This window comes from Massilia sp. (assembly GCF_032106685.1).
In the GTDB taxonomy this organism is placed as follows: domain Bacteria; phylum Pseudomonadota; class Gammaproteobacteria; order Burkholderiales; family Burkholderiaceae_D; genus Telluria.
In genome coordinates this window covers 114,560-171,130 of the sequence record NZ_DAMCPG010000001.1, presented here as the reverse complement: position 1 = coordinate 171,130, position 56,571 = coordinate 114,560, and the positions used below count along the sequence as shown (strand labels likewise).

Below are 56,571 nucleotides of genomic sequence, written 5' to 3'. Positions count from 1 at the left end.
CACGCTACGAATCATGCGTCGGGCTTCGCGTCCGGCACCGGATACGGCGGGGCCGGTTCCACGCTCAGGTCTTCCGGGCGGATCGACCACAGGCCCGGCAAATTGCGCCAGTAGCCGTAGACGTCCATCCCGAAGCCGACCACGAACTCGTTCGGCAGCGTGAGGCCGGTGATGTCGGCCTGGATCGGTTTCGCGCGGCCGATGTTCTTGTCCGCGAACACGACAACGATGACTTCGGCGGCGCCCATGTCGAGCAGGCGCTGCTTCACGTGGGCCAGGGTCTCGCCCTCGTCGAGGATGTCGTCGACCACCACGATGGTCTTGCCCGCCACGTCCTTGCGCGGGATGACCTTCCACTGCACTTCTCCGCCGCGGTCGTCGTCGCCGTAGCGGCTCACGTGGATGTAGTCGAATTCGAGCGGGAAGCGCAGCTGCGGCAGCAGGGTGCCGGTGAAGACGACGGCGCCGCCCATCACGCCCAGCACCAGCGGGAAGCTGGGGTTGTCGGGATTGCCGAAGCGCGTGTTGAGCACATCGGCCACTTGCCGCACGGCGGCCTGCACTTCTTCGGGACTGACGATCTGGCGCGCATTGGCAAGCAGGGCGCGGGCACGGGCGTGGTGATAGTCTTGCATGGTCATTCCGGTCAATAAAGTTTCTTGGTGATTATGCGACAACTCCGGCCGCAATGCGGTTTCAGTTGGATAGGATGTCGCCGGCAGGCTTGTCGCTGTGCTTGTCATGAATTTCGCGCTGCAGTTTCTTCGTGAGTTTGGCGAACACCAGCTCGTAGGAACGGCGCAGCAGCTGCGCGGCTTCCTCGTCGGACAAGGCGGCGCCGGCCTCGACCTGTACCCAGTGCGCGCGCGCCAGGTAAGGTGCGGGAACGATGCCCGGACGGTCGGTCAGTTCCAGGAAACGCGCATCCTCGACCTTGAAGCTCATCGCGCGGGCCGGCGCCGTGTTGCGCGTCACCGCGAACATCTTCGCACCCACCGAAAATACGAGGTCGTCGCCCCATTTGGTGTCTTCGGTACAGCCGGGGAAGCTGCGGCACAGCGCCTTGGCGGCCTCGAAATCCATGTTGTCGTCTCCTCCCGCCGCGTCCTTGCGCAGCGTGTTCGTTGTTCGTTTCCCCGAGTTTACCGCGCCCGGGGCAGGGCGGATGCATTTCGATGTTTTAACGCAAGATTCGTCTGCGCCATTGTCGCGGTTTGCGGCGTATCATACGTGGCTTGTCTAACCTCCAAGCAAGCCATGTCCACGAATGACTCCACGGTCCAGCGCGCCGCCCGCCTGGAACAGCTGCGCGCCGCGATGGCGCGCCACGGCATCGACGCCTTCATCGTGCCCTCGAGCGACCCCCACCTGTCCGAATACCTGCCGCGCCGCTGGCAGGGCCGCGAATGGATGTCGGGTTTCACCGGATCGGTCGGCACCTTCATCGCCACCGCCGGCTTCGCCGGGGTCTGGACCGATGGCCGCTACTGGACGCAAGCCGAAACCGAACTGGCCGGCAGCGAGATCGCGCTGATGAAGATCCCGTCGGGCGCGAGCCTGCTGCACATCGACTGGCTGGCGGCCAACATGCAGCCGGGCCAGACGGTCGCGGTCGACGCGCGCGTGCTGGGCCTGGCCGTGGCGCGCCTGCTGGGCGAGGCCCTGGGCGCGCGCGGCGTCAAGCTGCGCACCGACCTCGATTTGCTCGACGAGATCTGGACTGACCGTCCCGGCCTGCCGCTCGACCCGCTGTACGAGCACGCGGCGCCGTATGCGACCATGTCGCGCGCGGATAAACTGGCCGCGACCCGCGCCGAGATGGACAGGCTCGGCGCCGAGCGCCACTTCATCTCGACCCTGGACGACATCGGCTACCTGTTCAACCTGCGCGGTTCGGACGTGAACTTCAATCCGGTGTTCGTGGCCCACGCCCTGGTCGAGCGCGATGGCGCGACCGTGTTCGTCGCCGAAGGCAAAGCCTCCGAGGAACTGCGCGCGCGCCTGGCTGCCGACGGCGTGCGCCTGGCGCCTTATGCCCAGGCCGCCGAGGCCCTCGCCGCGCTGCCCGCCGGCAGCACCCTGCTGCTCGATCCGCGCCGCGTCACCGCCGGCATGCGCGCCGCGGTGCCGGACACGGTGCGCGTGGTGGAAGCGATCAACCCGACGACGTTCGCCAAGTCGCGCAAGAGCGAGGCGGAGGTCGCGCACGTGCGCGCCACCATGGAACAGGACGGCGCGGCGCTGTGCGAATTCTTCGCCTGGCTCGAAGCGACCCTGGCCAACCCGCAGCGCGCGCCGATCACCGAGCTGACCATCGACGAACAGATCACCGCGGCGCGTGCGCGCCGCCCGGGTTTCGTCAGCCCCAGCTTCAACACGATCGCCGGCTTCAATGCCAACGGCGCGATCATGCACTACCGCGCCAGCCAGGCTTCCCATTCGACCATCGAGGGCGACGGCCTGCTGCTGATCGACTCGGGCGGCCAGTACCTGGGCGGCACCACCGACATCACGCGCGTGGTCCCGGTGGGAACCATCACGGCTGAGCACAAGCGCGACTTCACCCTGGTGCTGAAAGGGATGATGGCGCTGTCGATGGCCCACTTCCCGCGCGGCACCCGCGGCCCGATGCTGGACGCGATCGCGCGCGCCCCGATCTGGGCCGCCGGCGTGGACTACGGCCACGGCACCGGCCATGGCGTCGGCTATTTCATGAACGTGCACGAGGGGCCGCAGGTGATTTCGCCGTCGGCCGCGCCGGACCCGCACACGGCGATGGAGCCGGGCATGATCACCTCGAACGAGCCGGGCATCTATAAGCCGGGCCGCTGGGGCATCCGCATCGAGAACCTGGTGCTCAACGTGCCCGCTGCCAGCGGCGAGTTCGGCGAGTTCCTGCGCTTCGAGACGCTGACCCTGTGTCCGATCGACACGCGCTGCCTCGACATGGCGCTGCTGCATCCGCACGAAGTGCAATGGCTGAACGACTACCACGCCACCGTGCGCGAACGCCTGCTGCCGCATGTGCAGGGCGCGGCGCGCGAATGGCTGGAACTGCGCACGAGGGCCGTCTGATGGCTTCCGCCCGCTCCACCCGCGCCAGCGCCGCCGTCGAGCGCCTGAAGAAACGCACCGGCAATACCGCGTATTCGATGGCGCGCACCGGCGACGGCCTGTTCTTCCTGTCCGAGTCGCCCGGCGCGCCGCCGCTGTGCGCGCCGCTCGAGCTGGACGAGTTCGTCGCCTTCGTGAACGGCCTCGGTCCGCAGGAGGTCAAGCGCATCAGCAAGCACGACGCCGCCTTCGAAAAGCAGCTGGTCCGGAAGAACAAGCCCTGAGCTGCTGCGCGCAGTATTACGAAAGACTGTCATGACGACGTGGGAACTGCTGGCTCCGTACTGGTCGCCTTCCGAGATCGCCACCAACGGCGTGATCCTGCTGCACCTGGCCGGCGCGCTGCTGCTGGGCCTGCTGGTCGGCTACGAGCGTTCCTACCACGGCCGCGCCGCCGGCATGCGCACCTATGGCCTGGTGTGCATGGCCTCGGCCGCGCTGACCATCGTCAGCGGCTATCCGGAGATGTGGTACGGCGGCAGCGTCGGCGCCATCGCGCCGGTCGACCCGACCCGTGTGATGCAGGGCGTGGTCACCGGTATCGGCTTCCTCGGCGCCGGCGTCATCATGCGCGAGGGTTTCAACATCAGCGGCTTGACCACGGCGGCCTCGATCTGGGGCTCGTCGGTGATCGGGATCCTGGTCGGCGTCGGCTTTTACCTGGCCGCGATGGGCCTGGCCTTTTTCGCGGCGATGATCATGATCTACCTGAACCGGGTGGAGGCGGTGCTGCCCTCGCGGCGCGCGGTGGCGGTCATGCTGCGTTTCAGGGAGAATTTCCTGCCCAAGGAAGACGCGCTGCGCGAAGCAGCGCTCGAGCGCGGCTACCAGATCGCCGGCAGCTCGCTGACCATCATGGCCAGCGGCGGGCGCCAGGAATGGCGTTTCGTCGCGCTGGCGCTGTCGCGCCACAACCGCGCCACGCTCACCGAACTGGCGGCCGAACTGGCCGCCTTCGAGGGCGTCGAGGGCTTCCAGCTTTCGCACGCCCGCAACTGACAACAATTAAAAATATTCCGATGGGACACTCCGATATGAAGGCGCAAGACGTACTCGATTTCTGGTTCCTGCCGCGCGACGATGCCGGCTACGGCAAGGCGCGGCCCGAATGGTTCCGCAAGGACCCGGCCTTCGACGCGCAGATCCGCGAGCGTTTCGGCGCGGCGATCGCGCAGGCGATCGCCGGCGGCCTGCGCGAATGGGACATCGACCACGGCGCGCAGGGCACGCTGGCGCGCATCCTGGTGCTCGACCAGTTCACCCGCAACGCCCACCGCGACACGCCGGGCGCGTTTGCCGGCGACACGCTGGCGCTGGCGGCCGCGCGGCAGCTGGTCGACAGCGGCGCCGACCGCAGCCTCGAGCCGCAGCAGCGCGCCTTTGCCTACATGCCCTTCGAGCACGCCGAAGACGCGCGCATGCAGCAATGCGCGGTCGACCTGTTCACGCAACTGGCGAGCGAACACGGGGGCTTCGCCGAGATGCTCGACTACGCGCACCGCCATCGCGGCGTGATCGCCCGCTTCGGCCGCTTCCCGCACCGCAATCCCATCCTCGGCCGCGCCTCGACCCCCGACGAGCTGCAGTACCTGAGCCAGCCCGGCGCCGGCTTCTGATGACGCCTACCCTGAACATCGTCGGCGCCGGGCACGTCGGCCGCACCCTGGGCCGCCTGTTCGCGGCGCACGGCGTGTTCGCGGTGCAGGACGTGCTGACGCGCTCGACGGGCAGCGCCGGCGCGGCGGCCGCCTTCATCGGCGCCGGCCGCGCGGTGGCACAGGTGGCCGACTTGCGCCCGGCGCAGGTCTGGATGCTGGCCGTCGGCGACGACCAGATCGCGCCCACGTGCGCGGCGCTGGCCTCAGCCGGCCTGTTTGACAACGCCACCGTCTTCCACTGCAGCGGCGCCAAGGCCTCCGGCGAACTGCAGGCGGCGAGCCGGGCCGGCGCGCTGGTGGCGAGCGTGCACCCGGTGCGCAGCTTCGCCGATCCGGCAGGCGTCGCCGCCGCATTCGCCGGCACCTGGTGCGGGGTCGAAGGCGACCCCGAGGCGCTGGCGCGACTGGCCCCGGCTTTCGAGGCGATCGGCGCGCAGCTGGTGACTATCGACGCCGCCGCCAAGACGGTCTACCACGCCGCTTCCGTGTTCGCCTCGAACTACCTGGTCACGGTGCTCGACGCCGCGCTGCGCGCCTACGCCGCCGCCGGCGTGCCGGTGGAGGTGGCGCGCGAACTGGCCCGTCCGCTGGCCAGCGAGTCGCTCGCCAACGTGTTCCGGCTTGGCCCGGCGGCCGCGCTCAGCGGCCCGGTCGCGCGCGGCGACGTCGCCACCGTCGCGCGCCAGCAGGCGGCCGTCTCGCACTGGGATGCGCCGACCGGGCGCCTGTACGAAGCCCTGGTCGAGGCGACCACCCTGCTCGCCGAGCGCAAGCGGCGCGGCGAACCCTAATTCATTTTCATGCGCCCTGCGCGCATTGTCCTGTCGAACGAACGAGGAGTATCGATGTACCTGAGTGCCTGGGCCACCCTGGCCGTGCTTGGCGTGTATTTCTGGACCGGCGTGGTTGCCGGCATGGCGCGCGTGCGCTACAAGGTGCCGGCGCCGTCGATGGAAGGGCCCGAGGCCTTCCAGAGCCGCCAGCGGGTGCAGGCCAACACGCTCGAACAGTTGCCGCTGGTGCTGGTGCCGCTATGGCTGTGCGCCTGGTACCTGGGCGACGCCTGGGCGGCGGCCGGCGGCCTGCTGTGGTGCGTCGCGCGCATCCTGTATGCGCTCGGCTATTACCGCGATCCCGCCAAGCGCGAACTCGGCTTCGTACTGGGCATGGTGGCATGCGGCGCCCTGGTCGCGGCCACGGTCGTTGGTTTATTGATGCACTAGAGCAACAATATTGCGCCCAGGCATCGACAAAGTCCCCAAACAGAAATAAGCTTGTCTGCTGAAAACGTCAATACCTGGCGGCTGGTGCGCGTCGCACCCGGGCCGGTTCGACGCAGGAGGCAGCATGTTGTTTTTGAAGAGTACCGCCAGCACCAGGGCGCCGGGCATCTATGAAGTCGATGTCGCCGCGAAACCGCCGGGCAAGACCTTTGGCGTGTATCTCGCGACCGATCCCGACAATCCGCCGCATTCGGTGCTCGCGGCCCTGGCCGAGCTGGGCTTCAAGGGTTTTTACCAGAAGAGCTATACCCACCGCGACGGTGGCCGCGTGCTCGACCTGCACTTCGAGAAGGACGGCACCGACCTGTTCAAGGGCTGGAAGGCCGAGGAGTGCAGCGCGAACCTGGCCGCCATCGACACCCTGTTCGGCCACGTCGGCATTGCCGTCGCGCCGCGCATCATGACGATGGCCGAAGCCTACGCCTGAGAGCACCTGACAAAACTGCCCTGACAATTTTGTCCGGCGCTCCAAACGTCTTTAAACACCGACCTCGATGTGGTAGAGCGCCCAGGGGCAGGCGCCAAAGCGCTGGTTGACCGGCAGCGCCGCCATCTCCGGCACCCGGTCGGCGTCGAACACGGCCCACAAGGGTCCCAGTCCTCCCAGGGCCATCGGCGCGCCGTCCAGGTGGGTGGCGACGATGAAACGCTGCGCGCGCGCCTGCCGCACGCCGATCACGGCCGCATAGCCGTCGACCGCGCGCAGCGCCAGGCGCGTGGCGTCATGCAGTGTCGCGCCAGCCAGTGCCAATACGTCCAGCAGCAGCGGTCCGCGCAAGGTGTGCGGCTTGCCGTCGTATTCCAGCGTCGGGCGGATGGTGTGCGCCGGCAGGCGCGCCAGTGCGTCGAAGTCGAGCGCGCAGGCACTGGCGAACGCCAGCTTGTGCTTGGCCATCATCTGGTCGAGCGCGGGATCGAGCGCGCCGCGGTTCGGGCGCGTGATCGCGCCGGTGATGGTCAACAGCGCCGGACCCTTGACTGGCGCGGCCTTGGACGCCGCCATGGCGGGCAGGGAGGGCAGAGCGGCCGTTGCCAGCGCCGCGCCGAAGAACGCGCGTTTGTGCATGCGGTGTATCGTCGGTGTGGAGGAAAGCACATGATAAGCGTTAAAGTTGCCGAATGGACCTGTTCGACTCTCCCGGCACGCTGGTGCCGATACCCATCGAGGACGGCGCGCTGGCCTTGATGGCGCGCCTGCCCCTGCCGTACTCCACCGACGAGGTGTTTCGCCGCCTGCGCGACGAGACGCCCTGGCGCCAGGACAGCATCGTCCTGTTCGGCAAGCAGCACCTGCAGCCGCGCCTGACTGCCTGGTACGGCGACGCCAGCTATACCTATTCCGGCCTGCGCCTCGAGCCGCTGCCGTGGACGCCGTTGCTGGCCGAGCTAAGCGCGGCGGTGGAGACCGCCTGTGCTTGCCGCTTCAACAGTGTGCTGCTGAACTATTACCGCAACGAACGCGACAGCATGGGCATGCACAGCGACGACGAACCCGAACTGGGACCGGAGCCGGCGATCGCGTCGCTCAGTCTTGGCGCCACGCGCAGCTTCATACTGCGGCATAAACGCAACAAATGCACACGCAAGCTCGACCTGCACGATGGCAGCTTGTTATTGATGAGTGGAAGCTTACAAAGTAACTGGCTCCACGGCATCCATAAAGCCACGCGCTCCCTAGGAGAACGCATTAATTTAACCTTCCGGTTCATCGCTTAATGTGACGTCTTCCTACGTCATTCTGACGTCAAAAATAACTGAACCATAAGTCATTTATGTTACGTTTGCTTACAGTTCTTACGGGATTGGCACTGCCTTAAGCTTTTGACCAGTGTTATCTTGGACTCATCGCGATTCACTTAGGAATGGCGAGCCAGTCTAAAAACGTCAAAAAGGATTCCGTATGAAAAAGCTCATTTTTGCACTGATCGCAGGTACCGCCGTCATGACCGCCGCCCAGGCCCAGTCCACCATCACCCCGCGCCCCTACGTCGGTATCGGCGCATCCGGTGCCGACCGTGAGTACAACGTCCCGGGCGCAGCCATGGTCGACAACGACGGTTACAAGTTCTCGGGCAAAGTCTTCGGTGGTGCTGAACTGAACGACAACTTCGGCGTCGAAGCCGGCTACACCGACTTCCGCAAGGCACGCGGCACCTACAACCTGAACGGCACCACCGCCTCCACCGAATCGGATGGCTACGGCGCCTACATCGCCGGTACCGCACGCGCACCGCTGAACGACAAGTTCTCGGTCTACGGCAAGCTGGGCGTGGCCCACACCAAGGCTGAGCTGGATTCGGCCACCCCGGGCCTGAGCCGCAGCGAGAGCGACAACGGCGCCTATGGTGCGCTGGGCATGCAGTACAACGTCAGCCAGCAAGTGTCGCTGATCGCCGAGTACGAGCGCTACGGCAAGAAGAAGGACTTCGGTCCGAAGCCGGACGTCTTCACCGTCGGTGCCAAGTACCAGTTCTGATCGACGCGTGACGTAACGACAAAGGGCCCTGCGGGGCCCTTTTGTTTTGCCGGCATTGCTGCCGATCGTGCCGGTAGCGATGCATGGACACCCCGTGTCCGCCCATCGCGGCCGGTGTCAGGGATGCGCTCCCAGGTGCAAGGGCGCGGGCGGGTGCGCCAGCGGCCGCGTCCAGGGCGGTAGCACCAGCGATTCCGGCATGCCGAAACCGGAGGCCAGGAAACGGTGCAGCGAGGACCAGGGCCAGTCGCAGGCGCCCTGGCATAGCCCGTGGCGCACGGGATTGGTGTGCATGTAGTCGATCAGGGTCGCATAGTCGCGCTCGTCCTGGATGCGGTATTGCTGGTACTGGCGTTCCCAGATCGCGCCCTCGGGAGCATGTCCCAACTGCGCCTTGCGCAAGGCTTTCGAGAACGCGATCTTCACCGCGCGCCAGCGGCTCGAGCAGTCGTGGTCGCCCGGCGGCAGCGTCCACATCGCGTGGGCGTGATCGGGCAGCACGACCCAGCCGTCGACGTGGAAGGGCCGGCGCACGCGCGCCTGGCGGATCGCGTCGCCGAAGGCCGAGATATGGTCCGTCAGGAGGGAACTGCCACGGTCGAGCAGCCGAACCGTGAAGAAGAAGGTCCCACCGGGGACCCGGTTGTCGCGGTAGTCTGTCATGGGCAAAGTGTGCCGAGCGACGATGGGGTCCATGTCGACTGGCGCAAATGGGAGGCGGGAACTTTTAGCCTCATCAACAGGCGATTCTACACATGCTCTGCCGTCGACCGCGATCCATTTCCGGAAGTAAAAAAACGCCCGGCACTGCAGGCGCAGTACCGGGCGTTTTTAATTCACCTCATGCTTCCAAAGGAAGCATTCCAGATTCCAAAGCAAGAAGTGGGCTTAGCTCGACAGCGGCTTGTAGCGGATGCGCTTCGGCTTCGCGCCTTCCTCGCCCAGGCGCTTCTTCTTGTCGGCTTCGTATTCCTGATAGTTACCGTTGAAGAAGGTCACCTGCGAGTTGCCCTCGAAGGCCAGGATGTGGGTCGCGATACGGTCGAGGAACCAGCGGTCGTGCGAGATGACCATCACGCTGCCGGCGAATTCCAGCAGGGCGTCTTCCAGCGCGCGCAGGGTTTCCACGTCGAGGTCGTTCGACGGTTCGTCCAGCAGCAGGACGTTGCCGCCTTGCAGCAGGGTCTTGGCCAGGTGCAGACGGCCGCGTTCGCCGCCCGACAGGTTGCCGACGATCTTTTGCTGATCCGAGCCCTTGAAATTGAAGCGGCCGAGGTAGGCGCGCGACGGCATCTCGAAGCGGCCGACGCTGAGCAGGTCGGCGCCGCCGGTAACGTCCTCGAACACGGTCTTGTTGTTGGCCAGCTCGTCGCGGCTCTGGTCGACCAGCGAGATTTTCGCGGTCTGGCCGATCACGACTTCGCCGCTGTCCGGTTGTTCCTTGCCGGCGATCATCTTGAACAGGGTCGACTTACCGGCGCCGTTCGGGCCGATGATGCCGACGATCGCGCCCGGCGGGATCGTGAACGACAGGTTGTCGATCAAGAGGCGGTCGCCGAAGGCCTTGCTGACGTTCTTGAACTCGATGACGTCGTTGCCCAGGCGCTCGGCCACAGGGATAAAGATCTCCTGGGTCTCGTTGCGCTTCTGGTATTCGTATTCGGACAGTTCGTTGAAGCGGGCCAGGCGCGCCTTCGACTTGGCCTGGCGTGCCTTCGGGTTCTGGCGCGCCCACTCGAGTTCCTTGGCCAGCGCCTTCTGGCGCGCCGATTCGGTCGCTTCTTCCTGCTTCAGGCGCGCTTCCTTCTGCTCCAGCCAGGACGAGTAGTTGCCCTTCCAGGGGATGCCATGGCCGCGGTCCAGCTCCAGGATCCATTCGGCGGCGTTGTCCAGGAAGTAGCGGTCGTGGGTGATGCCGACCACGGTGCCCGGGAAGCGCAGCAGGAACTGCTCCAGCCACTCGACCGATTCGGCGTCCAGGTGGTTGGTCGGTTCGTCGAGCAGCAGCATGTCGGGTTTCGACAGCAGCAGCTTGCACAGCGCCACGCGGCGCTTTTCGCCGCCCGACAGCACGCCGATCTTCTGGTCCCACGGCGGCAGGCGCAGCGCGTCGGCGGCCATTTCCATCTGCAGGTTCAGGTTGCCGCCATCGGCCGCGGCGATGATCGATTCCAGGCGCTCCTGCTCCTTGGCGAGAGCGTCGAAGTCCGCGTCTTCTTCCGCGTAGGCGGCGTACACGGCTTCCAGCTTGGCCTGCGCCTCGAAGGCCTCGCCCAGACCCGATTCGACTTCCTGGCGCACGGTCTTTTCCGGGTCGAGCTGCGGTTCCTGCGGCAGATAGCCGATGTTCAGGCCCGGCATCGGGCGCGCTTCGCCCTGGATGTCGGTGTCGATGCCCGCCATGATCTTCAGCAGGGTCGACTTGCCGGAGCCGTTCAGGCCCAGCACGCCGATCTTCGCACCCGGGAAGAACGACAGGGAAATATCTTTCAGAATCTGGCGCTTCGGTGGGACGATTTTGCCCACGCGATTCATGGTATAGACGTAATTTGCCATCTTAAGTAACTGTTATGTAAATCAAGGTGCACAGCATACGATAGAAGGGCGCCAAAGACACCCTTTATCGCGAAATGTAAAGATTCAGCCGCGCTTTTGCCGGGACCGGATCAATCCTTCTCCCGCAAACAGGACCAAGGCCGTCCAGATCAGCACGAAACCGACCAGGCGGTCGGCCGTGAAAGCTTCCTTGAACAGCCACACGCCGAGCAGGAACTGGATGGTCGGCGCCAGGTATTGCAGCAGGCCGAGGATCGACAGCGGAATCTGGCGCGCGCCGCTGGCGAACAGCAGCAGGGGAACGGCCGTGATCGGGCCGGCCGCCACCAGCAGCCAGCGCGTGCTGTCCGACGGCGTGTTCAGGAAGGCATTTTCGCCATGCAGCGTGAGCCAGCCGACATAGATGGCCGCGATCGGGAACAGCACCATGGTCTCGAAGGACAGCCCTTCCAGGGCGCCGAGCGCGGCGGTCTTGCGCAGCAGTCCGTAGGCGCCGAACGAGGCCGCCAGGCACAGCGCGATCCAGGGCACCGAACCGGATTGCCAGGTCAGCCAGGCCACGCCCAGGGCGGCGATCGCGATGGCGATCCACTGCACGCGGCGCAGGCGTTCCTTCAGCAGCAGGTAGCCGAACATGATGTTCACCAGGGGATTGATGAAATAACCGAGGCTGGCCTCGATCACGTGGCCGTTGTTGACGGCCCAGATGTAGAGCAGCCAGTTCGCGCTGAGCAGCAGGGCGGAAGCGACGAAGCTCCAGAACACGCGCGGCTGGCGCACCTGCTCCAGCCAGCGCCACTGGCGGCGCAGGGCGAGCACGATCAGCAGGAAGGCGAGCGACCAGATCATGCGGTGCGCCAGGATCTGCATGGAAGGCACTTCCTTGACGGCGTGGAAATATAAAGGGAACAAGCCCCAGCACAGGAAGGCCAGGGCGGCGGAAAAGATGCCGGTACGCATGGGAAATCGGATGAGGGAAGTTGCCAGTGCAGCATTATCGGCGAAGTAGCGAGCGCTTGCCGGAGGCGCCCCATTTTGGCGCGGGACGACCGGCTTTCGGGGCTAACGCGCGACCGCCCCTCGTCTCTTCGGGCAAACTTGCAACACTTCCCGCCAGGGACCGCTTGCGCAGCCCGGTCGACCGCCGATACTGCTTGCAATTTTCTTGTCGTTATTTTATGGTGCGCCGCACCAGAACAACAATATGGTGCAATCTTGACGTCGCAAAATAACAAAAGCAGCCTGGCGGCGCTGACGCTGGCTGCCGTCGGCATCGTCTACGGCGATATCGGTACCAGCCCGCTGTACACGCTCAAGACCATCTTCGACCCCACCCACGGCCTCGCGCTGAACACCCCCAACCTGCTCGGCATTATCTCCCTGATCTTCTGGGGCTTGACGCTGATCGTCTCGCTCAAGTACGTCACGCTGGTGCTGCGCGCCGACAACCGCGGCGAGGGCGGCATCATGGCGCTGATGGCGCTCACCCTGAATTCCGTCACGCGCACCTCGCGCTGGCACTATCCGCTGATGGTGGTCGGCGTGTTCGGCGCCACCATGTTCTATGGCGACAGCGTGATCACCCCGGCCATCTCCGTGCTCGGCGCGATCGAAGGCCTCGAAGTGGCGACGCCGGCGCTGTCGCATTACGTGGTGCCGCTGGCGGTGGTGGTGCTGGTCGGCCTGTACAGCCTGCAGCGTCACGGCACGGCCGGCATCGGCCGCTGGTTCGGGCCGGTGATGATCATCTGGTTCGCCGCACTGGCCATCATGGGCGTGATCAACATCGCCAAGGCGCCGGTGATCCTGCAGGCGCTGAATCCGCTGCACGCGGCGCGCTTCATCATGGAAAACCGGTTCATCGCCTTCGTCGCGCTGGGCGCGGTGGTGCTGGCGCTGACCGGCGCCGAGGCGCTGTACGCCGACATGGGCCACTTCGGCAAGAAGCCGATCCGCGTGGCCTGGTTCATGATCGTGTTCCCGGCCCTCGCCCTGAATTACCTGGGGCAAGGGGGCTTGCTCATCACCGACCCGACGGCGGTGGAAAATCCCTTCTTCCACCAGCTCGGCACCTGGAGCGTCTATCCGCTGGTGATCCTGTCGACCATGGCGGCGGTGATCGCGTCCCAGGCCACCATTTCCGGCACCTATTCGATGACCAAGCAAGCCATCGCACTGGGCCTGCTGCCGCGCATGCGGATCATGCACACCTCGGAAAGCGAGATCGGCCAGATCTATATCCCGGCGGTGAACTGGCTGCAACTGGTCGTCGTCCTGATCGCCGTGATCGGCTTCGGCTCCTCGGACCGCCTGGCCGGCGCCTACGGCATCGCGGTCACCGCGACCATGCTCGCCACCACGCTGCTGACTTTCTTCATCACCCGCTACCGCTGGCGCCTGCCGCTGATCGTGTGCGTGGGCGCGACCGGCTTCTTCATGCTGATGGACATCGCGCTGTTCTCGGCCAGCACCCTGAAACTGCTGCACGGCGGCTGGTTCCCGCTGCTCTTGGGCGCGGTGCTGCTGACCGCGATGCTGACCTGGAAGCGCGGCCGCGAACTGGTGTTCGAGAACCTGGAAAAGCACGCGATCCCGCTCGACGCCTTCCTCGATTCCCTGTTCGTGGCGCCGCCGGCGCGGGTGCCGGGCACCGCCATCTTCCTGCGCGGCGAAAGCGACGGCGTGCCGCACGCGCTGCTGCACAACCTGTCGCACAACAAGGTGCTGCACGAGCGCGTCGTGTTCCTGACCGTGCACATCCGCGAAGAACCCTGGGTCGCGCTGTCCGAGCAGGTGCAGGTGGTCGACTTGGGCCATCACTGCTACCAGCTCAACATCCATTACGGCTTCAAGGATGAGCCGGACATTCCGGCCGTGATGGCGCATTGCGCCACGCTCGGCCTGACGTTCGAGATGATGGAGACCTCGTTCTTCATCGCGCGCCAGACCGTGATCTCGACCCCGGGCCGGGGCATGGCGCCATGGCGCGAGCACGTGTTCGCGACCATGTCGCGCAACGCGCGCGCCGCGGCGGACTATTACCAGATCCCGCCGAACCGGGTCATCGAGCTCGGCACCCAGGTTGAAATCTAAGTACTCACCCAAAAATAAATGTGTTTTTGGCTGCCATAACCGGCGCGTTGCTGCGTTGGCTCGCGCTTGCAGTGCTCGCACTGCGGCGCACTCGCCGCCTTGCACCGCCTCGGCAAGCCGCACCTCCGATTCTGTTTGCCAAAATTCACATTAATTTCTGGTCGAGTACTTGGCGCGCTCTTTATACAAAAACGCTACAAAAAACGGACAAATCCGCCTCCAGCCCTCGGGTAAGGTGCAGTGTTTCCTACAAAACATATGCACACTTATCCGGGGAGAAGAGAATGCGATTCAAGTTTCCGCTGATGGCCGCCGCGTGCGCGGCCGTACTGAGCCTGACGGCCTGCGGCGGCAGCGGCGGCGATGCCGAAGAAGAGGTCATCAGCGTGCCGGCGTCGCTGAAGATCATCGACACCGTGGTCGGCACCGGCGCCGAGGCCGTGAACGGCAAGAAGCTGACCGTCAAGTACACCGGCTGGCTGTACAGCACTACGGCGGCGGACAACAAGGGCACCCAGTTCGAGACCAGCACCATCAGCTTCACGCTGGGCGTGGACGCGGTGATCGCCGGCTGGACCCAGGGTTTGCCGGGCATGAAGGTCGGCGGCAAGCGCACCCTGCAGATTCCGGCGAGCCTGGCCTACGGTAAATATGGCCGCGGCCCGATCCCGCCGAACAGCGGCCTGGTGTTCGACGTCGAGCTGCAGAAGGTCGAGTAAGGCCCGGGTGGGTCCGGGGCCCGCCGCTTCCATCTCCTGGCCGGCAGGCGGGCGCCGATGGCGTCCCGTCCTACGACGTGCCGTGCGCACCTTTCCCTTGTGTAGGATGTAACAAGGCCGCATGGCCTGCGTTCGTCGAACCAAGGAGCACAGAGAGCATGTCGCAACACATTACCCCGCAGGAAATCGAAGCACTCACCCCGCGCCAACGCGTCTTCGCCATCGTCGGCGCATCGTCGGGCAACCTGGTCGAGTGGTTCGATTTCTACATCTATTCCTTCTGCGCGCTGTACTTTTCGGCCGCTTTCTTCCCGTCCGGGAACCCGACCACCCAGCTCTTGAATACCGCCGGCATCTTCGCCGCCGGCTTCCTGATGCGTCCGATCGGCGGCTGGATGTTCGGCCGCATCGCCGACCGCTACGGCCGCAAGAACTCGATGCTGATCTCGGTGCTCATGATGTGCGGCGGCTCGCTGATGATCGCGGTGCTGCCGACCTATGCCCAGATCGGCACCGCGGCGCCGGTCCTGCTGCTGCTGGCGCGCCTGTTCCAGGGCCTGTCGGTGGGCGGCGAGTACGGCACCAGCGCCACCTACATGAGCGAGGTGGCGCAGCCGGGCCGGCGCGGTTTCTTCGCCTCGTTCCAGTACGTGACCCTGATCGGCGGCCAGTTGCTGGCGCTGCTGGTGCTGGTGGTGCTGCAGCAGTTGTTGACGGAGGCGGAACTGAAGGCCTGGGGCTGGCGCATTCCCTTCGTGCTGGGCGCCTGCGCGGCCCTGGTCTCGCTCTACCTGCGCCGCTCGCTGACCGAGACCACCAGCGCCACCGAACGCAAGAGCAAGGAAGCCGGCAGCGTCGCCGCGCTGCTGAGGGACCACCGCCGCGCCTTCATCACCGTGCTCGGTTTCACCGCCGGCGGCTCGCTGATCTTCTACACCTTCACCACCTACATGCAGAAATACCTGGTCAACACGGTCGGGATGGACACCAAGACCGCCAGCGCGATCATGACCGTGGTGCTGGTGATCTACATGTGCCTGCAGCCGGTGTTCGGCTCGCTGTCCGACCGCATCGGCCGCAAGACCTCGATGATGTGGTTCGGCGGACTGGCCGCGATCGCCACCGTGCCGATCATGACCGCCCTGCGCGGCGTCGCCAGCCCCTTCATGGCCGGCGTCTTGATCGTCTGCGCGCTGGCCATCGTCAGCCTGTACACCTCGATCAGCGGCCTCATCAAGGCCGAGATGTTCCCGGTCGAAGTGCGCGCCCTCGGCGTCGGCCTGTCGTATGCGGTGGCCAACGCGATCTTCGGCGGTTCGGCCGAGTACGTGGCGCTGTGGTTCAAGCAGGCCGGGATGGAATCGAATTTCTACTGGTACGTCAGCGTGATGTGCGCGATCGCCTTCATCGTGTCGCTGCGCATGCCCGACCCGACCAAGTCGGGCATGTTGAAATAAGGCGCATCAGCGCAGCATGTCGATGTGCAGGATGCCGTCTTCGTCGTAAGGGGCGGAGACGGTCTCGAAGCCGAAGTCCTGGTAGAACTTCTCCAGGCGCTGCTGGGCGCCGATGCGGATGCGGTGGCCCGGGTGCAGGCGCTCGGCGTACTGGATGCCGTGCGCGACCAGCTCGCGCCCGACCCCGGCGCCGCGCACGTCGTTCGTGGTGAGGATGCGCCCCAGGCTCATCTCGTCGTACTTGGCGCCCGGCGCCAGGCAGCGCAGGTAGGCGACCAGCACGCGCCGGCCGCCGATGTCGCGCCAGCCCAGCAGGTGGTGGGCGTCGAGGTCGTAGCCGTCGATGTCCGGATACAGGCAGGTCTGCTCCAGCACGAACACCTGCTGGCGCTGGGCCAGCACTTCGTACAGCTGCGCGTTGGTCAAATCGGCGAAGCCGCACCACTGCCATTCGATCATGTGTGTTTCCAATCAGGTAAAGAAAAATCAGGCCGCCGTCTCGAAGCCTTCGAGCACGTTGACCGTGTGAATGCCGATGTCCTGCCCCAGCCCGCCCTCGAACACGAAGGCGGTCGGCAGGCCGAGCCAGGCAATGCGCTCGCCGATGCGCAGGAAGTCCGCGCCCTGCAGGCCGAATCCGGCATCAACTTCCGCGGTGTCGACGCCGAGCGAGACCACCAGCGCCTCGGGCGCGAACATGCCCAGCTTGATGCAGGCCGTCTCCAGCGCCGCCATCCACTGCTGCGCGCCGGCCGCGCGCGGCAGCGGCAGGTTCATGTTGTAGCCGAGCCCCGCGCCGCTGCCGGTTTCGTCGGCGTGGCCGAGGTAGAACGGGTAGTCGCTGTGCGGGTCGGCGTGGATCGAGACGAACAGCACGTCGCTGCGGCCGTAGAAGATGCCCTGGGTGCCGTTGCCGTGGTGGTAGTCGAGGTCGAGGATCGCCACGCGCTGCAAGCCGTCGTCGAGCAGGTGCTGGGCGGCGAGGGCCGCGTTATTCAGGAAGCAGGCGCCGCCGAAGAAGTCGGCGCCGGAATGGTGGCCCGGCGGGCGGGTCAGCGCGAAGCTGCCGCGTTCGCCCAGGCGCAGCGCGTGGGCCGCGTTGATGGCGCAGTCGGCGCCGGTTTTCGCCGCGTTCCAGGTGCCGGACGTGAGCGGCGTGCCGCTGTCCATCGAGTACAGGCCGAGCCGGCCGTGAAAACAGTCCGGCTCGATGTCCGCGCGCATGCCGCGGATCGGCCAGCTCGCGGGCAGGGCGTCCCTGTCCGCATTGGCCGGATCGAGCGCCAGCCACTCGCTCCAGGCGTTGCGCAGGAAGTGCAGGTAGCGCGGGCTGTGGATGCGCTCCAGCGAGACCAGCGGCACCCGGTGCGGGGTGACGATCTCGCCTAGCCCGCGCCGCTGCAGCTCGGCCAGCACCAGGTCGATGCGCTCGGGCTTTTCACGACAAGGCACCATGTCGCCGCTGTGGCATTCGCGCCGCCCGCGGTGCTGGGCATGGTGTTCGTTGTAAAAAGTGAGCAAGGCATCCCCGGATCAGCTATGGTTGCCGCACAGTGTACTGCTGTTGTACGCCGCGACGAAATCGTCGAAGCTGCCGGTGTCGGTCTGCTCGATGATCGCCTGCTGCGCCAGCGAGGCGGCGGCCTGCTCGGCAAAAGCGGCTTCCTCGGCCGGCATCAGCGGGCTTTCGCGGAAATATGCCGCGTGCAGCCGGCTCTGGCGCAAGCCGAAGGCGGCGGCCGAACCGAGTTCGCGCACTTCTTCCAGCACGCGCGCCGACGGCGTCTTGCCTGGATCGGCGATCTTCGCCTTCTGCAGCGCCAGCGAGGCTTCGTGCACGCCCGCCTCGTTGTGTTCGGCGTCGAGCAGCTGCGCCACCGGGCGGATGCGCTCGATCAGTTCGTCGGCCCAGGCCTGCAGCGCGACCTCTTCGCCGTCGCGCGTCAGGGTCAGGCCGGGTTTGCGGCCTTCCTTCACGGTGCGGGCGAAGTTGCGCGCGTGGATTTGCCCTTCGGCGGCGCTGATCAGCGGGCTTTCGTCGAGCGCGCAGAACAGCAGGAAGGCGTCCAGGAAGCGGCCGGTCTCGATGCCGACGCCGACCGGCTCGAACGGATCGACGTCCAGGCAGCGCACCTCGATGTATTGCACGCCGCGGTTGCACAGCGCCTGCACCGGCCGCTCGCCGGTGCGGATCACGCGTTTCGGGCGGATCGTCGAGTAGTACTCGTTCTCGATCTGCAGCACGTTGGTCGACAGCTGGATCCACTCGCCGTCCTTCTTGGTGCCGACCGCCTCGTAGGGCGGGTAGGGGCGGTTGACGGCGTCCATCAGGCTCGTCACATAGCTTTCCAGGCTGTTCTCGTGCGGACGCAGGCCGGACTGCGCATCGTTCTGGTAACCCAGGTCGCTCATGCGCAGGCTGGTGGCATACGGCAGGTAGAGCGTGTCGGGCGACAGCTCTTCCAGCCCGTGCGCGCGGCCGCGCAGGAAGCTCTTGGTCAGCGCCGGCGACGCGCCGAACAGGTACATCAGCAGCCAGCTGTAGCGGCGGAAGTTGCGGATGGTGGCGATGTAGCTTTCGGACTGGAAGTCGCGCAGGGCGTTGCGGCGCTCTTCCTGGACGCCCTCGCTGGCCAGGATCAGCTGCCACAGTTGTTCCGGCAGCGAGTAGTTATAGTGGATGCCGGCGATGCACTGCATGGCCTTCCCGTAGCGCAGCGCCAGGCCGCGGCGGTAGACGTGCTTGAGCATGCCGATGTTCGACTTGCCGTACCAGGCGATCTCGATCTCTTCCTCGGGCGGCAGTTCGCCCGGCATCGATTCGCTCCACAGCATCTCGTCGCCCAGTTTCGTGTACGCGAAACGGTGGATCGCGTCGAGGCGGTGCAGGGCCAGGCCGATGTCGTGCTCGGCCGGGGTGATGAACTCGAGCAGCGCCTCGGCGTAGTCGGTCGTGATCTGCGGGTGGGTCAGGGCTGAGCCGAGCTGGACCGGGTGAGGCGTGCGCGCCAGATGGCCCTGGCTGTCGATGCGCAGGGTTTCGCGTTCGATGCCGCGCAAACCCTGGCCCAGCAGGCCGCGGTGCGCATCGTCGTCGAGCAGAGCCAGGCGGCGGGTCAGTTGGTTCGACACAGTGTTTCCTTTCTTGTACTGCCTATTTGATTGGTGCAGAGAGTAACCGAAAAACGGACTGTGCGTCGGCGGCCGGTTCATTTCCGGCCGGCGATACCGGGATGCGGGGCAGACGCCCCTGGCGCCTCAGTCCGTGCTGGCAGGCGGCGCCGGATCGGCAGCGGAGGGCGGCTTGTCCGGCGCCGCGGAAGTGGGAGTGGGGGCGGGTTTGCGCGGTTTTTTGTCGGCAGGCGGCGCGGCCGGGGCGGTGTCGGGCGCGGTGGCCGGCTGGGCGGGCGCCGCCTTCGACGCAGGCGCCGGCGCCGACCGGTTCTGCATGCCCGACAGCGGGAAGGGACCGGGCCTGGCCGTCGCCGGCGCCGCTGCCGGCGCGGGAGAAGAAGCAGGCGGCTGGAGCGCCGGCGCGGGCAGCGGAATCGGTCCCGGTCCGGCAGGGACGGCGGGCGCGGGCAGCAGGATCGGACCCGGGCCGGGCGGCGGCGCCAGCTGGGCCGCCAGCCAGCGGCCCATTTCGCGCTCGAGCAGCGGCAGCGGCAGCGAACCATTGTCCAGCAAGGCGTCGTGGAAGCGCCGCAGGTCCATGCGCGCTCCCAGCGCGGCTTGCGCCTTGTCGCGCAAGGCGCGGATGCGCAGCTGGCCGATCTTGTAGCTCAAGGCCTGGGCCGGCTGGGCGATGTAGCGGTCGATTTCGACTTCGTTGTCGGCGGCGGCATTGGCCGTGTTCGCGTTCAGGTAGTCGATCGCCTGGCGCCGCGTCCAGCCCTGCGCGTGGATGCCGGTGTCCACCACCAGCCGGGCGGCGCGGAACATGTCGTCGTTCAGGTGGCCGAAGCGGGAGAACGGGTCCTTGAAGAAGCCCATCTCCGGTCCCAGGCTTTCGGCATAGGTGGCCCAGCCTTCGCCGAAGGCGTCATCCCAGCGGTGGCGCCGAAACGCCGGCAGCTGGGCCAGTTCATGCGCGCGCGCGACCTGCAGGTGGTGCCCGGGCAGCGCCTCGTGCAGGGCCAGGGTCTCGACTTCCCACAGCGGCTGCGGGCGCGCCGTGTTGACCACCAGCGCCGCGCTGCGGTCCGGCGTGCCGGCTTCGTAATAGGCCGCGACCTGGCCGGCCGCGCCGTCCTGGCCGAGCGGCTTGACGCCGACCGATGCCAGCGGAACGGTCCCGAACAGGTCGGGCAGGCGCGCCTCGGCGCGCGCGATGGTGCGGCGATACCTCGCCAGCAGCGCCTCGGGACTGGAGGCAAACAGGCGCTTGTCGCTGCGCGCGAACACCAGGAACTGCGCCAGCGTGCCGCGAAAACCGGTGTGCTTGACCGCCTGCTCCATCGCGCCGCGGATGCGCGCCACTTCCTTCAGGCCGAGTGCGTGCACCTCGGCCGGCGTCAAGCCGGTGCCGGTGGCGTTGCGGACCAGGAAGGCGTAGTAGCCGGGCCCGCCCGGCAGGCTGCTGGCGGCCAGCGCATCGCGCGCGGCCGGCACATAGTCGGCGCGGATGAAGTCTTCGAGCTTGCGCAGGGCCGGCGCGGCGCTGCTCGTCAGGGCGGCGTTGCCGGCCTTGACGAGCTCCTCGCGCACCGCGGGGTCGATGGTGGCGGGAATGCGCCGCAGCGGCGCCGACAGCGGGCCATCGGCCAGGCGCTCGCGCAGCGCCCGCAGCAGCTCCGGCACGGCGCGCACGCTGGCCTTCGGCGCGGTCCAGCCGGTGCGCATGCCTTCGCGCAGCTGTTCAATCAGGCCGTCGACGTGGGCCGGCAGCGCATTCAGGCGCGCGATGTAGTTGCGGTAGTCTTCCTCGGTCGCGAACGGCATCTGCGCCACTAGGCGCGGCAGGCGCACGTGCAGCCCGTCCCAGGCCGTGATCGGCTGCGGATCGAAGGCATGGAAGGCGAAGCGCGCGAGCCGGCGCTCCTTGTCGAAGATGAACAGGTCGAGCGACAGGCGTTCCTGGGGCGTCAAGCTGGCGCGGTCGAGGGCGCGGGCTTCTTCCAGGGCCTTGCCGGCGTAGTCGAGCGCGGCGCGGCTGGCGGCCAGGCTGGTGTCGGACAGGCGCGCGTCGAAGCGGTGCTCGCCGATCGTGGTCGCGTATTCGGGATCGTGGCGCAGCTGCCATTCCCAGTCGCGCTCGAACAGCGCCTGCGCATCCTCGGACGCACCGCGCGCCACGCCGTGGAACAGCGCGGTAAGCAGGACGAGGAGGGGGAATAGTCGGCGCATGGGGTCAGGGTGGTGGACGTGTAGGCATTGTAACAATGGGTGCCGGCGGGGCGGCGCGCGGTGGGGAGCTGTGCGGTCTGCCTGCGTTGTATCGCGTGGGTACGAGTACCCACCCTACAAGGGCGGGGTTTCGTAGGGTGGGCTCTTGAGCCCACGCGGTCGGACTTTTCCGGAGCCGCGCTTGAATTCATATTCGAGCAAGCAAGGAAGTCGCGGTGAACTACCCGCGTCGCCCGCCGCTGACCCGCTCGATCCCCGCCAGGTCGCGCCAGCTCTGCGCTTCCAGGTACCCGGCCTCGGCCAGCAATGTCCGCACCGCCGCCGCCTGGTCGTAGCCATGCTCGAGCAGCAGCCAGCCGCCCGCCACCAGGTGCCGGGCCGCGCCCGCGATGATCGTGCGCAGGTCCGACAGGCCGTCCGCGTGGTCGGTCAGCGCATCGACCGGTTCGAAGCGCAAATCGCCCTGCGCCAGGTGTTCGTCGCCCGATGCGATGTAGGGCGGGTTCGAGGCCACGACGTCGAACACGTCTTCCTCGCCCAGCGCCGCGAACCAGTCGCTGCGCAGGAAGCGCACCGTGGCGCCGTTGGCGTCGGCATTCGTCCGCGCCAGCGCGAGCGCGTCCGCGCTGACGTCGAGCGCGGTCACCTGGGCGTCGGGCCGCGTGTGGGCGACGGACACCGCGATCGCGCCGCTGCCGGTGCCCATGTCGAGCAGGCGCGCGCGCGGGGCCAGGCGTTCGAGCGCCAGTTCGACGATCAGTTCGGTATCGGGACGCGGGATCAGCACTGCCGGGCCGACCTGGAAGGGCAGGCCGAAGAACTCGCGCTGGCCGACGATGTAGGCGATCGGTTCGCCGTCCAGGCGGCGCTGCACCAGGGCCGCCAGGCGCTCTGCCTCATCGGCGCCCAGCTCGCGTTCGGACTGCGTGATCAGCCCCACGCGCGAGATGCCCAGCGCGTGGCACAGCAGGATGCGGTTTTCCAGCGGATCGAGCGGCAGGCTGGCCTGCAGCGACCCGATGCTGGCGCCGGCTGGGATAATCATCGCGCGCGGCGCGCCAGCACCCAGACCAGGGTCAGCGTCAACAGCACGAACCACACCGCCGACCACTGCGGGATCGACAGGCCGAACAGCCCGTCGGTGGCGGTCTCGCACAGGCCGTCGGCCTGGAACAGCCAGGGCATCAGGGTCGCCGTGGGAATTTTGTTGAGCATGGTCTCCATCGGGTCGATGCCGCAGGAGAAGCCGGGATTGGCCAGCACATATAAATGCTTGCCGACCACGCCCAGGCCGCCGAGCGCCGCCAGCAGGGCCACGCCGGCGCCCGCCTTGATCCTGCCGGCGAAGGCGCCGGCCAGGCTCGCGATGCCGACCGCCAGGAACAGGTAGCGCTGGATCACGCACAGCGGGCAGGGCAGCATGTCGTGCGCGTGCTGCAGGTAGAGGGCGACGCCGATCAGCGCGAAGCTGATCGCGGCCACGATCAGGAGGACGGTACGGGAAGCGGGCATGCGGTTCGGCTCTCGTTGGTCAAAAAACAGAAGGCGATTCTCGCATACGGCCTCGAATCGCGCATCCGCATTTTCACATTGGCAACTTAACCCAGACTTAGCTTGCAGCGATTGGCAATGCGCCCAGGGCAAGGCGCGTCGTCGAAGACAGTACGCGTTGTACGGCGAGACGACGCAACGCCGCCATGGGCGCATTGCCAGGTGCTGTTAATCGCCCAGTGCGGCGAGCAGCTCGGCTTGGTGCTCGGCGGCCAGCGCATTGGTCAGCTCGGCCAGGTCGCCGTCCATGATGAAGTCCAGTTTATACAGCGTCAGGTTGATGCGGTGGTCGGTCAGGCGGCCCTGCGGGAAGTTGTAGGTGCGGATGCGCTCGCTGCGGTCGCCCGAGCCGATCAGGCTCTTGCGGGTGGCGGCCTCTTTCGACTGCTGTTCGCGCAGCTGCACATCCTTGATGCGCGCGGCCAGCACTTTCATCGCCTGCGCCTTGTTCTTGTGCTGGCTGCGGTCGTCCTGGCACTCGACCACGATGCCCGTGGGGAGGTGGGTGATGCGCACCGCCGAATCGGTCTTGTTGATGTGCTGCCCGCCGGCGCCCGAGGCGCGGTAGGTATCGATGCGCAGGTCGGCCGGGTTGATGTTCACGTCCTCGACCTCGTCCGCTTCCGGCATCACCGCCACCGTGCAGGCCGAGGTGTGGATGCGGCCTTGGGTCTCGGTGGCGGGCACGCGCTGCACGCGGTGGCCGCCCGACTCGAATTTCAGTTTCGAGTAGGCGCCATTGCCGACCACGCGCACGATCACTTCGCGGTAGCCGCCCAGGTCCGACGGCGACTCGGACACCATCTCGACCTGCCAGCGGTTGCGCTCGGCGAAGCGGGTGTACATGCGCAGCAGGTCGCCGGCGAACAGGGCCGACTCGTCGCCGCCGGTGCCGGCGCGGATCTCGAGGAAGATGTTACGCTCGTCGTTCTCGTCCTTCGGCAACAGCATTTTCTGCAAGTCGAGGTCAAGATCGGCCAGGCGCGCCTTGGCGGCCTCGATCTCTTCCTGGGCGAATTCCTTCATGTCCGGGTCGGCAAGCATTTCCTGCGCCGCCGCGATGTCGCCGTTCGCCTCCTGGTACTGTTTATACAGCGCGACCAGCGGCGAAAGTTCGGCGTGCTCGCGCGTCATCTTGCGGTAGCTGTCCATGTTGGCGGTGGCGCCTTCGGACATCAGGAGTTCGTCGAGTTCGACCAGGCGGTTCGCCAGTTGGTCGAGCTTGGCCAGCATCGATGGTTTCATGGGCTGTATGCGAAAAAGGGTGACAGGTGGCGCGGGAGCGCCGGAAAGCGCCCGGAGCAGGCGCGCAGCGGGGAGGCGCCGCTAACGGCGGCCGCGGAACAGCTGGGGCAGGAGGGTCGCCAGGCGCGCGCGTTCGTCGCCTTCGGCGCGGTGCAGCGCCTGTTGCGGGCCGTGCAGGAATTTCGCGGCCAGGCCTTTCGACAGCGCCTCGAGCACCGCGTCGATGTCTTCGCCCTTGGCGAGCAGGCGGCGGGCGCGTTCGAGTTCGGCCAGGCGCAGCGCTTCGCTGGCCTCGTGCATGTCCTGGATGACGGGGACCATGGCGCGGTCGCCGATCCAGTGCATGAAGGACTGGACGCGGTGTTCGATGATGGCTTCGGCCTGGGCCACGGCGGCCTGCCGGCTTTCCATCCCGGTCTGCACCACCTGCGCCAGGTCGTCGACGGTGTACAGGTAGACGTCGTCCAGGCGCGCGACTTCCGGTTCGATATCGCGCGGCACGGCGAGATCGGCCATGAAGATCGGGCGATGGCGGCGCGCCTTGATCGCGCGTTCGACCAGGCCCAGGCCGATCAGCGGCAGGGTCGAGGCGGTGCAGGAAACGACGATGTCGAACCGGGCCAGCTGCTCGGGCAGGTCGGCCAGACGGATCGCGCGGCCGTTCAGGCGCGTGGCGAGCGACTCGCCGCGTTCCATGGTGCGGTTGGCGATCGTGATCGACTTCGGATTCTGGGCCGCGAAGTGGGCCGCGCACAGCTCGATCATCTCGCCGGCGCCGATGAACAGCACGTGCTGGTCGGCGATGCGATCGAAAATGCGCTGCGACAGGCGCACCGCGGCGGCGGCCATCGAGACGCTGTGGGCGCCGATCTCCGTGGTAGTGCGTACTTCCTTCGCCACCGCGAAGCTGCGCTGGAACAGCTGGTGCAGGTAGGTGCCCAGGCCGCCCGCCTCCTCGGCGGTGCGCACGGCGTCCTTCATCTGGCCGAGGATCTGCGGCTCGCCCAGCACCATCGAATCGAGCCCGGAGGCGACGCGGAAGGCGTGGCGCACGGCGTCGCCCTGCGGCAGCATGTACAGGTGCGGCCGCAGTTCGGCGTAATTCAGCGCGTGGTAGTGGGCCAGGAACTGGGCCGAGGCGTCGAGCGGATCGGGCACGCCGCTGGCGGCGTACAGCTCGGTGCGGTTGCAGGTAGAGAGGATCGCGGCTTCGTCGCTGCCGCGGCGTTCGAGCTGGCCGAAGCGGCCGAACCACTCGCGCGCCGACTGCACCGCGCGGCCGAGCTGTTCCGGGCCGAGCGCAAGCTGTTCGCGCAGCGCGACCGGTGCAGTCGTGTGGTTCAGGCCAACGGCGAGCAGTTGCATTCTGGAATAAGACGGTGGGAATCGTGTGGGGGAATTATACCCTCATGCGCGCAGGGTTTCATGGGACCGATAGAAGAGGCTGGAGGGGATTGTCTGCCCGATAACGCGAACCTTGTTCGGATCGTGGGCAAGGCAAACGTGCGTCGAACGCGTGGACGGCAAACCCGTCCACCCTACGTCGGCTTGCGCACCGTTATCACAACTTGACGGACCGTAGGGTGGACGGCTCTGCCGTCCACGCGTGCAAGCGGCCATCGAACAGCCGCGGTGCCGCTCAGGCCCCCAGCTTCTCCAGCCGATAGCCGTAGCTATACACCGGCACTAGCCGGAAGCCATTTTCCGGACGCAGGCTCAGCTTGTTGCGCACGCGCGAAACGTGGGTGTCCATGGTGCGCGACGGGATGGCGGTTTCGCGCACCCAGACCGATTCGTGGATATAGGCGCGTGACAGCGGGCGGCCGATGTTGCGGAAAAACAGCAGGGCCAGGTAAAACTCTTTTTGCGTGACGTCGATGACGTTGCCGTCCTTCAGCAGGCGGCCTGGACGGGTCTCGAAGACGTAGGGGCCGAACTGCAGCTGCTCGGTGCCGGTTTGCGCCGGGTAGGCGCGGCGCAGCAGGGCCGACACGCGCGCCACCAGTTCGCCGCGGCGCAGGGGCTTGACCAGGTAGTCGTCGGCGCCGGCTTCCATGCCGGCCACGATGTCGTCCTCGGCGCCGCTGCCGACCAGGAACATGGCGGGCGCATCCGGCGCCATCTTTTCCTTGGCGCGGCGCAGGACGTCGGCGGCTTCGCCGTCGCCGGCCGGCCAGTCCATGACCAGCAAATCGGTGCTGTCCTTGCGCATCTGGGCCAGCAATTCCTTGCCGTCTCCAAAGGATTGGCAGCTGTGTCCAGCGGAGCTGAGGACCTGGCAAATCAGGTCAGCCTGGCTACGGTCATTGTCGAGGACAGCTATTCTCATGGCGGCACGCTATTGTCAAATTAACCTGTAGGATCAATCCTACATCGTTAAACCGACTATAACAGACTTTGACAAAATAATGCTACTCGTAAATTTTTGTTTTTTACCGAAAGGAAGAGTCAGGGGTAAACGGGGAGGTAGTTTCGCCGAGTCATCACTCGGTAAATACTCAATTCCGACAGTTTTTCGGGTGCCGGCGAAAAACGCACAGCATGCGGCGGAAAAGCAACACTGAGCAACAAAGCGGCAATTTGTGACAATGCGTCGCCATGGCGACAACAGGGCAGGCGACAGGCGCCGCAGGGCGCGTCGACATGATCGGCCTGACTGCGGATTCAGGCAAGCACGACGGGGGGAGCAGGCGGAGGAAGGGAAGCGCCCGTCCGGCAGGCGGACGGGCGCGAGGAAACCGGTCAGGCGTCCGGCAACACCACGTTGACGTCGAGCACTTCCAGGTTGCCCTGGCGGTCGAGCGAAATCTTGATGTCGTCGGCGTTGACCTTGGTGTACTTCGAGATCACCTCGATCAGCTCGCGGTGCAGGGCCGGCAGGAAATCCGGACCGGTACGGTTGGTCCGTTCGCGGGCGATGATGATTTGCAGCCGTTCCTTGGCCGCGTTCGCGCTCTTCTTCTTTTCGGGGAACAGGAATGAGAGCAATGCCATGTCACTTGGTCCCAAAAATGCGTTGCAACAGACCCGGCTTTTCGTAGGTCGTGAAGCGCAGCGGGCGGTCTTCGCCCAGGAAACGCGCCACCACGTCCTCGTAGGCCTCGGCCACGTCGGTGCCCTTGAAATGGATCGCCGGGTTGCCCTGGTTCGAGGCGTGCAGCACCGATTCCGATTCCGGGATGATGCCCAGCAGCGGGATGCGCAGGATTTCCTGCACGTCCTGGTAGGACAGCATCTCGTCGTTCTCGACGCGGCGCGGCGAGTAGCGGGTGATCAACAGGTGTTCCTTGACCGGTTCGCCGCCGCTCTGGGCGCGGCGCGACTTGGCCTGCAGGATGCCCAGGATGCGGTCCGAGTCGCGCACCGACGATACTTCCGGGTTGGTCACGATCAGCGCCTCGTCGGCAAAGGTCAGCGCCATCAGCGCGCCGTGCTCGATGCCGGCCGGCGAGTCGCAGATGATGTACTCGAAGCCCATCTTGACCAGCTCGTTGAGCACGCGCTCGACGCCTTCTTCGGTCAGGGCTTCCTTGTCGCGCGTTTGCGAGGCCGGCAGGATGAACAGGTTGTCGCAGTGCTTGTCCTTGATCAGGGCCTGGTTCAGCGTCGCTTCGCCGTTGATCACGTTGACCAGGTCGTACACCACGCGGCGTTCGCAGCCCATGATCAGGTCGAGGTTGCGCAGGCCGACGTCGAAGTCCAGCACCGCAGTCTTGTGGCCGCGCAGGGCAAGGCCAGTGGAGAAGCTCGCGCTCGAGGTGGTTTTGCCCACGCCGCCCTTGCCGGACGTCACAACAATAATTCTTGCCACAAAAAGGTCCTTTACAGTATCTGGTCAGAGTCTGAATTACGCGCGGATCGAAGCCGGACTCAGCGATGATATATCGATCCGGTCGCCGACCAGGCGAATTTGGGCCGGCTGGCGTGCCAGCTCGGCCGGGAAACCTTCATCGAACGTGCGATAGACGCCGGCGATCGACACCAGCTCCGGCTGCAGCGACAGGCCGAAGATGCGCGAGGCGGCGTTGCCCGAGGCGCCGGCCAGGGCGCGGCCGTGCATCGGCGCGTAGACGTGGATGCTGCCGTCGGCAATGATTTCGGCGCCGTTGTTGACCACCGCGGTGATGATCAGGTCGCAGCCGCGCGCGTAGACGCGCTGGCCGGCGCGCACCGGGGTGTCGACGATCATGGCCGGCAGCGGCGCGGCCGGCGCCGGCGCCGGGACGGGAGCAGGGGCCGACGCGGGCGCCGGTGTGGGCGCGGCGGTGGCGGCGGTGGCCGCGGCGACGTCCTCGCGGGCGCGGTCGGCGCCGGCGCCGTCGTCCAGCGCCAGGCCCAGCGCCTTGACGGCCTCGGCCATCTCGGGCGTGGCGCCGCGCACGGCGACCGCGTTCAGGCGGTATTTTTTCAGCAGGTCGACCAGCGCGCGCCAGTCGATATAGGCCGTCCCGGCGGCAAGCGCGCCGACGTCGATGACGGCGAATTCATCCTCGAAAAAGTCCGAGACCCCGCCGGTCATCTGCTTCAGGGCCGCATCGATCGCGATCGGATCGGACGAATGCAGGATCGCCGAGATCGCGACAACCGTGGAGATCTTGATTTCGATGGGCAGGCTGGACGGACTTTTCGACATAAACAGTTCTGGTTGGCTATAGCCCGTGCATTCTACTGTGAAATTTGCCTAAAAGGGCAGCGTTTCCAGCATCATTCCCAAGGGCAATTTCGGATGCTTGTCTGTTCCAAATTTTGCCCTCCGTCATGGAGAAAGTGGCATTCCAATCTGTCGGTCAACACAGGTTGTTTTCCATGAATAAGCTGATAAGATTGATCTGGCTCAAACGCTAACACGGGCACGAAATTAACATGCGAAGTTTCCGCCGGACCGTACCGGCGGCAATGCGCAGCTGCGGTCGACTATTTACGGCCGCGCCCGCCAACATCGCATACGGCCCATCACCCCTTGCCCAGCTAGTTACCGGAGACAAACATGGAAGACGTCGTGATCGTAGCAGCCGGCCGGACCCCGGTCGGCAAATTCGGCGGCTCGCTCGCCAAGATTCCCGCCGCCGAGCTCGGCGCGCACGTGATTCGCCAGCTGCTGGCCAAAACCGGCATCGATCCGGCCAGCGTCAGCGAAGTGATCATGGGCCAGGTGCTGACGGCCGGCGCCGGCCAGAACCCGGCGCGCCAGGCCGCGCTCAAGGGCGGCCTGCCCGACATGGTGCCTGCGCAAACCATCAACATGGTCTGCGGCAGCGGCCTGAAGGCCACCCACCTGGCGGCCCAGGCCATCAAGTGCGGCGACGCCCAGATCGTCATCGCCGGCGGCCAGGAAAACATGAGCGCCTCGCCGCACGTGCTGCCGAATTCGCGCGACGGCTTCCGCATGGGCGACGCCAAGCTGGTCGACACCATGATCGTCGACGGCCTGTGGGACGTCTACAACCAGTACCACATGGGCGTGACCGCCGAGAACGTGGCGCGCAAGTACGAGATCTCGCGCGCCGAGCAGGATGAATTCGCGCTGCAGTCGCAACTGAAGGCCGAGGCCGCCGTCAAGGAAGGCCGCTTCAAGGACGAGATCCTCCCGGTCGAGATTCCCTCGAAAAAGGGCGTCACCGTGTTCGACACCGACGAGTATCCGAAGCACGGCAGCACGCTCGAGGCACTGGCCAGCCTGCGCCCCGCCTTCAACAAGGAAGGTACTGTGACTGCCGGCAACGCCTCCGGCATCAACGATGGCGCCGCCGCCGTCATCATGATGAGCGCCTCCAAAGCGCGCGAACTCGGCTTGACGCCGCTGGCGCGCATCAAGGCCTATTCGTCGGCAGGGCTGGACCCGAGCATCATGGGCATGGGCCCGGTGTCGGCTTCGCGCCTGTGCCTGCAGAAGGCGGGCTGGACGCACCAGGACGTGGACCTGATGGAAATCAACGAGGCCTTCGCCGCGCAGGCGATCGCCGTCAACAAGGAAATGGGCTGGGATACGTCGAAGATCAACGTCAACGGCGGCGCGATCGCACTGGGACACCCGATCGGTGCCTCCGGCGCGCGCGTCCTGGTCACCCTGCTGTATGAAATGGCGCGCCGCGACGCCAAGCGTGGCTTGGCCAGCCTGTGCATCGGCGGGGGGATGGGGGTGGCGCTGGCGGTCGAACGCGATTAAGTGCGGCCGGGCAGCAGCTGTAGGTTCTGAAAAGTGACGGACAAAAACTAGGAGAAGACAATGGCTCGAGTAGCATTAGTGACCGGCGGCATGGGCGGCCTGGGCGAAGCGGTGTGCATCAAGCTGGCCGCTCTGGGATACACGGTCGTCACGACCCATTCGCCGGGCAACACCAAGGCCGAAAGCTGGCTGGCGGCGATGCGCGAGCAGGGGTACAACTTCAAGGCGTACCCGTGCGACGTGGCCGACTACGACTCGGCGCAAGCCTGCGTCAAGCAGGTCGAGCAGGAAGTCGGCCCGGTCGACGTGCTGGTCAACAATGCCGGCATCACGCGCGACATGACCTTCAAGAAGATGGACAAGGTCAACTGGGACGCGGTCATCAAGACCAACCTGGACTCGGTGTTCAACATGACGAAACCCGTCTGCGACGGCATGGTCGAGCGCGGCTGGGGACGCATCATCAATATTTCCTCGGTCAACGGCCAGAAGGGCGCCTTCGGCCAGACCAATTACTCGGCCGCGAAAGCCGGCATGCACGGCTTCACCAAGGCCCTGGCCCTGGAAGTGGCGCGCAAGGGCGTGACCGTCAACACCATCTCGCCGGGCTACATCGGCACCAAGATGGTGATGGACATCCCGAGCGACGTGCTGGAAACCAAGATCATCCCGCAAATCCCGATGGGCCGCCTGGGCAAACCGGAAGAAGTGGCCGGCCTGGTTGCTTACCTGGCGTCGGATGAAGCGGCGTTCGTTACTGGTGCGAATATCGCGATCAATGGCGGGCAGCATATGTCGTGATTGATGGCCGGGCGCGCTAACGAAGGCGCTTGCGTTCAAAAAAGCCCGGCCGGTTACTCGTCCGGGCTTTTTTCTAGAAAACCGTCGTCGTCAAGCGGCCTGCTGGTCTTCAGGGGTCGGCTTATTGACATCCTGGGCGACTTGGCCGTTATGCAGGACAATCACACGCTCTGCCATCTGGATCGTTTCCGGACGATGCGCAACGATCAGGCGGGTCAATGAAATTTGTTGAATGGCTTGGTTGACGGCCTGTTCATTCCATACATCCAGGTGGCTGGTCGCTTCGTCCAGCACCAGGATTTTTGGGTTCTTGTACAGCGCCCGTGCCAGCAGAATGCGTTGTTTCTGCCCACCCGACAGGCCGGTGCCGATATCGCCGATCAGCGTGTTGAAGGCCATCGGCATGGCGGCAATCTCGGGCGCGATGGCGGCGAGTTCCGCGCAGCCGTAGACCCGCTGCATGTCGACCATCGGATCGAAGAAACTGATGTTGTCCGCGATCGATCCGGCAAACAGGGTGTCGTCCTGCATCACCGTGCCCAGCATTTGACGGTAGTTCGACAGACCAAGCGTACCCAAAGGCATCCCACCGATACGGATTTCACCCCCGGTCGGCGTAAGCAGGCCAAGCAGCAGCTTCATCAGGGTCGTCTTCCCGCAGCCGGAAGGTCCGGTGATCGCCACGCATTGCCCGGCGGGGATGCTGAGGTTGAGCTCGCGGATGACCTCGGGCTCACTGTCGGAATAGCGGAAACTCAGGTTGCTGATCTCGATGGACGGCGTGATATGGCTGGCGTCGACTTCGGCCGTATCATCGTCTCGTTCCGCTTCGGCCAGCACGATGTCGGCCACGCGCTCGCCATGCAGGCGCATCATCCGCAACTCGAACAGCTTGTCGATCAGGCTCGCCATGCGCTGGCTGAACTGGTCCTTGTAGCTGATAAAGGCAAACACCATCCCGACCGAGAACTCGTTGCTGAGCACGGCAAGAGCGGCGAGCCAGATCACGATCACGCGCTCGCCACTGAACAGCAGGGTATTGGCCGTCTGATATGAGACCGACAGTCTGGCAATACGGAGATGGGCATTGAATTCGTCGGTCAGCGAATTCATCCAGCCTGAACGGCGCTCTTCGCTGCGTCCGAACAGGCGAATGCTCTGCATGCCGCGCACCGTCTCCATGAAGTGGCTCTGCTGTTTCGCGGCGTGGATGATCTGCTCGGAGTTTGCATCGCGCAGGGGGCGGAATATTACCCAGCGCAGCAGCCCATACAGCAGTACGGCCAAGCAGGCCACGGCGGCAAGCGTCGCGCTATACAGCAGCATCATGACGAGGGTGCCCAGCACCAGGATGCCATCGATGACTCCTTCGACGAACTGCGTCGTCAGGCTGGTCTGGATTTGCTGGATCGACCCGAAGCGCGAAACGATATCGCCGGTGTGACGCTTCTCGAAGTAGGGCAGCGGCAGTTTCAGGAGATGGACAAAGGCATTGCCCAGCCATTGCAAGTTCAGGCTGGTGGCCAGTACCGTAGTCACCCAGGAACGCACGGCGCCGATCGCGGTCTGGAGCAGCACCAGCAGCAGGAAGCCGCAGCCCAGTACCGTGATCAGGTCGCGGTCTGACGCCAGCAGGGCTTCGTCCACGATCCACTGCATGTAGAAAGGAGCGATCAAGGCGCACACCTGCAGGGCCAGGCCGAGCGCGAGTAGCTGGAACAGGCCGCGGCGCAGGCCAATCACATGTCCCATCAGGGAAACCAGGGAGAACTGCTGGCGTTCTTCCTTGGGTGTGAATTGCGCGGTCGGCGTCAGCTCGAGAGCAATACCGGTAAAGTGCTTGCCGAACTCGGCCAGCGGCATGGGACGCTCGCCGACGGCCGGGTCGTGCACGACAACATGGTTGGCCGATACCGACTTAAGCACGACAAAGTGGTTCAGGTCCCAATGCAGGATGCAGGGTAGCTTCAGTTCAGGCAAGTGTTGGAGGTCCAGCTTGAGCGGACGCGTCTGCAACGACAGGCCGCTTGCCATTGCCATCAGGCCCTTCAGATTTACGCCCTTCATCGACACGGAGAAGCGGCGGCGCATGCTTGGGATATCGGTACGATGGCCCCAGTAGCTGGCGACCATTGCGATACAGGCCAGGCCACATTCGGCCGCTTCGGTCTGCAGCAGAACGGGCAACCGGCGGCTGTTCCAGAACGCTAATTGGGAAAGGGCGGTGAATTGCATAGCTCAACTGGGATCAGGAATGAGCCGGCCTCAGGAACAAGAACATGGTCGGCAGGTTGGTCGGGAAAGGGCGAGCCTACTTATAAACGCCCCGAGATGCTGAACAGCGGTTCCAACACCCATTCGTAGAGCTTGCGCCGCTCGAGCATGACGCTGGCGTCGACCAGCATGCCGGAGCGCAGTGGCATTGGCGCACCATAGGCCCGGACGGATTGCTGGTCGAGCTCTAGCCGGATGCGGTAGACCGGCTCCGACTGCGCTCGGCCTGGCAATGCCGCTGTTGAAGTCGGCAGCTCCTCCAGGCGTACTGAGGTGGTAGCGACCTCGCGCACGCGTGCTGGGTGCTGGCCGAACTTCTGATACGGGAAAGCCTGGTAGCGCAAGAGGGCCGTCATGCCCGGCTTGATGAAGCCGACCGCGCGCGACGGCACATACATTTCCGCTTCTAACTTGTGCCCTTCCGGCAGGATGGAAGCCAGCGAGGTTGCGGTGCCCACGGTCTGACCGAGATTCGCGGCAATCGCCGTGATCGTCCCGCTCTGGCGTGCCCGGACAGGAATTTCACGCCGCGCTTCGTTCTCGGTCAAGTCCTGCTCAAGGATGGACGCACTACGTCGCAAGGCATTTTCGTCACGCAGCGCCTGCACCGCGATGTCCTGTTCCTCCGCTTTAGTACTCGCCAGGTCGCGCTGGGTCGCGGATCGGATACGTTCGATCTCGAGCAGGCGCTGGCGCTGGTCGAGCAACTCGGCTTGCCGTTCCTGCAATTGCGCCGCCGAAATGTAATTCGTCGCTTTCAACTGTGCGAAGCGTGCAACGGTCTGTTCGGACAGGGTAATGCGCTGCTGTTGCATCAGTGCCTGATTGTCGAGCCGCCTGATTTCTCCCTGCAGATCCTGTGCGCGCTCCTGCAAGGCGGCACGGCGATGTTCGGCCTGTGCCTTGGCCTGCTGCAGCTCGGTATGAAAGCTGTCGCGACGCTGCGCCAGCAATTCGGAAATGAGAGCTTCCGTCGAGCGTGGATCAGCAGTGCTGCGCTCGCTGGACACGACGAACAGGATGTCGCCTTCACGCACGAATTCGCCTTCCTTAATACGGATCTCCTTAATGGTACCAACTTGACTAGGAAAAATTCGGATCACCCCGGCGGTCGGGACAAGCAGGCCCTGAATCGACGCTTTGCGGGTTGTTTCGAAAAAGACGAAGAATGTCATTAGCAGCAATGTCAGCGTTGCGAACACGAAAGTGAGAACCGAGTGACTGACAGGACGGGTCAGGATGACGGTACCGTACTGCCGAACTGTTACGTGTTCGACAGCCTGCTGACGAAAAAAAGTATTTGGCGTCGCCGTGGAAGACTGCTTGGAAAGTATGCTTTCCGCCTCGTCGTTCGATGGCGTAAGGTCGTCGCGCAAGTGCATATTCCCTCAAGTCGGCTTCAAGAAAAAACATAGCCAAATTATTGTAAGAGGGAAACAAAAAATATGTATAAAGTAAAGTTAGAAAATTAGATACAAATCAATAGATTGATATATTTGAATTGTAGGCCGGAGGCCTCCCTGCTATTGGGCTAAGTTCAAGGCTGTTTTTAACATAGCTCAATTTATACAAGCTACCACATCTGTTACGCGGTATTGACACTACACCCGTGCTGACGTGATGGTAATTGTGTTTTTGTTATCAAATAAGCTCGACACATAATTTTTGGACTTCATACATCGACATAGATCGAGCACATCAGCAGCATACTAAAATTTCAGCCAAACACTTGCACGAGCGCAACATAGAAATTTTTCTCAATGTCACTATTGATTGCCTTGTGGCACTTTTACCCTTTAACTAAGCGGAGGAAATATGCGTGCATTGACGATGGACGAGATTTCGATGGTGTCAGGTGGTGACCGAGGTGACGCCACTGCGGGCGGCGCAGTTGCAGGTGGAATAGCCGGGGGCGGAGCTACTGCTGCGGTGGCTCGCGCGGCAGCTGTAGGAGCACTTCGAGGTGTAGCATTTGGCGCGGTGGGAATTATTGGCGGCGCAGTTATTTTTGGAGGAATTGCTTACGTTGCATATACTATAGCAAGCTAAAAATCAAGTGCAGCATTTGCTTGGCGCCACTATGACATAGTGTGCGTCAAGCAATTTCTATATCAAATTTTAAAACGGAGGCCGCCGTGAGTGAACATCGAACAAACCATGTTGCATTCGACTTCCTTGTGTTGGGTCTTACGTTGTCGACGACATATATCTTACTTCCGATATTTTTCAGAAGAGATGTCACTGTATCGCCACTTGTTTTATTCGGCATTATTTTCTTTGCTAATATTTCGAATTCTTTCATACCTGATAAAGCTACAGATAGAATCTTTTCCCTACGTTTTTTTGCGCGATTGGTGATCTGTGGTATTTTTTCATCTTTTCTTGTTTTGATATCGACAATTGTAAGATCGGTAGCCTAAAAAAGCTTTGAATGAATACGTTATGCTGCTGAATTGGTACAGGCTGGAGCGGATAGAAGGAAGGCAGATTCTTTCCTTTGCGCTAAGTGACTTGATGTGTTTTAGCCTTCATGACACGTACATGACCCCGCTAACGACAAAATTTGGTTAAAACTTATTAAGTAGTCACGCAAAATTTATTGTGAATTCGCTGCCGAAAGCTTTCATCAGGGACTGAATCTCGCGCAGTAAATCGGTGCCGTTGACGCTCGCGAAGCAGCGCCATAAGTACTTGGCATGCTTCCACAGGATCTCGATTCGATTGAGTCCTGGACTATAGGATGGCAAATAGTACAAATGCAGACCTTGTCTGGCCTATCGCCGTCGCTGCTTTTCTAGCAGCGCCCTTGTGAATCCCAGCGTTATCGAGCAAGACGATGCGTGGCACGGAATGTGGACAGGTCGCTATCTGATCAACAAAAGCGATGGCATCGTTGCGTGTGGTCGGTCGTTGCTGAGGACTCCAAATCAACTCGCCGCCGTGGCGCAATGCCCCGAGTACGTTGACGCGCTGCCGATGCGCCAGCGGTTCGACTGAGCGTGTCTGCCCGATTCAGGGCCATCTATACTGCACTTGCGGATTGGGACTGAAGCCAGACTCATCCAAGTACAGCAGTTCGCACCGGCGCTCACGATCGAGTTGGGTCAGCGCTCCAATCACCTTGCTGGCGCGTTTGAACGCCTCTTGGTTCCTTTTTTAAACTGTACCGATACCGTTTATAGGCGAACTTCATCTCCTTGAGATACCGTACAGCGGTGCTCTCGCTGATCGCTGCTTATTTCTGGCCATGCCCGACATGGCTTAGCAAAGCAACGACTGTGCCGCGCTCCGATTGCGCCAATTTGCCCAAAGCTTGCTGCTGGGGTGTCCATTTTTTCGGCCGACTAGTATGACGTCCTCGTAGAGGCCGGCTGGTCCAAGCCTGTTCCAGCTCTGCCGCCATTGCTCGACGCTGTTCAAATGCACCGTAAACTCATCGGCTGTCTGCTGCAACGTCGATCCCTGGCTCAACCGAAGATCCCTTGAGCCCGCATCCTTGTCCTCGAATATGGATGAAAAACGTCCATTTCGGGCAGCGTTCGCCGCTCGTCCTCGCATAGTTTCAAACGTTTCATCGCCTCAGCTCCTTTCGCGTTGCCTAATCGACTTTGACAGAAAAAATTGCGAGACTACTTAGTAATTGCCAAGAGCGCGTCTTGCCCTCCTCGTTTTTTGTATCCTGTACCTGCCCCACAGCCAGGCCAAAAACAATGGACGCCACCGACACCTCTTCCGTCATCCTTCTCCCGAAGCAACTGCGCTACGAACACTTCGTACGCCGCGTCGCCGCCACCGGCGAGGTCTGGGGCCTGTACCGTGATGGCTGGGCGATCGGTAAAACCGACGATGGCGCCCTGGTGTTTCCGCTCTGGCCGTCAAGCGAGCTGGCCCGGCAGTGCGCCGTGCTCGAGTGGGAAGGCTATGAACCCCACGCCTTCGCCCTGCAGGAACTGTTGGATGAGCTGCTGCCCCAGCTCGAGAACGATGGCGTATTGCCGGGCATTACCTATACGCCGGACGAATACGGCTTGACGCCAACGCACGATCAATTGCGCGCCGACCTGGAAGGGCGGCTGCGCCGGCATGGCGAGCCGGCCTCCTCCGACCGAAGCGAATAAGACCGAAGAGATACCCCATGCATCCACTGCCGCACGATGGGCTGGCCCTGGCCAGCCTCGATGAACAATTGTTGGTTCCAGGCGTCAAAGGTTTGCCGATCACCGAGCCGCTGCACCAGGGCGCGATCGGTGTCCAGGGCTGGAAAGTGCTGCATGCCGACACCAGTTTCCCGGTCGCCGTGCTGAAGACCTCGGCCCTGAAGCACAACCTCGACTGGATGCGCCGCTTCTGCGAACGCCACAAGGTTTCGCTGGCGCCGCACGGCAAGACGACGATGAGCCCGCAGCTCTTCGGCGCCCAGCTCGCCAACGGCGCCTGGGGCATCACGCTGGCCAGCGCGACCCAGGTGCAGGTCGCCCACCGCTTCGGCGTGCGGCGCGTGCTGCTGGCGAACCAACTGGTGGCGCCAGCCGACATCAAGGCCATCCTCGCCCTGCTGCATGGCGACCCCGACTTCGAGTGCATCGTGCTGGCCGATTCGCTAACCGGGGTCGCGCGCCTGGCCGAAGCGGTGGCTGCCCATCCCTTGCATCGTCCCTTGTCCGTGCTGGTCGAACTGGGGCTGGCCGGCAAACGCGCCGGCTGCCGCACGCCTGAGGAAGCATTGACGGTGGCGCGCGCGGTCGAGGGCGCCCCTGGCCTGCTGCTGGCCGGCTTCGAAGGCTACGAAGGGCTGCTGGTAACAAGCGACCGCGAGGCCGACCTGCGCGGCGTCGACGCTTTTCTCGCCCAGCTGGTGGCGCTGGTGCAGAGCGCCGACGACGAGGGCCTGTTCACGGGACCGGAGATCCTGCTGTCGGCCGGCGGCTCGTCCTATTTCGACCTGGTCGCACGCGGCTTCGCCCATGTCGGGAAGCTGTCGCGGCCGGTGCGCGCGGTGCTGCGCAGCGGCTGCTACCTGACGAGCGACCACGGCACCTACGAGCGCCACATCCGCGAACTGAACGCCCGCGAAGACGAGCCCGATGGCCTGCGTCCGGCGCTGGAAGTCTGGTCGATGGTGCAGTCGCGTCCCGAGGCTAAACTCGCCATCCTTACCATGGGCAAGCGCGACGCATCCTACGACGCCGACCTGCCGGCGCCGCTGTTCCACCACCGTCCCGGCCCCGGCGCGCCGCACGCGCTGCCGCCGGGCTGCGAGATCGTCAAGATGAACGACCAGCACGCCTACCTGCGCCTGCCCGAGGGGCATCCGCTGTGCAGCGAACTGGCGGTGGGCGACCTGGTCGGCTGCGGCATTTCGCATCCGTGCACGACCTTCGACAAGTGGCAGCTGCTGCTGGCGGTGGACGACGATTACGCCGTGCGCGGCGCCTTCAATACCTTCTTCTGAAAGGGCGGGGCGGTAGGCTACAATTCTTGCTCGACCTTCCAGAGAGCCGCCATGCCTGCCACCCCACCGTCGCTGTTCCCGCCGATCCAGCCCATCCGCCACGGCATGCTCGCCGTCGACGAGCTGCACACGATCTACTGGGAGGAAGTCGGCAACCCGAATGGCATCCCGGTGCTGTTCCTGCACGGCGGCCCGGGCGCCGGCCTGTCTCCCCAGCACCGCCGCTTCTTCGACCCGCACGCCTACCGCGTGATCCTGTTCGACCAGCGCGGCGCCGGCAAGTCGACCCCGCTGGGCGAGTGGCGCAACAACACGACGCAGCTGCTGATCGAGGACATCGAGCGCCTGCGCGTCATGTTCGGCATCCCGCAGTGGCTGGTGTTCGGCGGTTCCTGGGGCTCGACGCTGGCGCTGGCCTATGGCCAGGCGCACCCCGAACGCTGCCTCGGCTTCGTCCTGCGCGGGATCTTCCTGTGCACCGCGGCCGAAGTCGACTGGTTCCTGCATGGCGTGCAGTGGTTCTATCCCGAGCTGTACGAGGAATTCATCGCGCCGATCCCGCCCGCCGAGCGCGGCGAGCTGCTGCAGGCCTATGCACGGCGCCTGCTGTGCGACGACCCGGCCGTCTACTGGCCGGCGGCGCGCGCCTGGAGCCGTTTCGAGGGCCGCCGCGTGTTCCTGCTGCCGCAGGAGGAAGAGCAGCCTTCCGACACGCTCGACCTGGGCGTAGGCCGGCTGGAAGCGCACTACATGGCCAACGGCGCCTTCCTGTCGGAAGACCAGCTGGTGCGCAACATCGGCCGCATCGCCCATTTGCCGGCCGTGATCGTGCAGGGTCGCTACGACGTGATCTGCCCGCCGCTGTCGGCGCACCGCCTGCACGCGGCCTGGCCGGGCGCGAAGCTGCGCATGATTCCGGACGCCGGCCACGGCGCGCTGGAAACGGGCATCGCGCGCGCCCTGGTCGCGGCCACCGAACAGTTCAAGCGCAACAAGCGTTTCGATTCGTGATTTCTGCAGGCGAGGCGTATTTCTGCGCCGCGCGTGCGGCTGCTACACTACGCCTGACACACCCACAACGCCAAGAAACGTGTTCCCATGAATATCCAGATTAGCGACATCGGCCACATGATCCAGCTGGCGATCGCGCCCGTGTTCCTGCTGACCGGCGTGGGAACCAAGCTGACGGTGCTGACCAACCGCCTGGCGCGCATCATCGACCGCACGCGCGTGCTGGAAGACCGGCTGCACATCGCCGCCAACGCCGAGTACACCGAGGAACTCGAAGTGCTGTACCGGCGCTCGCACCTGATCAACTACGCGATCAGCTCGAGCACCGCGTGCGGCTTCCTGGTTTGCCTGGTCATTGCCATGCTGTTCTTCGGCGATTCCACCAACATCAGGCTCGACAAGTACATCGCCGCCTCCTTCGTGCTGGCAATGCTGGCCCTGATCTTCAGTTTCGTCTTTTTCCTGCGCGAGATCTTCATCTCCTCGCGCTTCATGCGCTTGCGCCATGACGCCAGCCTGGCGCCGCCGGTGCGCCGCAATTAACCCAAGAATCGAGTACCCCATGCACGACTACCAGCGCCCTCCCACCCTGCACCGCTACGGCATGCGCAGCGACCTCGAGCAGGCGCTCACGGCCGGCCAGTTCCGGCTCGTCCCGACCGGCGGCTTTTTGACCCTCTCGTTCTCGCGCGCCTGGAACAAGGCCCTGTTCGACGTGCTGGCGCCGGCCGACTGCTGCCTGGTGATCCACAACACCGAGGAATTCGGCGAACGCCTGCACCGCGCCGTGCAGCGCGCGCTGCCCAACTGGGCCGGCATCGACGGCGCCGTCGAATACGGCTCGCGCTCGCCGCTGGGCGCCGCCTTCACCAAGAGCGCGGCCCAGGCGCGCGAGCAGGAGTGGCAGTTCGCCTGGCGCTCGCTGTCGCCCAGCGCCAGCCTGAATCCGGTGGTGGTGCGCATTGGCAGCATCGAGCAGTTCGCTGAGTTGCGGGCGCCGGAGAGTCATCTCGTCTGATCGGTTCGCGCACGTGGGGAAGGTGGGTTCGAGAACCCACCCTACGACCGCGATCCGTAGGGTGGGTTCTCGAACCCACGCGGTACGACACATGCACATCGAAACGCCACCCGACGTTTAGAACCCCCGCTCCACGATTTCACGGTTTAATGCCGTGATGACTACCACCGCCTACCCCCACCTGCTCGCACCGCTCGACCTGGGCTTCACCACGCTGAAGAACCGCGTGATGATGGGCTCGATGCACACCGGGCTCGAAGACCGCTTCTACAACTACGGCAAGCTGGCCGCCTTCTACCGCGAACGCGCGGCCGGCGGCGTCGGCCTGATCGTCACCGGCGGCATCTCGCCGAACCGCCAGGGCTGGCTGCTGCCGATGGGCGGCACCCTGAATTTCCTAGGCGACGTGCCGAACCACCGCCGCGTCACGCGCGCCGTGCACGAGGAGGGCGGCAAGATCCTGCTGCAGATCCTGCACGCCGGCCGCTACGGTTACCAGCCCTTCGTGGTCTCGGCCAGCGCCACCAAGTCGCCGATCTCTCCCTTCAAACCGCGCGCGCTGACCGAGCGCGGCATCGAAGCCACCATCCGCGCCTATGCGCGCTGCGCGAAGCTGGCGAAGATGGCCGGCTACGACGGCGTCGAGGTGATGGGCAGCGAGGGCTACCTGCTGAACCAGTTCCTGTGTGCGCGGGTGAACACGCGCGGCGACCAGTGGGGCGGCCCGATCGAGAACCGCATGCGCCTGGCGCTGGAAGTGGTGCGCCGCATCCGCCAAACGGTCGGCCCCGACTTCATCATCATGTACCGCCACTCGGTGCTCGACCTGGTCGAAGGCGGTAATACCTGGGACGAGGTCGTCACCGTCGCCCGCGCACTGGAGCAGGCCGGTGTAACGATCCTGAACACCGGCTACGGCTGGCACGAGGCGCGCGTGCCGACCATCGTCACCTCGGTGCCGCGCGCGGCCTTTGCCGGCGTGGCGGGCCGCTTGCGCAAGGAGGTCGGCATTCCGGTGGTGGCGTCGAACCGCATCAACATGCCGCACGAGGCCGAGACCTTGCTTGCGCGCGGCGACGCCGACATGGTGTCGATGGCGCGTCCCTTCCTGGCCGATGCCGCCTTTGTCGCGAAAGCGGCGAGCGGACGCGTCGACGAGATCAACACCTGCATCGGCTGCAACCAGGCCTGCCTCGACCACACCTTCGCGAATAAACGCGCCAGCTGCCTGGTCAACCCGCGCGCCTGCCACGAGACCGAACTGGTGTACGCCAAGACGAACACGCCACGCCGCATCGCGGTGGTCGGGGCGGGACCGGCCGGCCTGTCGGCGGCGACCGTGGCGGCCGAGCGCGGCCACCGGGTGACGCTGTTCGAAGCGTCGAGCCGCATCGGCGGCCAGTTCAACGTCGCCATGCAGGTCCCCGGCAAGGAGGAGTTCGCCGAGACCATCCGCTATTTCGGGCGCAAGCTGGACACGACCGGCGTGCAGGTCGAGCTGAACCGCCGCGTCACGCGCGAGGAACTGCTGGCGCAGGGCTTCGACGAGGTGATCGTCGCCACCGGCGTGCGCATGAGGAAGCCCTCCATACCCGGCATCGAGCACCCGATGGTGCTGTCCTACCTCGAGGTCCTGCGCGACAAGGCCCAGGTCGGCAAACGCGTGGCGATCATCGGCGCCGGCGGCATCGGTTTCGACACCGGCGAGTTCCTGCTGCACGATCCCGCACACCCGCTGCCCCAGCCGGTATCGACCTGGACCGGAGAGTGGGGCGTCGACCTGAACGTCTCGACGCCGGGCGGCCTGGTGCAACCGGTGCCTGCCCACCCCTACCGCCAGTTGTGGCTCCTGCAGCGCAAGACCACGCGGCCGGGCGCGGGCCTCGGCAAGACCTCGGGCTGGGTGCACCGCGCGGCCTTGCAGCGCGGCGGCGTCAAAATGATGGCGGGCGTGCAGTACGACCGCATCGACGACGCCGGCCTGCACATCACGGTCGGCGGGAAGCAGCAGGTGCTGGAAGTGGACAACGTGGTGATCTGCGCCGGCCAGGAAAGCCTCGATGAGCTGACGGTCGCGCAAGCCGGTGGCGGGCCGCGCTTCCACAAGATCGGCGGCGCCTCGCTGGCGGCCGAGCTCGATGCGAAGCGCGCGATCCGGGAAGGGGCGGAGCTGGCGGCGCGTTTGTGATAAATGGTCGTGGGACGGCCCGGGCGTGAACCAAGACCCGTAGGGTGGACGGGTCTCCCGTCCACGCGTTCAAATCACGTTGGAAAGCCAGCGCCGCACATGTTCGAACGTGGGTTGAACGCGTGGGCGGAAAATCCGCCCACCCTACGTCCTTCAGTAGTTCAGCCGCAGGTACACCCCGCGGTGGTACTCGTTCACATAGCGAAGCAGGAAGTACTGGAAGTAGATGATCGAGAAGATTTCCATCGACTCTTCCGCGGTCACCATCAGCATGAAGGCGAAGTCGCGCACGCCGCCGGTCTGCGCCACATGGTGGCCTTCGATGGTCTCGAAGCCGATGGCCGCGAACACGAAGGCCGCGCCGGCCAGCGCGAAGTTGATCATGTAGACCTTCTTCAGGCGCAGCAGGAAGGGAATCATGTAGATCGCCACCGCCACCACGATGGCCGCCACCGGGATCGTCCACGCCACCGACAGCACGGGCACCGCTTCGAAGTGGGCGCCGGCCACCGCCTTGACCATCTTGCTCAGGATGATGCGCAGGTCGGCGAATTCGTCGACCGACATGAACAGGAAGCCGGCCGCCAGGATGCGCCAGGCCAGGACGTCCTTGTGCCCGGCCGCGCGCGCCAGGCGCGCGGTCGCGAACAGCAGGCAGGAGGTCAGCAGCAGGTTCAGGGAAGAGAAATAGGTCGGGATGTTGTGCTCTTCGTAGAAGTCGAAGAGCGGCACCAGGCCGAGCGCCATGTCGTTGCCGGCGTAATACTTCAGCGCCATCGCGCCGCTGTGCGCCAGCACCAGCAAGAATGCGAGGAAGAGAATCTTGCGATGGAGGCCATACAAGTCGGACGGGCCGACGACGAGCTGGCGTGCGTCCGCGCGCAACGCTTGCGTATCGCTGATCTCTGCCATGACATCCCCTTTTTATTATTGATTGAAGTTCGACTTTCAGGCGGATATTAGCAGAAATAATATAAATTATTTAATTATTCGATGCCGCAATGCAGCAGAAGTTGCGCTGTAACGACAGTGTAGATAAAAAAACAAGGGGTGCGTCGAAACGCACCCCTTGTTTGACTGCCGACCAGGCAGGAATCGCTTATTTTTTACGCACGACGACGCAGCCGATCGAGTAGCCGGCGCCGAAGGAGCAGATGACGCCGTTCGCGCCTGCGGGCAGGTCGTCCTGGTACTTGTGGAAGGCGATGATCGAGCCGGCCGACGAGGTGTTGGCGTAGCTGTCGAGGATCACCGGCGCCTCGCCCGGCTCGGCGTCGCGCCCGAGCAGGGTGCGCGCGATCAGGAGGTTCATGTTCAGGTTGGCCTGGTGCAGCCAGTAGCGCGAGACCTGCGGGATCTGCAGGCCGGCCGCTTCCACGGTTTCCTTGATCATCTCGGCGGCCATCGGGCACACTTCCTTGAACACCTTGCGGCCCTGCTGGCGGAACAGTTTATCGGCCTTGCCCACGCCCGACTCGTCGAAGCGGTTCATGAAGCCGAAGTTGTTGCGGATGTTGTTCGAGAACTTGGTCTTCAGTTTCGAATCGAGGATCTCGAACTGGTGCGCGCTGACGGCGGTGTCGGCCGCTTCGATGACCATTGCGGTGCAGGCGTCGCCGAAGATGAAGTGGCTGTCGCGGTCGCGGAAGTTCAGGTGGGCGCTGGTGATTTCCGGGTTCAGCACCAGCACGGCGCGCGCCTGGCCGGTCTGGACGGCGGCCATCGCGGTCTGGATGCCGAAGGTGGCCGAGGAGCAGGCCACGTTCATGTCGAAGCCGTAGCCTTCGATGCCCAGCGCTTCCTGCACCTCGACCGCCATGGCCGGGTAGGCGCGCTGCATGTTGGAGGCGGCGACCAGCACCATGTCGATGTCGCTGGCCACGCGGCCGGCGCGCGCGAGGGCATCCTTGGCGGCGGCGACGCAGATCTCGGCCTGCAGCGACAGTTCCTCGTCCGAGCGTTCCGGGATGCGCGAGGTCATGCGGGCCGGATCGAGGATGCCTTCCTTCTCCATCACGTAGCGCGACTTGATGCCGGACGCTTTTTCGATAAAGGCGCTGCTCGACGATTCGAGCGCGGTGACGCTGCCTGCGGCGATGGCGGCGGCATTCTCTTGGTTGAACTGCTCGACGTAGGCATTGAACGCCGTCACCAGCTCGTCGTTCGAGATGGAATACGGAGGCGTAAACAGGCCGGTGCCGCTGATGACGACAGGTTTCATAAGAGGACTTTCAAAGGAGATAACGGGGCGTTCCCCGCAGACTGACGGGGATTCTACACAATCGGGAAGGTGCTGGGAATTGTCGGGGTGTCTATTTTGTAGGCAGTTTCTTCGGTTCTAGATGACGCTATTTGCCACATTGATATTGCATCCGTAGGGTGGGCACGCCGTACCCACGCGGAATAATGCGTCGCGTTGGCACCGTTCGAGTTACATGGCTTGCATGAAGACGCACTGTGTGGAATCGGCCCTGAACATTCAAACGGAGCCAACATGTGCTGGCGTTCGCGTGGGCACGGGGCGCCCACCCTACGGGCGCCTGCACCAGCAATGTTCAGCGCGTGTGCCCGGCCAGCTTCGCGTCTTCCTGCCGCTTCGACAACTGCATCGGCTCGCCCTTCAGGTGCTTGAGCGCCTGGGCCAGCTGGAAGTCGTCGCCGCTGCCGTAGGCGAGCGGCTTGCGCTGGCGTAGCGTGTCGAGCAGGGCCATCTGCGCCTCGATGTCGTCCTGGCGCGTGGCTTCCTCGGCCTCGCCCGACAGGTGGCGTTCAAGGTCGGCTTCGCGCATGCGCAGCGCATTCAGGCCGTCGTCCTCGGCGGTTTCGTCGACCGGGAAGTCGGGCACGATGCCGCGCGCCTGGATCGAGCGCCCGGCCGGCGTGTAATAGCGCGCCGTGGTCAGCTTGACCGCGGCTTCGCGGCCGATCGGACGGATGGTCTGCACCGAGCCCTTGCCGAAAGTCTGGCTGCCGACGACGACGGCGCGCTTGTGGTCCTGCAGCGCGCCGGCGACGATTTCCGAGGCCGAGGCCGAACCGGTATTCACCAGCACCACCAGCGGCAGCGTCTTGTACACGGCGGGCACGCTCGCCAGGGGATCGCGCCCGCTGCGCAGCATGTAGTATTCGGGCCGGCCGAAGAAGCGCTGGCGCATCTCGGCCAGCTGGCCGTTGGTCGAGACGATTTCCGCGCCCTCGGGCAGGAAGGCCGCGGCCACCCCGATCGCGCCCTGCAGCAGGCCGCCCGGGTCGTTGCGCAGGTCGAGCACCAGGCCCTTCAATGCCGGTTCCTTGCGCGCCAGCTCGGCCAGCTTGGCCGCCATGTCGTCCACCGTCGGCTCCTGGAACTGCGAGATGCGCAGCCACGCGTAGCCCGGCTCGACGATCTTCGCCTTGACGCTTTTCTGCACGATTTCCTGGCGCTCGACCGTCAGCACCAGCGGCTGCGGCGCACTGCCGCGCGCAATGGTGAGCGTGACGCGGGTGCCGGGCGTGCCGCGCATGCGCTTGACCGCTTCTTCGAGCCCCAGGCCACGCACGTCGGCGCCGTCGATGCGGGTGATCAGGTCGCCCGCCTGGATGCCGGCGCGCTCGGCCGGCGAATCCTCCATCGGCGCGACGATCTCGACATAGCCCTCGTCGCTCTGGCCGATCTCGATGCCCAGGCCGACGAAGCGGCCCTCCGTGCCTTCGCGCAGTTCGCGATAGGCGGCCGGATCGAGGTAGCCCGAATGCGGGTCGAGCGAGCCGACCATGCCGTTGATGGCTTCGGTCAGCAGCTTGTCGCCCTTGACCGGCTCGACGTACTCGGACTGGATGATGTCGACCACCCGCGCGAGCTGGCGCAGTTCGCCGAGCGGCATGCTCGGCTCGACCCGCTTGTGGGCGAGCGCGGAAAACTGCATCGTGACCGCGACGCCGGCGGCAACGCCAACGGCCAGCAGGCCGGTGTTCTTCAGAGTGGAGCCCATAGATCTTCTGTGCGGCGGCGCATGGCCCCGCCTGTGCACGCATGAGATAGCGCGCGTCCAGTATAAACCCGATTCGCACCTGCCCGCGGTGGCGCCGGCGCAAATACGCTGCGCCGGCCGTGCTGCCGCCGGTTTTTAAAGCCGTTTGTAAAGCCGGTTGGGCTTCCGGTAAGCAATTGTAAGAGTCGGCGCGGCGCACCCGGCGTGGTTCTATAGTCAATTGCAGTTTTTCTCTCCCTCCACCGTTTTAGCAGTGGATTTTGCCCACGGTTCCCCCGTGGGCTTTTTTATGGCCGCGCAAATAGGCCCGGGCGGCGCCGGTGTCCGGCGGTGTGACGCCGGTTGTATCGAAAAGTAAAAAATCGGCCCCGGCTGTAACGGCTGGCCCGGCAGCCGCTAGAATGGCCCGACAAGAAATAACATCGGCCGTGCCGCCCAGGCGTGCGGTCCTATAAAAATACAAGAGATGAAGACGCTGAACCCGCGCCTGCGTCGCCCTGACGGGCGCGGCGTGCACCGCTCCCCAGGCATTCGCCGGGGCGCCGCCGCTTCCCTGGACACCTGTTCGCCGCCGGCCTGCCGCGCCGGCGCCATCGCCGTTCGCCATGTGCCCGCCGCCGCGCGGATGCCGCAGCGGCGCAGCACATTGAACCCTGGGACGAGGCTTACCGGCCGCGTCCCTTTTTTTCGTGGCCACGCGCCGCTTTTTCTGCAATCGAGGACTTTCCTGTGAAACGTACCCTTCTGAGCACCCTGACCCTGTCCGTGCTGGCGGCTTTCGCCCATGCCGGCGACACCCCAAGCGCTACCGCCCAAACGGGCGCGCCGATCTCCGGGATCGACGTCCAGTACATCGACAACTCGGTGCGTCCGCAGGACGACTTCTTCACTTACCTGAACGGCAAGTGGCTGAAGTCGACCGAGATCCCGGCCGACAAGGCCAGCTGGGGCACCTTCATGCAGCTGCGCGACGACGCCCAGGCCCACCTGCGCGAGATCATCGAGGCGGCGCAGAAGGACGCGGGCAAGAAGGCCGGCACCGACGAACAGAAGATCGGCGACCTGTACGCCAGCTTCATGGATGAAGCCAAACTGGAAACCCTGGGCGTGAAGCCCCTGGGCAGCGAACTGCAGCGCATCCGTACCCTGAAGGACAAGAAGGGCGTGCCGAACCTGGTCGCCCACCTGTCGAAGATCGGCGTGGCCACCCCGTACGGCATCCGCGTCGGCCAGGATGCGCGCGCTTCCACCAAGTACGCGACCTACATCGGCCAGAGCGGCCTGGGCATGCCGGACCGGGACTACTACCTGAAGCTCGACGACAAGCGCATGGCGGAAACGCGCGCCAAGTACGAAGCCCACGTGGCGCAGATCCTGGGCCTGGCCGGCGAGAAGAACGCCGCCGAGCAGGCCAAGGCCATCGTTGCCTTCGAAACCGAACTGGCCAAGGTGCAGTGGACCAAGGTCGAGAACCGCGATCCGGTCAAGCGCTACAACAAGATGAGCGTGGCCGAGCTGGGCAAGCTGACCCCGGGCTACGACTGGAATGCGGCGCTGGCGGCCGCCGGCGTGGGCAACAAGCTGGACTACGTCATCGTCGCCCAGCCGAGCTACCTGACCGGCTTCAACGAGGTGCTGGCCAAGACCGACCTGGCGACCCTGAAGTCCTACTTCGAATGGCAGCTGCTGCGCGAATACTCGCCTTACCTGTCGAAGGCCTTTGTCGACGCCAACTTCGCCTTCTACGGCACCGTCCTGACCGGCGTGACCGAGAACCGTCCGCGCTGGAAGTCGGGCGTGTCGCTGGTCGAAGGCGCGCTGGGCGAAGCCGCCGGCAAGCTGTACGTGGCCAAGTACTTCCCGGCCGAGCGCAAGGCGCGCATGGAGGAGCTGGTCAAGAACGTCACCGCCGCCTACAAGGAAAGCATCGACCAGCTCGACTGGATGACCCCGGCCACCAAGGTCGAAGCCCAGGCCAAGCTGGCCAAGTTCGTGCCGAAGGTCGGCTACCCGAACAAGTGGCGCGACTACTCGAAGCTGGCGATCCGCTCCGACGACCTGGTCGGCAACGTGAAGCGCGCTTCCGAGTTCGCCTACAACCGCAACATCACCAAGCTGGGTAAACCGATCGACCGCGAAGAGTGGGGCATGACGCCGCAGACGGTGAACGCCTACTACAGCAGCTCGATGAACGAGATCGTGTTCCCGGCCGCGATCCTGCAGCCGCCGTTCTTCGACATGCGCGCCGACGACGCCGTGAACTACGGCGCGATCGGCGCCGTGATCGGCCACGAGATCGGCCACGGCTTCGACGACAAGGGCAGCCAGTCCGACGGCGAAGGCAACCTGCGCAACTGGTGGACCAAGGAAGACCGCGACGCCTTCCAGAAGCGCACCGACATGCTGGTCAAGCAGTACAACAACTATAGCCCGATCCCTGGCTACAACGTCAACGGCGAACTGACCCTCGGCGAGAACATCGGCGACAACTCGGGCCTGGCCATCGCCTATAAAGCCTACAAGATCTCGCTGAAGGGCAAGCCTGCGCCGGTGATCGACGGCTTGACCGGCGACCAGCGCTTCTTCATGGGCTTCGGCCAGGTGTGGCGCTCGAAGATGCGCGAAGCGCAACAGATCGTGCAAGTGAAAACCGACCCGCACTCGCCGGGCCAGTTCCGCGCCAACGGCACCGTGATGAACCACCCGGCCTTCTATGAGGCGTTCGGCGTGAAAGAAGGCGACAAAATGTACCTGGCGCCGAAAGATCGCGTCTCGATCTGGTAAAGTCTTCCAGCTGATCATGCAGAAAGCCCGTATCTACGGGACGTATGCATATCTGAACTGACGGAAAAAACGGCCGGCGCCCGGCAGGGCGCCGGCCGATCTCATTCAAAAACAGTGGAGAGACAGATGAAAAAACACATGCTCAGCGCCCTGACGCTGGCCCTGATCGCCGGCTTTGCCCAGGCCGAGGGTGCCGCGGGTGCTGCCGGCGCTGCCGCCAAGACCGCAAAAGCCCCGGTGCTGTCGGCCGGCATCGCCACCGAATACATCGAACCGTCCGTGCGCCCGCAGGACGACTTCTTCGAATACCTGAACGGCAAGTGGCTCAAGACGGTCGAGATCCCGGCCGACAAGTCGAGCTGGGGCTCGTTCATGAAGCTGCGCGACGACACCCTGCCGCAGCTGCGCGCGATCATCGAGCGTGCCGCCGCCGACAAGAACGCCGCCGCGGGCAGCGAAACGCAAAAGATCGGCGACTTCTACGCCAGCTTCATGGATGAAGCGAAGCTCGAACAGCTGGGCATTGCCCCGCTGAACGCCGAGCTGGCGAAGATCGCGGCGATCAAGGACAAATCCGAACTGCCGGCCGTGCTGGCGCGCATGGTCAAGCTGGGCCTGGAAGTGCCGGTGGTGTTCTTCATCCACCAGGACGCCAAGGACTCGACCAAGTACGTCGCCGACCTGTACCAGGCCGGCCTGGGCATGCCGGACCGCGACTACTACCTGAAATCGGACGACGCGAAACTGGCCGACGCGCGCGCCAAGTACCAGCAGCACATGGAAAAGATGCTGGGCATGGCCGGCGACAAGAACGCCGCCGCCAATGCCAAAGCCATCCTCGATTTCGAGACCGAGATCGCGCGCGTGCAGTGGACCAAGGTCGAGAACCGCGACCCGGTCAAGACCTACAACAAGGTCGAACTGGCCAAGCTGGCCGAAGTGGCTCCCGGCTTCGACTGGAAAGCCTGGCTGGACAGCGCCGGCATCGCCGCCAAGGCCTCCTACGTCATCGTCAGCCAGCCTACTTACCTGAAGGGCTTTGCGGAGGTGGCGGGCAAGACCCCGCTCGAGACCTGGAAGGCCTATCTGCAGATGCACCTGATCGACGCCTACGGCAGCTACCTGTCGAAGAACTTCGCCGACCAGCGCTTCGCCTTCTACGGCACCACCCTGTCGGGCGCGCCGCAGCAGGAACCGCGCTGGAAGCGCGGCGTCGGCGCGGTCGAGCGCGGCCTGGGCGAAGCGGTCGGCAAGCTGTACGTCGCCGAGCACTTCCCGGCCGAGCGCAAGGCGCGCATGGAAAAGCTGGTCGCGAACCTGCTGGCGGCCTATAAAGAGTCGATCAACACCCTCGACTGGATGAGCCCGGCGACCAAGAAGGAAGCGCAAGCCAAGCTGGCCAAGTTCACCCCGAAGATCGGCTACCCGAACAAGTGGAAGGACTACTCGGCCCTCACCGTCAAGCGCGACGACCTGGTCGGCAACGTGATGCGCGCGCGCGAGGTCGAGTACGACCGCGAGCTGAACAAGCTGGGTAAGCCGATCGACCGCGACGAGTGGGGCATGACGCCGCAGACGGTGAACGCCTACTACAACCCGGAACTGAACGAGATCGTGTTCCCGGCCTCGATCCTGCAGCCGCCGTTCTTCGACGCCAACGCCGACGATGCCGTCAACTACGGCGGCATTGGCGCCGTGATCGGCCACGAGATCAGCCACGGCTTCGACGACCAGGGCGCCCAGTACGACGGCGACGGCAACCTGCGCGACTGGTGGAGCCCGTCGGACCACAAGAACTTCAAGGCCAAGACCAAGATGCTGGTCGAGCAGTACAGCGCCTACAGCCCGCTGCCCGGCTACCACGTCAACGGCGAACTGACCCTGGGCGAGAACATCGCCGACAACTCGGGCCTGGCCATCGCGGCGAAAGCCTACAAGATCTCGTTGAAGGGCAAGAAGGCGCCGGTGATCAACGGCCTGACCGGCGAACAGCGCCTGTACATGGGCTGGGCACAGGTATGGCGCTCGAAGATGCGCGAGCCGGCCCAGATCGCCCAGGTGAAGACCGACCCGCACTCGCCGGGCCAGTTCCGCGCCAACGGCACCCTGAAGAACCAGCCGGGCTTCTATGAAGCCTTCAAGGTCAAGCAGGGCGACAAGATGTACCTGGCGCCGAAGGACCGCGTCATCATCTGGTAAATACGCCGGCCCCGGCCGCAAGACCGCCCCGCGCAAGCCGGGCGGTTTTTAATTTCTGCATCGCATCATTTTCGAGGTGGATCCGGAACAAAAGCGCGCACGATTGAATCGCCAAAGCAGACCAGCTCGCTCGTACGTTATGATTTTTGTAACGGAACAACATGGATGCTGCGATGCAAAACGAAGACGAGGTGCGCAGGCGAATCGCCCTGCTGCGCTTCCTGATGATTTTCGGCGTGGTCCTGCTGCATACGCCGCCTTACGTGCCGATCAAGGAAGTAGGCACTGGCGCCTTCGACCTGTTCAAGGCCTTCTTCCAGAACGCGGCGTTCCGCACCACGGTGCCGGTGCTGACCGCGATCTCGGGCTACCTGCTGTTTCGCTCGATGCTCGACCGCCAGCCCGGCAAGCTGGCGCTGAAAAAATTCTGCACCATCGTCGTGCCCTTCCTGTTCTTCAACCTGCTGCTGCTGGGCGCGGCCGACTTCCTGGAAAACGGCCTGCATGTGCCGCTCGGCGAGGGCATGGTGCCGGACGATCCGCGCGGCTGGGCCAACGCCGCCTTCGGCCTGTTCGATTCGCCGATCAACTATCCGCTCAACTTCCTGCGCGACTTGGTGGTCCTGATGCTGCTGGCGCCGCTGTTCGGCTGGATGCTGCGCCACATCCCCTGGCTCGGCCTGGGCGCGGTGCTGCTGGTCTTCATGAATAACCTGGACGGCCAATTCCTGCTGCGCGACGTGATGGCGCCGGTGTTCTACCTGGGCGGCCTGGCCGCCGTGCGCCGCTGGAACCTGTGCGCGCTCGACCGCCATGCGGCGCTGTGCCTGGCCGCGTTCGTCGCGCTGTGCGCGGCGGTGGTGGCGTTCCGGGTGGCGAACACGAATTACCTGCGCATGGCGGCGCCGATCCTGATCTGGCCGGCCGCGGCGCTTCTCACCCGGACCGCGTTCGGCGCCTGGCTGGCGGGCATGAGCAAGTACAGCTTCTTCGTCTTCGTCGCCCATGCGCCGGTGCTGCTGGCAACCTGGATGCTGTACCGGCCGCTGGCGAAGGCCGTGCCGTATCCGGCTTACTGGTTGCTGGCGCCGGTGCTGACCACGGCGCTCCTGGTGCTGGTGTACCGCACCGCGATGCGCGTCGCGCCGGGTGCCTTCGGCAGCGTGATCGGCGCCGCGCCGCCGCGCCCATCGGCCGCCGTGGGACCGCTCGCGGCCGGCGCGCTGGCCAAGGCCAAATAGGGAATAAACAAAAAGCCCCAGGCGCCTGGCGGCGGCTGGGGCTTTTTTGCCTTTACTACTTTTACTAGCTGTACTGCTTAGCGCGGCACGATCGCGAACTGCGGGCTGCTGCCGTAGTTCGGCTTGACGCTGCGGGCCATGAACCTGGTCCAGCCGGCGGCGGCATTCGGCAGGCGCGCATCGACGGCGTAGGCCAGGGCCGGCTGCATGTTCGACGGGTAGCCGGTCACGCTCGAGGAGTAGCCGGTCATCTCGCCCACCTTCAGGCCCAGGAAGGACGCCATCTCGGCGCTGCCGCAGGCCAGGGCGCGGAAGCCATCCGACTGGCTGCCGGCAACAACCTGGGCCATGGTGGTGTACATCGGGCTGGTTTCCGAATCGCGGATGTTCATCGAGTACAGCGAGGCGTCGATCCAGCACATCGCCGGGTCGGTCATGCGCAGCACCGGGGCCTTGGCCTTCCAGCCCAGCAGGGTCTTGGCATCGTCGAAGCCGAGTTCGGTGGCATGGCCGACGGCCGAGGTGAAGAAGTCGTCCTGCCACGGCGCGATACCGCGCTTGCTGTTGTAGATCACCGCGCCCTTGGTGTCGATCACGCCGAACACGTTGGCGGCCACGTTGTTGGTGTAGGTCGCGTTGTACCAGTCCAGGTTGCTTTGCAGGACGCGGGCGAAGTGCGACTTCAGGCGGTCGTCGTCCGGCGTGATGTAGGCCGCTTCGGCCAGGGTACGCAGGCTCCATGCCTGGCCGCGCACCTGGTCGTTGTACAGCAGGCCCTGGATGTTCTTGCGGTAGCCCGGGTTCGACTGGAACACGTTGTACATCGCCCAGAACTGCAGCTCTTCCAGGTAGTAGTAGTCGCCGGTCACCAGGTAGGGCAGGTAGGCGAAGCCCGGCTGGTGCGACGCGTCGTGCTTGTTCGGCGTGGTGCACAGGCTGCTCGGGCAGCTCGGGAAGGCCTCGTACTGGCCGGTCGCCGGGTTCTTGGTGTCGCCCTTCGTGCCGAGCATGGTCATGTACGGGTAGTCGATCAGGCTGACCGGACGGTCCGTGTTCTTGTCGCGGTAGTGCGCCGACCAGCTGCCGGCCAGGTCGGCCGTGCCCAGCGTGACCGTCTTGGCGCGCGGATCCATCGACAGCAGGTAGGTCGCTGCCCAACCCGGCATGATGCCGAGGTCGTTACGGCCGCCGGTGCTCGGCATGTAGGGATTGGCCAGGCCCACGCCCATCGGCTCGATCGCGCTGCCGGTCCACTTCGACATCAGGGTCTTGAAGGCCGATTCCGGGGTGACCACGCTCTGGTCGTAGTTCGGCACCGCGCGGCTGGCGATCAGGTAGGCGCTGTTGTGGCGCACGTGCACTTGCGGCTCGTCGCCCCACCAGAACAGCTTGCGCCAGCGGCTGTGGTGCAGATGGGTCATGGCCGGCTTCACGTAGACTTCCTGGCCGCGCACCACGACCTTGGCGTCGTAGGTGATGTTGCTGGGGTTGAGCTCGTAGGCCCAGTTGTTTTCCACGGTGACGTCGACGCGGGCCTTCTTGATGCTGTCGTACCAGCGGATCGCGAAGCGCGCCGTCAGGTGCGGGTGCTCGCTGCCGTCGGTGCTGCGCAGCGGCGCCGAGACCTGCCATTCGTTGGCGACGGCGCCCGACAGCCAGGTGTTGTATTTCCAGCCGCTCTTGATCATGTCGTCGGCAGACGCCTTATACTCGACGCCGTTGATGACGGCGTGCACCGAGGCGCTGAAGCCGTTCGACAGCAGCACTTTCGGCGACAGGGTGCCCGGGGTGATCGGGGCATTGGTCTTCATCAGCGCCAGGGTGCGCACCTGGGACGCGGCCAGGCCCGGCAGGATGGCCGAGACGACGGCATGGCGTACCGAACCGTCGGCGTGGTAGGCCTTGACGTCGAGCTGCAGCGGCACGCTGGTGCCGTCTTCGAGGCGGCCGACTAGCGAATAGCCGCGCGGCAGGTCGCCCATCGCGAAGACCTGACCGAAGGTGAACGGCGCATTGACCTGGGAGGCGCTGCCGGTGTTCTGGATGCGCACGTCGGTGACGACGCCGTACACGGCATACTCGCCCACCGGGGCGATGGGCAGGGGCATCGGATCGGACGTCGTGCCCGAGATCGGCGCGGTCGTGGGACCGGCAGGCGCGGTGGTCTCGGGAGGAACGGACACGGTCGGGTCGCCGCTCGGGGCCGCGCCGACAGGCGGCGGGGTCGGCGTTGCCGGGGCCGGCGCTGAGGCGCTGGAGCTGGCCAGGCTGGTGTTGCTGCCCGAGCCGCCGCCGCCGCCGCAGGCTGCCAGGGTGCTGCCGAATACCGCGATTGCGGCAATTCGCATTGCATGAGTATGGAGTGGGAGAGTCATGGCAGGTCTTCAGGAGAGTTACTGTGAGGAACAAATTATTGCCTCACGGAATTCCTGAAGGTTACGCCAAAGCAAAACTCTGGAACAGCAAAATCAAGCTGCCTGTTCAGAATTTCGCCCAAATACAACACAACGTTAGCGCTTTTCTCATGAATATTATTCAGTAGGAAAGCGATTCTTGCTTGTATTTATATTGCGTTTTTCGAAAGATTCGCAATAAAAAAACCGCCTCTCGGGCGGTCTGCAAGCCGGGCGCTTGATCCGGCTCAGGCGGTTTCCACGGCAGGGATGGCCGCGGCGCCTGTAACCGGATGTCGCTTTTGCAATGTCGTTCAGCGTGCGGCGGCGACCATGAAGTCGACCGCGGCCTTGACGTCGGCATCCGGGGCGCTGGCGCCGCCCTTCGGCGGCATCACGCCGGCCTTGCCCTGGAAGCCCTTGATCGCATGCTCGTACAGCACGGCGTTGCCCTGCTGGATACGCGGCGCCCAGGCCGCCTTGTCGGCGAACTTCGGCGCGCCGGCGATGCCGGCGCCGTGGCAGGCCACGCAGGCGCTGTTGTAGAGGGTCTTGCCGGTGTCGGCGCTGGCGAC

52 protein-coding genes (1 of these 52 running past the window's edge) are annotated in these 56,571 nt (G+C 64.8%); 24 read left to right on the top strand and 28 right to left on the bottom strand.

The window, feature by feature from the left end; genetic code table 11:
• Positions 1-11 precede the first annotated feature (11 nt).
• Complete coding sequence (locus RT688_RS00735) at positions 12-635, bottom strand: hypoxanthine-guanine phosphoribosyltransferase (RefSeq protein WP_313702941.1); 624 nt, start codon at positions 633-635, stop codon at positions 12-14.
• A 61-nt stretch (positions 636-696) separates the two neighbouring features.
• Positions 697-1,083 (bottom strand): MmcQ/YjbR family DNA-binding protein, encoded by a 387-nt coding sequence (locus RT688_RS00730; protein ID WP_313702940.1) that lies wholly within the window; start codon positions 1,081-1,083, stop codon positions 697-699.
• Between the two features lie 174 nt (positions 1,084-1,257).
• Here RT688_RS00730 and RT688_RS00725 point away from each other — a divergent pair, with 174 nt between their 5' ends.
• From RT688_RS00725 to RT688_RS00695, 7 genes are all read left to right on the top strand, one after another.
• Positions 1,258-3,075: an aminopeptidase P family protein gene (locus RT688_RS00725; protein WP_313702939.1), complete on the top strand. Its 1,818-nt coding sequence runs from the start codon at positions 1,258-1,260 to the stop codon at positions 3,073-3,075.
• Entirely contained in the window at positions 3,075-3,338 is a 264-nt protein-coding gene (locus tag RT688_RS00720; RefSeq protein ID WP_313702938.1) for a hypothetical protein, read from the top strand. Before RT688_RS00725 ends, RT688_RS00720 begins: the two co-directional genes overlap by 1 nt.
• A 31-nt stretch (positions 3,339-3,369) precedes the next feature.
• Positions 3,370-4,113 carry an MgtC/SapB family protein gene (locus tag RT688_RS00715; RefSeq protein ID WP_313702937.1) on the top strand — a complete coding sequence of 248 codons (744 nt, stop codon included), beginning with the start codon at positions 3,370-3,372 and terminating at the stop codon, positions 4,111-4,113.
• Positions 4,114-4,133: 20 nt separating this feature from the next.
• Positions 4,134-4,730, top strand: coding sequence for a DUF924 family protein (locus tag RT688_RS00710; protein WP_313702936.1), 597 nt, complete (start codon positions 4,134-4,136; stop codon positions 4,728-4,730).
• Positions 4,730-5,563, top strand: a complete 834-nt coding sequence (locus RT688_RS00705; RefSeq protein WP_313702935.1) for a DUF2520 domain-containing protein — start codon at positions 4,730-4,732, stop codon at positions 5,561-5,563. The genes RT688_RS00710 and RT688_RS00705 overlap by 1 nt, the downstream gene beginning before the upstream one ends.
• A gap of 54 nt (positions 5,564-5,617) precedes the next feature.
• A complete protein-coding gene (locus tag RT688_RS00700; RefSeq protein ID WP_313702934.1) occupies positions 5,618-5,995 on the top strand; it encodes an MAPEG family protein in 378 nt (125 codons plus the stop codon).
• Between the two features lie 124 nt (positions 5,996-6,119).
• Entirely contained in the window at positions 6,120-6,482 is a 363-nt protein-coding gene (locus RT688_RS00695) for a hypothetical protein (protein ID WP_313702933.1), read from the top strand.
• Positions 6,483-6,533: 51 nt separating this feature from the next.
• On the opposite strand, the gene RT688_RS00690 is transcribed toward RT688_RS00695, so the two are convergent.
• Positions 6,534-7,121, bottom strand: coding sequence for a molybdopterin-dependent oxidoreductase (locus tag RT688_RS00690; protein ID WP_313702932.1), 588 nt, complete (start codon positions 7,119-7,121; stop codon positions 6,534-6,536).
• A 53-nt stretch (positions 7,122-7,174) separates the two neighbouring features.
• On the opposite strand from RT688_RS00690, the gene RT688_RS00685 reads away from it, so the two are divergent.
• A complete protein-coding gene (locus RT688_RS00685; RefSeq protein WP_313702931.1) occupies positions 7,175-7,771 on the top strand; it encodes an alpha-ketoglutarate-dependent dioxygenase AlkB in 597 nt (198 codons plus the stop codon).
• A gap of 184 nt (positions 7,772-7,955) precedes the next feature.
• Positions 7,956-8,531: a porin family protein gene (locus tag RT688_RS00680; RefSeq protein ID WP_313702930.1), complete on the top strand. Its 576-nt coding sequence runs from the start codon at positions 7,956-7,958 to the stop codon at positions 8,529-8,531.
• Positions 8,532-8,648: 117 nt separating this feature from the next.
• Here RT688_RS00680 and RT688_RS00675 read toward each other — a convergent pair whose 3' ends face one another.
• The 3 genes from RT688_RS00675 to rarD all read right to left on the bottom strand — a co-directional run bounded on the left by RT688_RS00675 (position 8,649) and on the right by rarD (position 12,047).
• Positions 8,649-9,194: an REP-associated tyrosine transposase gene (locus RT688_RS00675; RefSeq protein ID WP_313702929.1), complete on the bottom strand. Its 546-nt coding sequence runs from the start codon at positions 9,192-9,194 to the stop codon at positions 8,649-8,651.
• 225 nt (positions 9,195-9,419) lie between these two features.
• Positions 9,420-11,087, bottom strand: a complete 1,668-nt coding sequence (gene ettA, locus RT688_RS00670) for an energy-dependent translational throttle protein EttA (protein ID WP_313702928.1) — start codon at positions 11,085-11,087, stop codon at positions 9,420-9,422.
• Between the two features lie 84 nt (positions 11,088-11,171).
• Positions 11,172-12,047 (bottom strand): EamA family transporter RarD, encoded by an 876-nt coding sequence (rarD, locus tag RT688_RS00665; protein WP_313702927.1) that lies wholly within the window; start codon positions 12,045-12,047, stop codon positions 11,172-11,174.
• Positions 12,048-12,302: 255 nt separating this feature from the next.
• Between rarD and RT688_RS00660 the strand changes: the two genes are divergently transcribed.
• The 3 genes from RT688_RS00660 to RT688_RS00650 all read left to right on the top strand — a co-directional run bounded on the left by RT688_RS00660 (position 12,303) and on the right by RT688_RS00650 (position 16,356).
• Positions 12,303-14,180, top strand: coding sequence for a potassium transporter Kup (locus RT688_RS00660; RefSeq protein ID WP_313702926.1), 1,878 nt, complete (start codon positions 12,303-12,305; stop codon positions 14,178-14,180).
• A gap of 284 nt (positions 14,181-14,464) precedes the next feature.
• Positions 14,465-14,899, top strand: coding sequence for an FKBP-type peptidyl-prolyl cis-trans isomerase (locus RT688_RS00655; RefSeq protein ID WP_313702925.1), 435 nt, complete (start codon positions 14,465-14,467; stop codon positions 14,897-14,899).
• A gap of 158 nt (positions 14,900-15,057) precedes the next feature.
• The gene (locus RT688_RS00650; protein WP_313702924.1) at positions 15,058-16,356 is read left to right on the top strand and encodes an MFS family transporter; all 1,299 of its coding nucleotides are present in this window, start codon (positions 15,058-15,060) and stop codon (positions 16,354-16,356) included.
• A 6-nt stretch (positions 16,357-16,362) separates the two neighbouring features.
• Here the strand turns inward: RT688_RS00650 and RT688_RS00645 are convergent, their stop codons facing one another.
• From RT688_RS00645 to minC, 12 genes are all read right to left on the bottom strand, one after another.
• Entirely contained in the window at positions 16,363-16,815 is a 453-nt protein-coding gene (locus RT688_RS00645; RefSeq protein ID WP_313702923.1) for a GNAT family N-acetyltransferase, read from the bottom strand.
• Between the two features lie 27 nt (positions 16,816-16,842).
• Entirely contained in the window at positions 16,843-17,877 is a 1,035-nt protein-coding gene (locus RT688_RS00640; protein WP_313702922.1) for a histone deacetylase family protein, read from the bottom strand.
• A gap of 12 nt (positions 17,878-17,889) precedes the next feature.
• Positions 17,890-19,488 carry a glutamate--cysteine ligase gene (gene gshA / locus RT688_RS00635; RefSeq protein ID WP_313702921.1) on the bottom strand — a complete coding sequence of 533 codons (1,599 nt, stop codon included), beginning with the start codon at positions 19,486-19,488 and terminating at the stop codon, positions 17,890-17,892.
• A 126-nt stretch (positions 19,489-19,614) separates the two neighbouring features.
• Positions 19,615-21,702, bottom strand: coding sequence for a DUF885 domain-containing protein (locus RT688_RS00630; protein WP_313702920.1), 2,088 nt, complete (start codon positions 21,700-21,702; stop codon positions 19,615-19,617).
• 220 nt (positions 21,703-21,922) lie between these two features.
• Complete coding sequence (gene prmC / locus RT688_RS00625; RefSeq protein ID WP_313702919.1) at positions 21,923-22,747, bottom strand: peptide chain release factor N(5)-glutamine methyltransferase; 825 nt, start codon at positions 22,745-22,747, stop codon at positions 21,923-21,925.
• Positions 22,744-23,214 (bottom strand): disulfide bond formation protein B, encoded by a 471-nt coding sequence (locus RT688_RS00620; protein ID WP_313702918.1) that lies wholly within the window; start codon positions 23,212-23,214, stop codon positions 22,744-22,746. The genes prmC and RT688_RS00620 overlap by 4 nt, the downstream gene beginning before the upstream one ends.
• Before the next feature lie 207 nt (positions 23,215-23,421).
• Entirely contained in the window at positions 23,422-24,498 is a 1,077-nt protein-coding gene (gene prfA / locus RT688_RS00615) for a peptide chain release factor 1 (protein ID WP_312552468.1), read from the bottom strand.
• A gap of 81 nt (positions 24,499-24,579) precedes the next feature.
• Positions 24,580-25,863 (bottom strand): glutamyl-tRNA reductase, encoded by a 1,284-nt coding sequence (hemA, locus tag RT688_RS00610; RefSeq protein ID WP_313702917.1) that lies wholly within the window; start codon positions 25,861-25,863, stop codon positions 24,580-24,582.
• 274 nt (positions 25,864-26,137) lie between these two features.
• Positions 26,138-26,827, bottom strand: coding sequence for a response regulator transcription factor (locus RT688_RS00605; RefSeq protein ID WP_313702916.1), 690 nt, complete (start codon positions 26,825-26,827; stop codon positions 26,138-26,140).
• 413 nt (positions 26,828-27,240) lie between these two features.
• The gene (minE, locus tag RT688_RS00600) at positions 27,241-27,492 is read right to left on the bottom strand and encodes a cell division topological specificity factor MinE (RefSeq protein WP_056340553.1); all 252 of its coding nucleotides are present in this window, start codon (positions 27,490-27,492) and stop codon (positions 27,241-27,243) included.
• A 1-nt stretch (position 27,493) separates the two neighbouring features.
• On the bottom strand, positions 27,494-28,309 hold the full coding sequence (gene minD / locus RT688_RS00595) for a septum site-determining protein MinD (RefSeq protein ID WP_313702915.1): 816 nt from the start codon (positions 28,307-28,309) through the stop codon (positions 27,494-27,496).
• Positions 28,310-28,345: 36 nt separating this feature from the next.
• A complete protein-coding gene (gene minC, locus RT688_RS00590; RefSeq protein WP_313702914.1) occupies positions 28,346-29,131 on the bottom strand; it encodes a septum site-determining protein MinC in 786 nt (261 codons plus the stop codon).
• 354 nt (positions 29,132-29,485) lie between these two features.
• Between minC and RT688_RS00585 the strand changes: the two genes are divergently transcribed.
• Both RT688_RS00585 and phbB read left to right on the top strand, forming a co-directional pair.
• The gene (locus RT688_RS00585; RefSeq protein WP_313702913.1) at positions 29,486-30,664 is read left to right on the top strand and encodes an acetyl-CoA C-acetyltransferase; all 1,179 of its coding nucleotides are present in this window, start codon (positions 29,486-29,488) and stop codon (positions 30,662-30,664) included.
• A 60-nt stretch (positions 30,665-30,724) separates the two neighbouring features.
• A complete protein-coding gene (phbB, locus tag RT688_RS00580; protein ID WP_313702912.1) occupies positions 30,725-31,465 on the top strand; it encodes an acetoacetyl-CoA reductase in 741 nt (246 codons plus the stop codon).
• A 90-nt stretch (positions 31,466-31,555) separates the two neighbouring features.
• On the opposite strand, the gene RT688_RS00575 is transcribed toward phbB, so the two are convergent.
• The 5 genes from RT688_RS00575 to RT688_RS23825 all read right to left on the bottom strand — a co-directional run bounded on the left by RT688_RS00575 (position 31,556) and on the right by RT688_RS23825 (position 37,297).
• A complete protein-coding gene (locus tag RT688_RS00575; RefSeq protein WP_313702911.1) occupies positions 31,556-33,700 on the bottom strand; it encodes a peptidase domain-containing ABC transporter in 2,145 nt (714 codons plus the stop codon).
• A gap of 80 nt (positions 33,701-33,780) precedes the next feature.
• Positions 33,781-35,115 (bottom strand): HlyD family secretion protein, encoded by a 1,335-nt coding sequence (locus tag RT688_RS00570; protein ID WP_313702910.1) that lies wholly within the window; start codon positions 35,113-35,115, stop codon positions 33,781-33,783.
• 1,209 nt (positions 35,116-36,324) lie between these two features.
• Positions 36,325-36,495, bottom strand: a complete 171-nt coding sequence (locus RT688_RS23835) for a transposase (RefSeq protein ID WP_409521857.1) — start codon at positions 36,493-36,495, stop codon at positions 36,325-36,327.
• Positions 36,473-36,751: a transposase gene (locus RT688_RS23830; RefSeq protein WP_409521864.1), complete on the bottom strand. Its 279-nt coding sequence runs from the start codon at positions 36,749-36,751 to the stop codon at positions 36,473-36,475. The genes RT688_RS23835 and RT688_RS23830 overlap by 23 nt, the downstream gene beginning before the upstream one ends.
• Before the next feature lie 249 nt (positions 36,752-37,000).
• Positions 37,001-37,297, bottom strand: a complete 297-nt coding sequence (locus RT688_RS23825) for a helix-turn-helix domain-containing protein (protein WP_409521856.1) — start codon at positions 37,295-37,297, stop codon at positions 37,001-37,003.
• A gap of 152 nt (positions 37,298-37,449) precedes the next feature.
• Between RT688_RS23825 and RT688_RS00565 the strand changes: the two genes are divergently transcribed.
• The 6 genes from RT688_RS00565 (at position 37,450) to RT688_RS00540 (ending at position 43,408) form a co-directional block, all read left to right on the top strand.
• A complete protein-coding gene (locus tag RT688_RS00565; protein ID WP_313702909.1) occupies positions 37,450-37,857 on the top strand; it encodes a DUF2750 domain-containing protein in 408 nt (135 codons plus the stop codon).
• 17 nt (positions 37,858-37,874) lie between these two features.
• Positions 37,875-39,191: an amino acid deaminase gene (locus tag RT688_RS00560; protein WP_313702908.1), complete on the top strand. Its 1,317-nt coding sequence runs from the start codon at positions 37,875-37,877 to the stop codon at positions 39,189-39,191.
• 51 nt (positions 39,192-39,242) lie between these two features.
• Complete coding sequence (gene pip, locus RT688_RS00555; protein WP_313702907.1) at positions 39,243-40,202, top strand: prolyl aminopeptidase; 960 nt, start codon at positions 39,243-39,245, stop codon at positions 40,200-40,202.
• Positions 40,203-40,289: 87 nt separating this feature from the next.
• Positions 40,290-40,745 (top strand): DUF2721 domain-containing protein, encoded by a 456-nt coding sequence (locus RT688_RS00550; RefSeq protein ID WP_313702906.1) that lies wholly within the window; start codon positions 40,290-40,292, stop codon positions 40,743-40,745.
• Between the two features lie 19 nt (positions 40,746-40,764).
• Positions 40,765-41,220, top strand: coding sequence for a hypothetical protein (locus RT688_RS00545; protein WP_313702905.1), 456 nt, complete (start codon positions 40,765-40,767; stop codon positions 41,218-41,220).
• Positions 41,221-41,377: 157 nt separating this feature from the next.
• Positions 41,378-43,408 carry an NADPH-dependent 2,4-dienoyl-CoA reductase gene (locus tag RT688_RS00540; protein WP_313703144.1) on the top strand — a complete coding sequence of 677 codons (2,031 nt, stop codon included), beginning with the start codon at positions 41,378-41,380 and terminating at the stop codon, positions 43,406-43,408.
• A gap of 153 nt (positions 43,409-43,561) precedes the next feature.
• On the opposite strand, the gene RT688_RS00535 is transcribed toward RT688_RS00540, so the two are convergent.
• The 3 genes from RT688_RS00535 to RT688_RS00525 all read right to left on the bottom strand — a co-directional run bounded on the left by RT688_RS00535 (position 43,562) and on the right by RT688_RS00525 (position 47,379).
• Complete coding sequence (locus tag RT688_RS00535) at positions 43,562-44,320, bottom strand: hypothetical protein (RefSeq protein ID WP_313702904.1); 759 nt, start codon at positions 44,318-44,320, stop codon at positions 43,562-43,564.
• Positions 44,321-44,507: 187 nt separating this feature from the next.
• On the bottom strand, positions 44,508-45,629 hold the full coding sequence (locus tag RT688_RS00530) for a beta-ketoacyl-ACP synthase III (protein ID WP_313702903.1): 1,122 nt from the start codon (positions 45,627-45,629) through the stop codon (positions 44,508-44,510).
• A gap of 334 nt (positions 45,630-45,963) precedes the next feature.
• Positions 45,964-47,379: a S41 family peptidase gene (locus RT688_RS00525; protein WP_313702902.1), complete on the bottom strand. Its 1,416-nt coding sequence runs from the start codon at positions 47,377-47,379 to the stop codon at positions 45,964-45,966.
• Between the two features lie 466 nt (positions 47,380-47,845).
• Between RT688_RS00525 and RT688_RS00520 the strand changes: the two genes are divergently transcribed.
• The 4 genes from RT688_RS00520 to RT688_RS00505 all read left to right on the top strand — a co-directional run bounded on the left by RT688_RS00520 (position 47,846) and on the right by RT688_RS00505 (position 53,603).
• Positions 47,846-48,112: a hypothetical protein gene (locus RT688_RS00520; protein ID WP_313702901.1), complete on the top strand. Its 267-nt coding sequence runs from the start codon at positions 47,846-47,848 to the stop codon at positions 48,110-48,112.
• Positions 48,109-50,163, top strand: coding sequence for a M13 family metallopeptidase (locus tag RT688_RS00515; protein WP_313702900.1), 2,055 nt, complete (start codon positions 48,109-48,111; stop codon positions 50,161-50,163). The genes RT688_RS00520 and RT688_RS00515 overlap by 4 nt, the downstream gene beginning before the upstream one ends.
• Before the next feature lie 126 nt (positions 50,164-50,289).
• Entirely contained in the window at positions 50,290-52,362 is a 2,073-nt protein-coding gene (locus RT688_RS00510) for a M13-type metalloendopeptidase (RefSeq protein ID WP_313702899.1), read from the top strand.
• Positions 52,363-52,535: 173 nt separating this feature from the next.
• Positions 52,536-53,603: an acyltransferase gene (locus RT688_RS00505; RefSeq protein WP_313702898.1), complete on the top strand. Its 1,068-nt coding sequence runs from the start codon at positions 52,536-52,538 to the stop codon at positions 53,601-53,603.
• Positions 53,604-53,680: 77 nt separating this feature from the next.
• Here the strand turns inward: RT688_RS00505 and RT688_RS00500 are convergent, their stop codons facing one another.
• The gene (locus RT688_RS00500; protein ID WP_313702897.1) at positions 53,681-55,951 is read right to left on the bottom strand and encodes a hypothetical protein; all 2,271 of its coding nucleotides are present in this window, start codon (positions 55,949-55,951) and stop codon (positions 53,681-53,683) included.
• A 359-nt stretch (positions 55,952-56,310) separates the two neighbouring features.
• Positions 56,311-56,571 carry the end of a c-type cytochrome gene (locus tag RT688_RS00495; RefSeq protein WP_313702896.1) on the bottom strand. The gene runs 663 nt beyond the window's last position, so 261 of the gene's 924 nt are visible here — the last part of the coding sequence; its start codon lies beyond the right edge, outside the window; the stop codon is at positions 56,311-56,313.

Bases quoted from the DNA above. Each gene is read 5' to 3' on its own strand.
- RT688_RS00735 (WP_313702941.1), bottom strand. From the start codon at position 635: ATGCAAGACTATCACCACGCCCGTGCCCGCGCCCTGCTTGCCAATGCG.
- RT688_RS00730 (WP_313702940.1), bottom strand. From the start codon at position 1,083: ATGGATTTCGAGGCCGCCAAGGCGCTGTGCCGCAGCTTCCCCGGCTGT.
- RT688_RS00725 (WP_313702939.1), top strand. From the start codon at position 1,258: ATGTCCACGAATGACTCCACGGTCCAGCGCGCCGCCCGCCTGGAACAG.
- RT688_RS00720 (WP_313702938.1), top strand. From the start codon at position 3,075: ATGGCTTCCGCCCGCTCCACCCGCGCCAGCGCCGCCGTCGAGCGCCTG.
- RT688_RS00715 (WP_313702937.1), top strand. From the start codon at position 3,370: ATGACGACGTGGGAACTGCTGGCTCCGTACTGGTCGCCTTCCGAGATC.
- RT688_RS00710 (WP_313702936.1), top strand. From the start codon at position 4,134: ATGGGACACTCCGATATGAAGGCGCAAGACGTACTCGATTTCTGGTTC.
- RT688_RS00705 (WP_313702935.1), top strand. From the start codon at position 4,730: ATGACGCCTACCCTGAACATCGTCGGCGCCGGGCACGTCGGCCGCACC.
- RT688_RS00700 (WP_313702934.1), top strand. From the start codon at position 5,618: ATGTACCTGAGTGCCTGGGCCACCCTGGCCGTGCTTGGCGTGTATTTC.
- RT688_RS00695 (WP_313702933.1), top strand. From the start codon at position 6,120: ATGTTGTTTTTGAAGAGTACCGCCAGCACCAGGGCGCCGGGCATCTAT.
- RT688_RS00690 (WP_313702932.1), bottom strand. From the start codon at position 7,121: ATGCACAAACGCGCGTTCTTCGGCGCGGCGCTGGCAACGGCCGCTCTG.
- RT688_RS00685 (WP_313702931.1), top strand. From the start codon at position 7,175: ATGGACCTGTTCGACTCTCCCGGCACGCTGGTGCCGATACCCATCGAG.
- RT688_RS00680 (WP_313702930.1), top strand. From the start codon at position 7,956: ATGAAAAAGCTCATTTTTGCACTGATCGCAGGTACCGCCGTCATGACC.
- RT688_RS00675 (WP_313702929.1), bottom strand. From the start codon at position 9,194: ATGACAGACTACCGCGACAACCGGGTCCCCGGTGGGACCTTCTTCTTC.
- ettA (WP_313702928.1), bottom strand. From the start codon at position 11,087: ATGGCAAATTACGTCTATACCATGAATCGCGTGGGCAAAATCGTCCCA.
- rarD (WP_313702927.1), bottom strand. From the start codon at position 12,047: ATGCGTACCGGCATCTTTTCCGCCGCCCTGGCCTTCCTGTGCTGGGGC.
- RT688_RS00655 (WP_313702925.1), top strand. From the start codon at position 14,465: ATGCGATTCAAGTTTCCGCTGATGGCCGCCGCGTGCGCGGCCGTACTG.
- RT688_RS00650 (WP_313702924.1), top strand. From the start codon at position 15,058: ATGTCGCAACACATTACCCCGCAGGAAATCGAAGCACTCACCCCGCGC.
- RT688_RS00645 (WP_313702923.1), bottom strand. From the start codon at position 16,815: ATGATCGAATGGCAGTGGTGCGGCTTCGCCGATTTGACCAACGCGCAG.
- RT688_RS00630 (WP_313702920.1), bottom strand. From the start codon at position 21,702: ATGCGCCGACTATTCCCCCTCCTCGTCCTGCTTACCGCGCTGTTCCAC.
- prmC (WP_313702919.1), bottom strand. From the start codon at position 22,747: ATGATTATCCCAGCCGGCGCCAGCATCGGGTCGCTGCAGGCCAGCCTG.
- RT688_RS00620 (WP_313702918.1), bottom strand. From the start codon at position 23,214: ATGCCCGCTTCCCGTACCGTCCTCCTGATCGTGGCCGCGATCAGCTTC.
- prfA (WP_312552468.1), bottom strand. From the start codon at position 24,498: ATGAAACCATCGATGCTGGCCAAGCTCGACCAACTGGCGAACCGCCTG.
- hemA (WP_313702917.1), bottom strand. From the start codon at position 25,863: ATGCAACTGCTCGCCGTTGGCCTGAACCACACGACTGCACCGGTCGCG.
- RT688_RS00605 (WP_313702916.1), bottom strand. From the start codon at position 26,827: ATGAGAATAGCTGTCCTCGACAATGACCGTAGCCAGGCTGACCTGATT.
- minE (WP_056340553.1), bottom strand. From the start codon at position 27,492: ATGGCATTGCTCTCATTCCTGTTCCCCGAAAAGAAGAAGAGCGCGAAC.
- minC (WP_313702914.1), bottom strand. From the start codon at position 29,131: ATGTCGAAAAGTCCGTCCAGCCTGCCCATCGAAATCAAGATCTCCACG.
- RT688_RS00585 (WP_313702913.1), top strand. From the start codon at position 29,486: ATGGAAGACGTCGTGATCGTAGCAGCCGGCCGGACCCCGGTCGGCAAA.
- phbB (WP_313702912.1), top strand. From the start codon at position 30,725: ATGGCTCGAGTAGCATTAGTGACCGGCGGCATGGGCGGCCTGGGCGAA.
- RT688_RS00575 (WP_313702911.1), bottom strand. From the start codon at position 33,700: ATGCAATTCACCGCCCTTTCCCAATTAGCGTTCTGGAACAGCCGCCGG.
- RT688_RS23825 (WP_409521856.1), bottom strand. From the start codon at position 37,297: ATGCGAGGACGAGCGGCGAACGCTGCCCGAAATGGACGTTTTTCATCC.
- RT688_RS00565 (WP_313702909.1), top strand. From the start codon at position 37,450: ATGGACGCCACCGACACCTCTTCCGTCATCCTTCTCCCGAAGCAACTG.
- RT688_RS00560 (WP_313702908.1), top strand. From the start codon at position 37,875: ATGCATCCACTGCCGCACGATGGGCTGGCCCTGGCCAGCCTCGATGAA.
- pip (WP_313702907.1), top strand. From the start codon at position 39,243: ATGCCTGCCACCCCACCGTCGCTGTTCCCGCCGATCCAGCCCATCCGC.
- RT688_RS00550 (WP_313702906.1), top strand. From the start codon at position 40,290: ATGAATATCCAGATTAGCGACATCGGCCACATGATCCAGCTGGCGATC.
- RT688_RS00545 (WP_313702905.1), top strand. From the start codon at position 40,765: ATGCACGACTACCAGCGCCCTCCCACCCTGCACCGCTACGGCATGCGC.
- RT688_RS00540 (WP_313703144.1), top strand. From the start codon at position 41,378: ATGACTACCACCGCCTACCCCCACCTGCTCGCACCGCTCGACCTGGGC.
- RT688_RS00535 (WP_313702904.1), bottom strand. From the start codon at position 44,320: ATGGCAGAGATCAGCGATACGCAAGCGTTGCGCGCGGACGCACGCCAG.
- RT688_RS00530 (WP_313702903.1), bottom strand. From the start codon at position 45,629: ATGAAACCTGTCGTCATCAGCGGCACCGGCCTGTTTACGCCTCCGTAT.
- RT688_RS00525 (WP_313702902.1), bottom strand. From the start codon at position 47,379: ATGGGCTCCACTCTGAAGAACACCGGCCTGCTGGCCGTTGGCGTTGCC.
- RT688_RS00520 (WP_313702901.1), top strand. From the start codon at position 47,846: ATGAAGACGCTGAACCCGCGCCTGCGTCGCCCTGACGGGCGCGGCGTG.
- RT688_RS00510 (WP_313702899.1), top strand. From the start codon at position 50,290: ATGAAAAAACACATGCTCAGCGCCCTGACGCTGGCCCTGATCGCCGGC.
- RT688_RS00505 (WP_313702898.1), top strand. From the start codon at position 52,536: ATGCAAAACGAAGACGAGGTGCGCAGGCGAATCGCCCTGCTGCGCTTC.
- RT688_RS00500 (WP_313702897.1), bottom strand. From the start codon at position 55,951: ATGCGAATTGCCGCAATCGCGGTATTCGGCAGCACCCTGGCAGCCTGC.